Source organism: Pedobacter sp. 05T44 (genome assembly GCF_056395985.1).
The window spans coordinates 172416-228128 of the sequence record NZ_JBFTKO010000006.1 but is presented as its reverse complement, the minus strand read 5'-3'; the positions used below and the strand labels follow the sequence as shown (position 1 = coordinate 228128).

Annotated in this window: 74 protein-coding genes and 1 other RNA gene (2 of these 75 running past the window's edge); 15 read left to right on the top strand and 60 right to left on the bottom strand. The window is 38.6% G+C overall.

All coding sequences use genetic code 11. The annotated features are described in order from the left end of the window. The 4 genes in view from AC1DDK_RS12555 to aroC are tightly spaced (at most 54 nt apart) and all read left to right on the top strand, a layout consistent with a single transcriptional unit that may run on beyond the window. Nucleotides 1–72 carry the final stretch of a prephenate dehydratase gene (locus AC1DDK_RS12555; protein WP_172659742.1) on the top strand. Its footprint begins 762 nt before the window's first position, so the window shows 72 of its 834 coding nt (coding positions 763–834); its start codon lies off the left edge, out of view; the stop codon is at nucleotides 70–72. Nucleotides 73–126: 54 nt separating this feature from the next. Next, complete coding sequence (locus AC1DDK_RS12550) at nucleotides 127–1266, top strand: chorismate mutase (protein WP_172659741.1); 1140 nt, start codon at nucleotides 127–129, stop codon at nucleotides 1264–1266. A gap of 2 nt (nucleotides 1267–1268) precedes the next feature. Continuing rightward, nucleotides 1269–2522 carry a 3-phosphoshikimate 1-carboxyvinyltransferase gene (gene aroA, locus AC1DDK_RS12545; RefSeq protein ID WP_288878958.1) on the top strand — a complete coding sequence of 418 codons (1254 nt, stop codon included), beginning with the start codon at nucleotides 1269–1271 and terminating at the stop codon, nucleotides 2520–2522. Between the two features lie 24 nt (nucleotides 2523–2546). Beyond that, nucleotides 2547–3638, top strand: coding sequence for a chorismate synthase (gene aroC / locus AC1DDK_RS12540; RefSeq protein ID WP_172659739.1), 1092 nt, complete (start codon nucleotides 2547–2549; stop codon nucleotides 3636–3638). A gap of 120 nt (nucleotides 3639–3758) precedes the next feature. Here aroC and AC1DDK_RS12535 read toward each other — a convergent pair whose 3' ends face one another. Next, on the bottom strand, nucleotides 3759–6182 hold the full coding sequence (locus AC1DDK_RS12535; RefSeq protein ID WP_477633939.1) for an alpha-ketoacid dehydrogenase subunit alpha/beta: 2424 nt from the start codon (nucleotides 6180–6182) through the stop codon (nucleotides 3759–3761). 131 nt (nucleotides 6183–6313) lie between these two features. Between AC1DDK_RS12535 and AC1DDK_RS12530 the strand changes: the two genes are divergently transcribed. The 4 genes from AC1DDK_RS12530 (at nucleotide 6314) to AC1DDK_RS12515 (ending at nucleotide 9737) form a co-directional block, all read left to right on the top strand. Beyond that, on the top strand, nucleotides 6314–6703 hold the full coding sequence (locus AC1DDK_RS12530; RefSeq protein ID WP_477633938.1) for a DUF1573 domain-containing protein: 390 nt from the start codon (nucleotides 6314–6316) through the stop codon (nucleotides 6701–6703). 64 nt (nucleotides 6704–6767) lie between these two features. Continuing rightward, nucleotides 6768–7970 carry a pyridoxal phosphate-dependent aminotransferase gene (locus tag AC1DDK_RS12525; protein ID WP_288878955.1) on the top strand — a complete coding sequence of 401 codons (1203 nt, stop codon included), beginning with the start codon at nucleotides 6768–6770 and terminating at the stop codon, nucleotides 7968–7970. Between the two features lie 71 nt (nucleotides 7971–8041). Next, nucleotides 8042–8408: a transfer-messenger RNA gene (gene ssrA, locus AC1DDK_RS12520) on the top strand. Nucleotides 8409–8561: 153 nt separating this feature from the next. Then, a complete protein-coding gene (locus AC1DDK_RS12515) occupies nucleotides 8562–9737 on the top strand; it encodes a tyrosine-type recombinase/integrase (protein ID WP_477611983.1) in 1176 nt (391 codons plus the stop codon). Nucleotides 9738–9784: 47 nt separating this feature from the next. On the opposite strand, the gene AC1DDK_RS12510 is transcribed toward AC1DDK_RS12515, so the two are convergent. The 6 genes from AC1DDK_RS12510 to AC1DDK_RS12485 all read right to left on the bottom strand — a co-directional run bounded on the left by AC1DDK_RS12510 (nucleotide 9785) and on the right by AC1DDK_RS12485 (nucleotide 15133). Next, nucleotides 9785–10369, bottom strand: coding sequence for a hypothetical protein (locus AC1DDK_RS12510; protein ID WP_477611982.1), 585 nt, complete (start codon nucleotides 10367–10369; stop codon nucleotides 9785–9787). Between the two features lie 128 nt (nucleotides 10370–10497). After that, nucleotides 10498–11049, bottom strand: coding sequence for a hypothetical protein (locus AC1DDK_RS12505; RefSeq protein ID WP_477611981.1), 552 nt, complete (start codon nucleotides 11047–11049; stop codon nucleotides 10498–10500). Nucleotides 11050–11212: 163 nt separating this feature from the next. Beyond that, complete coding sequence (locus AC1DDK_RS12500) at nucleotides 11213–11605, bottom strand: hypothetical protein (RefSeq protein WP_477611980.1); 393 nt, start codon at nucleotides 11603–11605, stop codon at nucleotides 11213–11215. Beyond that, nucleotides 11605–12162: a TIGR02594 family protein gene (locus tag AC1DDK_RS12495; RefSeq protein WP_477611979.1), complete on the bottom strand. Its 558-nt coding sequence runs from the start codon at nucleotides 12160–12162 to the stop codon at nucleotides 11605–11607. The genes AC1DDK_RS12500 and AC1DDK_RS12495 overlap by 1 nt, the downstream gene beginning before the upstream one ends. Before the next feature lie 91 nt (nucleotides 12163–12253). After that, on the bottom strand, nucleotides 12254–12457 hold the full coding sequence (locus AC1DDK_RS12490) for a hypothetical protein (RefSeq protein WP_477611978.1): 204 nt from the start codon (nucleotides 12455–12457) through the stop codon (nucleotides 12254–12256). A 204-nt stretch (nucleotides 12458–12661) separates the two neighbouring features. Further along, nucleotides 12662–15133: a phage tail protein gene (locus AC1DDK_RS12485; protein ID WP_477611977.1), complete on the bottom strand. Its 2472-nt coding sequence runs from the start codon at nucleotides 15131–15133 to the stop codon at nucleotides 12662–12664. A gap of 173 nt (nucleotides 15134–15306) precedes the next feature. Between AC1DDK_RS12485 and AC1DDK_RS12480 the strand changes: the two genes are divergently transcribed. Further along, nucleotides 15307–16290: a hypothetical protein gene (locus AC1DDK_RS12480; RefSeq protein WP_477611976.1), complete on the top strand. Its 984-nt coding sequence runs from the start codon at nucleotides 15307–15309 to the stop codon at nucleotides 16288–16290. 33 nt (nucleotides 16291–16323) lie between these two features. Then, a complete protein-coding gene (locus tag AC1DDK_RS12475; protein ID WP_477633937.1) occupies nucleotides 16324–17253 on the top strand; it encodes a restriction endonuclease in 930 nt (309 codons plus the stop codon). Between the two features lie 4 nt (nucleotides 17254–17257). On the opposite strand, the gene AC1DDK_RS12470 is transcribed toward AC1DDK_RS12475, so the two are convergent. From AC1DDK_RS12470 to AC1DDK_RS12400, 15 genes are all read right to left on the bottom strand, one after another. Continuing rightward, nucleotides 17258–18808, bottom strand: a complete 1551-nt coding sequence (locus AC1DDK_RS12470) for a hypothetical protein (protein WP_477633936.1) — start codon at nucleotides 18806–18808, stop codon at nucleotides 17258–17260. Next, nucleotides 18805–20406, bottom strand: coding sequence for a hypothetical protein (locus tag AC1DDK_RS12465; protein ID WP_477611973.1), 1602 nt, complete (start codon nucleotides 20404–20406; stop codon nucleotides 18805–18807). Before AC1DDK_RS12465 ends, AC1DDK_RS12470 begins: the two co-directional genes overlap by 4 nt. After that, entirely contained in the window at nucleotides 20399–20842 is a 444-nt protein-coding gene (locus AC1DDK_RS12460; protein WP_477611972.1) for a hypothetical protein, read from the bottom strand. Before AC1DDK_RS12460 ends, AC1DDK_RS12465 begins: the two co-directional genes overlap by 8 nt. A gap of 18 nt (nucleotides 20843–20860) precedes the next feature. Further along, nucleotides 20861–24784 carry a tape measure protein gene (locus AC1DDK_RS12455; protein WP_477633935.1) on the bottom strand — a complete coding sequence of 1308 codons (3924 nt, stop codon included), beginning with the start codon at nucleotides 24782–24784 and terminating at the stop codon, nucleotides 20861–20863. Nucleotides 24785–24897: 113 nt separating this feature from the next. Next, nucleotides 24898–25548 (bottom strand): hypothetical protein, encoded by a 651-nt coding sequence (locus tag AC1DDK_RS12450; RefSeq protein ID WP_477633934.1) that lies wholly within the window; start codon nucleotides 25546–25548, stop codon nucleotides 24898–24900. Nucleotides 25549–25616: 68 nt separating this feature from the next. Then, a complete protein-coding gene (locus tag AC1DDK_RS12445) occupies nucleotides 25617–25838 on the bottom strand; it encodes a hypothetical protein (RefSeq protein WP_477621745.1) in 222 nt (73 codons plus the stop codon). 2 nt (nucleotides 25839–25840) lie between these two features. Next, entirely contained in the window at nucleotides 25841–26410 is a 570-nt protein-coding gene (locus AC1DDK_RS12440; protein ID WP_477611968.1) for a hypothetical protein, read from the bottom strand. Nucleotides 26411–26442: 32 nt separating this feature from the next. Then, on the bottom strand, nucleotides 26443–26850 hold the full coding sequence (locus tag AC1DDK_RS12435; protein ID WP_477611967.1) for a hypothetical protein: 408 nt from the start codon (nucleotides 26848–26850) through the stop codon (nucleotides 26443–26445). Continuing rightward, nucleotides 26847–27302, bottom strand: coding sequence for a hypothetical protein (locus AC1DDK_RS12430; protein ID WP_477611966.1), 456 nt, complete (start codon nucleotides 27300–27302; stop codon nucleotides 26847–26849). Before AC1DDK_RS12430 ends, AC1DDK_RS12435 begins: the two co-directional genes overlap by 4 nt. Further along, complete coding sequence (locus AC1DDK_RS12425) at nucleotides 27295–27612, bottom strand: hypothetical protein (protein ID WP_477611965.1); 318 nt, start codon at nucleotides 27610–27612, stop codon at nucleotides 27295–27297. The genes AC1DDK_RS12430 and AC1DDK_RS12425 overlap by 8 nt, the downstream gene beginning before the upstream one ends. Continuing rightward, entirely contained in the window at nucleotides 27612–27929 is a 318-nt protein-coding gene (locus AC1DDK_RS12420; RefSeq protein WP_477611964.1) for a DUF6706 family protein, read from the bottom strand. The genes AC1DDK_RS12425 and AC1DDK_RS12420 overlap by 1 nt, the downstream gene beginning before the upstream one ends. Before the next feature lie 2 nt (nucleotides 27930–27931). Then, nucleotides 27932–28444 carry a hypothetical protein gene (locus tag AC1DDK_RS12415; RefSeq protein ID WP_477611963.1) on the bottom strand — a complete coding sequence of 171 codons (513 nt, stop codon included), beginning with the start codon at nucleotides 28442–28444 and terminating at the stop codon, nucleotides 27932–27934. Continuing rightward, on the bottom strand, nucleotides 28444–29538 hold the full coding sequence (locus AC1DDK_RS12410) for a major capsid protein (RefSeq protein ID WP_477611962.1): 1095 nt from the start codon (nucleotides 29536–29538) through the stop codon (nucleotides 28444–28446). The genes AC1DDK_RS12415 and AC1DDK_RS12410 overlap by 1 nt, the downstream gene beginning before the upstream one ends. 2 nt (nucleotides 29539–29540) lie before the next feature. After that, entirely contained in the window at nucleotides 29541–29942 is a 402-nt protein-coding gene (locus tag AC1DDK_RS12405; protein WP_477611961.1) for a hypothetical protein, read from the bottom strand. A 10-nt stretch (nucleotides 29943–29952) separates the two neighbouring features. Then, a complete protein-coding gene (locus tag AC1DDK_RS12400) occupies nucleotides 29953–30621 on the bottom strand; it encodes a hypothetical protein (protein WP_477611960.1) in 669 nt (222 codons plus the stop codon). 226 nt (nucleotides 30622–30847) lie between these two features. On the opposite strand from AC1DDK_RS12400, the gene AC1DDK_RS12395 reads away from it, so the two are divergent. The 4 genes from AC1DDK_RS12395 to AC1DDK_RS12380 are packed head-to-tail and all read left to right on the top strand — an operon-like array spanning nucleotide 30848 to nucleotide 32971. Then, nucleotides 30848–31132: a hypothetical protein gene (locus tag AC1DDK_RS12395; RefSeq protein ID WP_477611959.1), complete on the top strand. Its 285-nt coding sequence runs from the start codon at nucleotides 30848–30850 to the stop codon at nucleotides 31130–31132. A 26-nt stretch (nucleotides 31133–31158) separates the two neighbouring features. Continuing rightward, the gene (locus AC1DDK_RS12390) at nucleotides 31159–31872 is read left to right on the top strand and encodes an SOS response-associated peptidase (RefSeq protein ID WP_477633933.1); all 714 of its coding nucleotides are present in this window, start codon (nucleotides 31159–31161) and stop codon (nucleotides 31870–31872) included. A gap of 2 nt (nucleotides 31873–31874) precedes the next feature. After that, the gene (locus AC1DDK_RS12385) at nucleotides 31875–32087 is read left to right on the top strand and encodes a hypothetical protein (protein WP_477611957.1); all 213 of its coding nucleotides are present in this window, start codon (nucleotides 31875–31877) and stop codon (nucleotides 32085–32087) included. A 2-nt stretch (nucleotides 32088–32089) separates the two neighbouring features. Beyond that, nucleotides 32090–32971, top strand: coding sequence for a DUF72 domain-containing protein (locus AC1DDK_RS12380; protein WP_477621743.1), 882 nt, complete (start codon nucleotides 32090–32092; stop codon nucleotides 32969–32971). Here the strand turns inward: AC1DDK_RS12380 and AC1DDK_RS12375 are convergent. The 15 genes from AC1DDK_RS12375 to AC1DDK_RS12305 form a co-directional block, all read right to left on the bottom strand. Then, nucleotides 32964–33188, bottom strand: a complete 225-nt coding sequence (locus tag AC1DDK_RS12375; RefSeq protein ID WP_477611955.1) for a DUF6965 family protein — start codon at nucleotides 33186–33188, stop codon at nucleotides 32964–32966. The two genes, AC1DDK_RS12380 and AC1DDK_RS12375, sit on opposite strands and share 8 nt — an antisense overlap. A 17-nt stretch (nucleotides 33189–33205) precedes the next feature. Then, a complete protein-coding gene (locus AC1DDK_RS12370; protein WP_477611954.1) occupies nucleotides 33206–33598 on the bottom strand; it encodes a hypothetical protein in 393 nt (130 codons plus the stop codon). A 358-nt stretch (nucleotides 33599–33956) separates the two neighbouring features. Then, complete coding sequence (locus AC1DDK_RS12365) at nucleotides 33957–34277, bottom strand: hypothetical protein (protein WP_477611953.1); 321 nt, start codon at nucleotides 34275–34277, stop codon at nucleotides 33957–33959. Beyond that, a complete protein-coding gene (locus AC1DDK_RS12360) occupies nucleotides 34277–34582 on the bottom strand; it encodes a DUF551 domain-containing protein (protein WP_477611952.1) in 306 nt (101 codons plus the stop codon). The genes AC1DDK_RS12365 and AC1DDK_RS12360 overlap by 1 nt, the downstream gene beginning before the upstream one ends. Beyond that, on the bottom strand, nucleotides 34583–34987 hold the full coding sequence (locus tag AC1DDK_RS12355; RefSeq protein ID WP_477611951.1) for a hypothetical protein: 405 nt from the start codon (nucleotides 34985–34987) through the stop codon (nucleotides 34583–34585). A 1-nt stretch (nucleotide 34988) separates the two neighbouring features. Further along, nucleotides 34989–35246, bottom strand: a complete 258-nt coding sequence (locus AC1DDK_RS12350) for a hypothetical protein (protein ID WP_477611950.1) — start codon at nucleotides 35244–35246, stop codon at nucleotides 34989–34991. 3 nt (nucleotides 35247–35249) lie between these two features. Further along, nucleotides 35250–35462 (bottom strand): hypothetical protein, encoded by a 213-nt coding sequence (locus AC1DDK_RS12345; protein WP_477611949.1) that lies wholly within the window; start codon nucleotides 35460–35462, stop codon nucleotides 35250–35252. 226 nt (nucleotides 35463–35688) lie between these two features. Next, nucleotides 35689–35889: a hypothetical protein gene (locus AC1DDK_RS12340; protein WP_477611947.1), complete on the bottom strand. Its 201-nt coding sequence runs from the start codon at nucleotides 35887–35889 to the stop codon at nucleotides 35689–35691. Nucleotides 35890–35893: 4 nt separating this feature from the next. After that, entirely contained in the window at nucleotides 35894–36403 is a 510-nt protein-coding gene (locus AC1DDK_RS12335) for a hypothetical protein (protein ID WP_477611946.1), read from the bottom strand. A 2-nt stretch (nucleotides 36404–36405) separates the two neighbouring features. Then, nucleotides 36406–36606: a hypothetical protein gene (locus tag AC1DDK_RS12330; RefSeq protein WP_477611945.1), complete on the bottom strand. Its 201-nt coding sequence runs from the start codon at nucleotides 36604–36606 to the stop codon at nucleotides 36406–36408. A gap of 7 nt (nucleotides 36607–36613) precedes the next feature. Then, a complete protein-coding gene (locus AC1DDK_RS12325; RefSeq protein WP_477611944.1) occupies nucleotides 36614–36859 on the bottom strand; it encodes a hypothetical protein in 246 nt (81 codons plus the stop codon). A gap of 243 nt (nucleotides 36860–37102) precedes the next feature. Beyond that, complete coding sequence (locus AC1DDK_RS12320) at nucleotides 37103–37942, bottom strand: hypothetical protein (RefSeq protein ID WP_477611943.1); 840 nt, start codon at nucleotides 37940–37942, stop codon at nucleotides 37103–37105. 102 nt (nucleotides 37943–38044) lie between these two features. Next, on the bottom strand, nucleotides 38045–38269 hold the full coding sequence (locus tag AC1DDK_RS12315; protein ID WP_477611942.1) for a hypothetical protein: 225 nt from the start codon (nucleotides 38267–38269) through the stop codon (nucleotides 38045–38047). Between the two features lie 31 nt (nucleotides 38270–38300). After that, entirely contained in the window at nucleotides 38301–38807 is a 507-nt protein-coding gene (locus tag AC1DDK_RS12310) for a DUF1643 domain-containing protein (RefSeq protein ID WP_477633932.1), read from the bottom strand. A 50-nt stretch (nucleotides 38808–38857) separates the two neighbouring features. Beyond that, nucleotides 38858–38995, bottom strand: a complete 138-nt coding sequence (locus AC1DDK_RS12305) for a hypothetical protein (RefSeq protein ID WP_477611940.1) — start codon at nucleotides 38993–38995, stop codon at nucleotides 38858–38860. Between the two features lie 296 nt (nucleotides 38996–39291). Here AC1DDK_RS12305 and AC1DDK_RS12300 point away from each other — a divergent pair, with 296 nt between their 5' ends. Continuing rightward, nucleotides 39292–39537, top strand: coding sequence for a hypothetical protein (locus AC1DDK_RS12300; protein ID WP_477611939.1), 246 nt, complete (start codon nucleotides 39292–39294; stop codon nucleotides 39535–39537). Nucleotides 39538–39675: 138 nt separating this feature from the next. On the opposite strand, the gene AC1DDK_RS12295 is transcribed toward AC1DDK_RS12300, so the two are convergent. The 23 genes from AC1DDK_RS12295 to AC1DDK_RS12185 all read right to left on the bottom strand — a co-directional run. Continuing rightward, complete coding sequence (locus tag AC1DDK_RS12295; protein WP_477611938.1) at nucleotides 39676–39987, bottom strand: hypothetical protein; 312 nt, start codon at nucleotides 39985–39987, stop codon at nucleotides 39676–39678. Between the two features lie 54 nt (nucleotides 39988–40041). Then, on the bottom strand, nucleotides 40042–41472 hold the full coding sequence (locus AC1DDK_RS12290) for a phage portal protein (protein ID WP_477622214.1): 1431 nt from the start codon (nucleotides 41470–41472) through the stop codon (nucleotides 40042–40044). 90 nt (nucleotides 41473–41562) lie between these two features. After that, nucleotides 41563–41781 carry a hypothetical protein gene (locus AC1DDK_RS12285; protein WP_477622213.1) on the bottom strand — a complete coding sequence of 73 codons (219 nt, stop codon included), beginning with the start codon at nucleotides 41779–41781 and terminating at the stop codon, nucleotides 41563–41565. Nucleotides 41782–41889: 108 nt separating this feature from the next. Further along, the gene (locus AC1DDK_RS12280; RefSeq protein ID WP_477611935.1) at nucleotides 41890–43365 is read right to left on the bottom strand and encodes a PBSX family phage terminase large subunit; all 1476 of its coding nucleotides are present in this window, start codon (nucleotides 43363–43365) and stop codon (nucleotides 41890–41892) included. Next, complete coding sequence (locus tag AC1DDK_RS12275; RefSeq protein WP_477611934.1) at nucleotides 43343–44092, bottom strand: terminase small subunit; 750 nt, start codon at nucleotides 44090–44092, stop codon at nucleotides 43343–43345. The genes AC1DDK_RS12280 and AC1DDK_RS12275 overlap by 23 nt, the downstream gene beginning before the upstream one ends. Further along, entirely contained in the window at nucleotides 44092–44559 is a 468-nt protein-coding gene (locus AC1DDK_RS12270; protein ID WP_477611933.1) for a hypothetical protein, read from the bottom strand. Before AC1DDK_RS12270 ends, AC1DDK_RS12275 begins: the two co-directional genes overlap by 1 nt. A 94-nt stretch (nucleotides 44560–44653) precedes the next feature. Beyond that, nucleotides 44654–44902 (bottom strand): hypothetical protein, encoded by a 249-nt coding sequence (locus tag AC1DDK_RS12265; RefSeq protein WP_477611932.1) that lies wholly within the window; start codon nucleotides 44900–44902, stop codon nucleotides 44654–44656. Beyond that, the gene (locus AC1DDK_RS12260) at nucleotides 44899–45546 is read right to left on the bottom strand and encodes a hypothetical protein (protein ID WP_477611931.1); all 648 of its coding nucleotides are present in this window, start codon (nucleotides 45544–45546) and stop codon (nucleotides 44899–44901) included. Before AC1DDK_RS12260 ends, AC1DDK_RS12265 begins: the two co-directional genes overlap by 4 nt. 3 nt (nucleotides 45547–45549) lie before the next feature. Next, nucleotides 45550–45906 carry a hypothetical protein gene (locus AC1DDK_RS12255; RefSeq protein WP_477611930.1) on the bottom strand — a complete coding sequence of 119 codons (357 nt, stop codon included), beginning with the start codon at nucleotides 45904–45906 and terminating at the stop codon, nucleotides 45550–45552. 2 nt (nucleotides 45907–45908) lie between these two features. Continuing rightward, a complete protein-coding gene (locus AC1DDK_RS12250) occupies nucleotides 45909–46967 on the bottom strand; it encodes a P-loop NTPase family protein (protein WP_477611929.1) in 1059 nt (352 codons plus the stop codon). Next, entirely contained in the window at nucleotides 46964–47749 is a 786-nt protein-coding gene (locus AC1DDK_RS12245) for a DUF4373 domain-containing protein (protein ID WP_477611928.1), read from the bottom strand. The genes AC1DDK_RS12250 and AC1DDK_RS12245 overlap by 4 nt, the downstream gene beginning before the upstream one ends. A gap of 10 nt (nucleotides 47750–47759) precedes the next feature. Then, nucleotides 47760–47945, bottom strand: a complete 186-nt coding sequence (locus AC1DDK_RS12240) for a hypothetical protein (protein ID WP_477611927.1) — start codon at nucleotides 47943–47945, stop codon at nucleotides 47760–47762. Nucleotides 47946–47976: 31 nt separating this feature from the next. Further along, nucleotides 47977–48141, bottom strand: coding sequence for a helix-turn-helix domain-containing protein (locus AC1DDK_RS12235; RefSeq protein WP_477611926.1), 165 nt, complete (start codon nucleotides 48139–48141; stop codon nucleotides 47977–47979). A gap of 6 nt (nucleotides 48142–48147) precedes the next feature. Then, nucleotides 48148–48453 carry a hypothetical protein gene (locus tag AC1DDK_RS12230; protein WP_477611925.1) on the bottom strand — a complete coding sequence of 102 codons (306 nt, stop codon included), beginning with the start codon at nucleotides 48451–48453 and terminating at the stop codon, nucleotides 48148–48150. A 185-nt stretch (nucleotides 48454–48638) separates the two neighbouring features. Beyond that, nucleotides 48639–49229: a PX domain-containing protein gene (locus AC1DDK_RS12225; protein WP_477611924.1), complete on the bottom strand. Its 591-nt coding sequence runs from the start codon at nucleotides 49227–49229 to the stop codon at nucleotides 48639–48641. Nucleotides 49230–49233: 4 nt separating this feature from the next. After that, nucleotides 49234–49455, bottom strand: a complete 222-nt coding sequence (locus tag AC1DDK_RS12220) for a hypothetical protein (RefSeq protein ID WP_477611923.1) — start codon at nucleotides 49453–49455, stop codon at nucleotides 49234–49236. Continuing rightward, entirely contained in the window at nucleotides 49452–51623 is a 2172-nt protein-coding gene (locus AC1DDK_RS12215; protein ID WP_477611922.1) for a DNA cytosine methyltransferase, read from the bottom strand. Before AC1DDK_RS12215 ends, AC1DDK_RS12220 begins: the two co-directional genes overlap by 4 nt. Before the next feature lie 283 nt (nucleotides 51624–51906). Beyond that, complete coding sequence (locus tag AC1DDK_RS12210; RefSeq protein ID WP_477611921.1) at nucleotides 51907–52293, bottom strand: hypothetical protein; 387 nt, start codon at nucleotides 52291–52293, stop codon at nucleotides 51907–51909. An 88-nt stretch (nucleotides 52294–52381) separates the two neighbouring features. After that, nucleotides 52382–52672 (bottom strand): KTSC domain-containing protein, encoded by a 291-nt coding sequence (locus AC1DDK_RS12205; protein ID WP_477633931.1) that lies wholly within the window; start codon nucleotides 52670–52672, stop codon nucleotides 52382–52384. 3 nt (nucleotides 52673–52675) lie between these two features. Then, nucleotides 52676–53329 carry a hypothetical protein gene (locus AC1DDK_RS12200; RefSeq protein WP_477611919.1) on the bottom strand — a complete coding sequence of 218 codons (654 nt, stop codon included), beginning with the start codon at nucleotides 53327–53329 and terminating at the stop codon, nucleotides 52676–52678. Nucleotides 53330–53331: 2 nt separating this feature from the next. After that, entirely contained in the window at nucleotides 53332–54513 is a 1182-nt protein-coding gene (locus AC1DDK_RS12195) for a hypothetical protein (RefSeq protein WP_477611918.1), read from the bottom strand. Continuing rightward, nucleotides 54510–55589 (bottom strand): hypothetical protein, encoded by a 1080-nt coding sequence (locus AC1DDK_RS12190; RefSeq protein WP_477611917.1) that lies wholly within the window; start codon nucleotides 55587–55589, stop codon nucleotides 54510–54512. Before AC1DDK_RS12190 ends, AC1DDK_RS12195 begins: the two co-directional genes overlap by 4 nt. A gap of 2 nt (nucleotides 55590–55591) precedes the next feature. Further along, on the bottom strand, nucleotides 55592–55713 hold the final stretch of the coding sequence (locus AC1DDK_RS12185; RefSeq protein ID WP_477611916.1) for a hypothetical protein. It continues 196 nt past the right edge of the window; 122 of the gene's 318 nt are visible here — the last part of the coding sequence; the start codon falls outside the window, past its right edge; it ends in the stop codon at nucleotides 55592–55594.

Here is a 55713-nt window from a genome sequence, read left to right as displayed (position 1 = left end):
GTCCGCCAGGCCCTTAAATACACCGTGAACTTTAATATCATGGGTGAGTACCAGAAAAACGACAAAGTATAATTAGCATAAATAATCCAATTAAAATAAAATATTAACACATATAACCCCAAAACAATGAAATTACAATTAAACATTCAACCGCTTAACACCTGGCTTAACATCAACAATGAGCCTTTGATCATCTCAGGACCTTGTAGTGCAGAAACTGAAGAGCAATTATTAACTACAGCTCATTTATTGGCTGCAACAGGAAAAGTATCTGTTTTAAGAGCAGGTATCTGGAAACCACGTACTCGTCCTGGAGAATTCGAAGGAATTGGAAGTATAGGTTTAGAATGGTTAAAAAGAGCTAAGTTAGAAACTGGTTTACCAACAGCTGTAGAGGTTGCAAATGCTAAACACGTTGAAGAAGCTTTAGCTGCTGGTGTAGATATCCTTTGGATTGGTGCACGTTCAACAGTAAATCCATTCACAGTTCAGGAAATTGCTGACGCTTTAAAAGGTGTAGACATTCCTGTATTAGTTAAAAACCCTGTAAACCCTGATTTACAATTATGGGTTGGTGCTTTAGAGCGTATCAATGGCGCTGGTATCACTAAATTAGGTGCAATTCACCGTGGCTTCTCTTCATTCGAGAAAAGCTCGTTCCGTAACGAACCAATGTGGGAACTTGCTATCCAATTGAAAACATTATGCCCTGAGTTACCTATCATCAACGATCCAAGTCACATCTGTGGTAACAGAGAGTTAATTCCTTACATCTCTCAAAAAGCATTAGACTTAGATATGCAAGGTTTAATGATCGAGTCGCATGTTGATCCTTCTGTTGCGTGGACTGATGCTAAACAACAAGTAACTCCAGCTGCTTTAGCTGAGTTGGTTGATCGCTTAACAGTTCGTGAACCAGAAACTAAAAATGAAGCGATCTCTGATCAATTAGCTGAATTCCGTAAGCAAATCGATAAAATTGACGACATCTTATTACAAAAATTAGGTGAGCGTATGTCTATCGTTGCTAAAATCGGTGAGTACAAACGCGATAACCAGGTTACAATTTTACAGGTTAACCGTTGGGATGCCATCATTCAAAAAGGTATCTCATTTGCAAAAGCACTAAAGTTAGATTTAAACTTTACTGAGAAATTTTTGGAACTTGTTCATGGTGAGTCTATCCGTAAACAAACTGAGATCATGAACGCAGGCAAAGCCGAAAAAGGAATTGCAGCAGAAGCACACACAGAAGTTAAGTCTTAATAATGAGTAAACATGCGCTTGTTTCTTTTAAAGGAAGCAAACAAATAGATACAGAAATTACACTTACAGGCTCTAAGAGTGAGTGTAACAGAGCATTAATTATCAGCTCTTTGAGTAAGGGGACTGTAAAGGTTGATAATATGTCTAATGCTGCTGATACTGTTACTTTAAACAGTATATTAAATAATATCTCGCAAAGCAACCCACATCAACAAACCGTTGATGTGGGCCCTGCGGGTACTGCAATGCGTTTTTTAACAGCCATGCTCTCTACCCTACCTGGTAATTTTTTATTAACAGGAACAGAAAGAATGAAACAACGCCCCATTGGTATTCTTGCTGAAGCATTAAAAAACATCGGTGCTGATATTACTTACCTTGAACAAGATGGATTCCCTCCGTTAAACATCAATGGTCCGTTAAAACAAAGCACTGATACCGTTAAGATTAAAGGTGATATAAGTAGTCAGTATATTTCAGCTTTATTAATGATTGCGCCTATTTTACCGCTAGGTTTAACGCTACAGATTGAAGGTGAGTTAACCTCTCTTCCTTATGTTAAAATGACGTTAGACATGCTTCAGGAAGCTGGTATTGTGCATGAATGGTCTGGAAACAACATTACCATTAAACCACAGACTTTTGAAGCGGCTACACTTGCAGTAGAACCCGACTGGAGTGCAGCTTCTTATTGGTATAGCATAGCAGCGCTTGCTGAAAATGCACAGATCGGTTTGCCTTATCTAAAAGATAAAAGCTTGCAAGGCGATAGTCGTATCAGAGAAATTATGAGTGCCTTTGGGGTACAAACAGCAAAAACCAGCAAAGGAATTAACCTTACAACCACTGAAACAAACTTTAATGATGATATTCTTGATCTAAAAGATTGTCCGGATTTAGCACAAACCATTATTGTATGTGCCGCTGCTTTAAGAAAAAACCTTAAATTCACGGGTCTGGAAACCTTAAAGATCAAAGAAACTGATCGTGTTTTGGCTTTACAAAATGAGCTTTCAAAGATTGGTGTAACCTTAAATGAAGACAACTTTATTTATACACTGAACTGCGATCAGCTAAACTTCCCTGAAAGGGTATCTTTTGCTACTTACGAAGACCATAGAATGGCGATGGCTTTTGCTCCGCTTAGTCTGGTCATAAACGAAGTTGTTCTGGAAGAAATGGATGTTGTAGAAAAATCTTATCCTGATTTCTGGAAAGATTTAGTAAAAGCAGGGTTTACAGTTACAGAGATTTAATTAAAAACATAAAATAATTCTAAAATGGCAGGCAACACATTCGGGCAATTATTTCGCATCACTACCTTTGGGGAATCACATGGTGTGGCCATTGGTGTTATTCTGGATGGATGTCCGGCGCAATTGCCCATCGATCTTGATTTTATTCAATCAGAGTTAGATAAACGCAAACCGGGGCAATCTAAGATTACTACTCAACGAAAGGAGAGCGATACCGTGCAGATTCTTTCAGGAACATTTGAAGGAAAAAGTACAGGTACGCCAATTGCAATGCTTATTCCAAACGAGGATCAGCGCAGTAAAGATTATAGCCACAATACTGATGTTTATCGCCCCTCTCATGCCGATTATACTTATGATGCTAAATATGGCATTCGTGATCACCGTGGCGGCGGACGCTCCTCAGCTCGTGAAACAGCTGCCCGCGTTGCAGCAGGRGCTATTGCCAAGTTGTTGTTAAAACATCATGGTATTGAAGTTTTTGCACACGTATCTTCAGTAGGCAAAATCGAAGCACCTAATCTTGAAAGTAAAAACATCGCTGATTTGCTAGCTATCCGCGAAGAAAACATCGTTCGCTGTGCAGATCCCGCTATCGCAAATCAAATGATCGAATTTATTGATGGCGTTCGCAAGGATGGCGATACAGTAGGCGGAAAGATCAATTGTATTGTTAAAAACTGCCCTGTTGGCTTAGGTGAACCTGTATTTGATAAACTTCATGCAGATCTGGGTAAAGCTATGCTAAGCATTAATGCTGTTCACGGTTTTGAATATGGGTCTGGATTTAGCGGAAGCGAAATGAGGGGATCAGAGCATAACGATATCTTTTTAGCAAATGAAGGTCGGCCTAAAACGCTTACCAACTTCTCTGGTGGAATCCAGGGAGGTATTTCTAACGGAATGGAAATCAATTTCACAGTAGCCTTTAAACCGGTTGCAACAATTATGCACAATCAGCAAACCATAAATGCTGCAGGCGAAGCTGCAGAAATTAAAGGTAAAGGCCGACACGATCCATGTGTTGTACCTCGTGCAGTTGTAATTGTTGAGGCAATGGCAGCATTAGTGCTAGCCGATCATTTGCTTCGAAACAGATCAAGCAAATTAGCATAACAGAAAATCAACAAAGTTAATTTAGACTCTCCTTAGATCATGGTCTAAGGAGAGTCTAAGTTGACTCTGATCAGAGTCTGAGATAACTCTGAAGAGTTATCTTCTCTGGCAAGTCTGTTTTTAGAATATAGAAGGGTATTTTGATGCGTTATTGTCGTGCATAATTTGATACACGGTTTCAATAATATCATCAACAGATGGCTTACTAAAATAATCTCCATCTGATCCATAAGGCGGACGGTGAGCTTTAGCAGTAAGCGTTCTTGGCTGTCCGTCTAAATGGTAATAACCATTTTGCGCTTCAAGTACCTGTTGTAAAATAAATGCAGCGCCTCCACCCGGAACATCTTCATCAACTACCAATAACTTATTTGTTTTCTTTAAAGATTCTGCACAAATCCGTTTTGTATCAAAAGGAAGTAGTGTTTGAGGATCGATTATTTCAACTGAAATCCCTAACTGGGCTAATTCTTCTGCTGCTTCTTCAACAACTCTTAAAGTAGCTCCATAAGATACAATGGTAACATCAGTTCCTGTTCTTACGATCTCTGCCTCTCCAAGAGGAACAGTGTATTCGCCAACATTTTCCGGTAGTTTTTCTTTTAACCTGTATCCATTCAGACATTCAATAACCAGAGCAGGTTCATCAGATCTGAATAAGGTATTGTAAATACCTGCAGCCTGTGTCATATTACGCGGAACGCATATATGCAAACCTCTTAATGAGCCCAAAATCATAGACATTGGAGATCCTGAATGCCACACGCCTTCTAACCTATGTCCACGGGTTCTGATGATAACAGGCGCTTTTTGACCGGCTTTAGTCCTATAAGATAAGCTTGCCAGGTCATCACTTAAAATATTAAGTGCATATAGTAAATAATCGAGGTACTGAATCTCTGCAATAGGTTTTAAACCGCGCAAAGCCAGACCAATACCCTGACCAATAATTGTCATTTCTCTAATACCGGTATCAGTGATCCTTAAATCACCATACTTGGCTTGCAGGCCTGCAAAACCCTGGTTTACGTCGCCTATTGCGCCTAAATCTTCACCAAAGGCTACTAAACGCTCATCGCGTGCAAAATTAGCGTCAAAGCAAGCGTTCAGTAATTCACGGCCGTCTACCATTTTACTTTCCTCAGTGTATTCGGGAGCCACCTGTTTAACCAATAACGGACTTTCTATACCATCGGTAAATAGCTTAGAATTGTACCTGTCTTCGTTTAAAGAGGCCTGGCTATTATACCAGTTTATCAGTTTGTCTCTCTCTGGAGAAGGGTTATTAATGCTAAGACGTAATGTTTTTCTTGCTGAAGAAACAACCTCCTTACGCAATGCATCGGGCGTACTGGCAAGTAGTGAAGCAATTTTACTGATAGCAGGATTGCCGTTGGCAATTCTGTTGATCATATCGATTACCTCTTCCTTCTCTACTTTAATGGTAGCTAAGAATTCATTCCATGCCTCTCGTTGGGTTTCACGTACAAGTTTCTTTGCAGTTGCTTCCAGCTCAGTAATTTCTTCTTCTGTAATAATAGCTGATTCAAGCATCCACTTACGCATCTGCAGGTTGCAGTCATACTCACGCTCCCACTCCAAGCGATCTTTATCTTTATAACGCTCATGAGAACCGGAAGTAGAGTGTCCTTGTGGTTGAGTGACCTCTGTAACATGTATCAAAACGGGAACATGTTCAGTTCTGCATACATCTATAGCACGCTGATAGGTTTCGCACAGTGCCGGATAATCCCAGCCTCTTACTTTAAATATTTCGTAGCCGGCTGCATCTTCATCTCTTTGAAATCCTTTTAGAATTTCTGAAATATCCTCTTTAGTAGTTTGATACTTGGCAGGAACTKAGATTCCATAAGCATCATCCCAGATAGACATAGCCATTGGAATTTGGAGAACACCTGCAGCATTAATAGCTTCAAAAAACACCCCCTCGGAAGTAGAGGCATTACCAATGGTACCAAACGCAACTTCATTGCCGTTTACCGAGAAATTTTTAAGATAACTTAAGTCGGGATTTTGCCTGTATAATTTGGAAGCATAGGCCAAACCTACTAAACGGGCCATTTGACCACCGGTTGGCGCAATATCAGACGAAGAGTTTTTCATCTCCGTCAGGTCTTTCCAGCTACCGTCTTCATTAAGTGAACGGGTAGCAAAGTGACAATTCATTTGTCGCCCGGCAGATGCAGGATCAGCCTCAACACTTGGGTTTGCGTATAACTGAGCAAAAAACTCTTTTAGTGTACAAATTCCGGTTGCAAAGGCAAAAGTCTGATCTCTATAGTAGCCAGATCGCCAATCGCCATTTTTAAAAGCTTTGGCCATTGCTATCTGAGGAATCTCCTTACCATCACCAAATATTCCAAACTTCGCCTTACCCGTCAACACTTCTTTACGTCCTAATAAACTAGCTTGTCTACTCTCGTAAGCTATTTTATAGTCGTTAATAACAATCGTTTTGAAATCATCAAAACTTAACTCTGAAGCATCAATTGGGTTCGTTGTAAGTTTACTATTTGGCGTCATAAGCAAATCAGTTATGGGGCAAAGATACATAAATTCTAAAGTATGACTTAACGGTGTGAGTTAATTTATATATTGGAATACTTTTTGAATTATCGTTTAAAACATTAAATTTGTTTTAAAACCCACATAAGATGAAAAAGTTATTATTACTATTTACATTAATTTTAGGAATAAGTGTTGCATCAAATGCTCAATCTAAACCAGCGGAGTTTAAATTTGACAAAGAGACTTATGACTTTGGAAAAATCCCTTTGAACAAACCTGCTTCTGTAGATTTTAAATTMACTAATATAGGAGATCAACCATTGATCCTTAGCAAAGTTGAAACAACTTGTGGCTGTACAGTACCTGAATACACCAAAACTCCAATCAAAAAAGGAGAAACAGGAACAATTAAAGTTACTTATAACCCTACTGCAGCACTTCCATTTAGCAAAAGCATTACTATAACTTCTAATGCTAAAACAACTACTAAAGTTCTTTACATCAAAGGCGAAACTGTAGCTGGAAGCACTAAATAGAATCCAATAAAGATATTTCTAAGAAAAGACCTCGTTAATCAACGAGGTTTTTTACTTTTGTACCATGCCAAGGATTTCAGAGAAAGGGGTACAAATGCCCGCTTCGCCAATTAGAAAATTAACCCCGTTTGCTGATCAGGCAAAGAGGGACGGAAAAAAGGTGTACCATTTAAATATTGGACAACCTGACATAGCGACGCCGGAAGTGATGTTAAATGCCATCAAAAATATTACATTCAATGTGTGGGCCTATACTCCTTCTGAAGGTACACTGACCTATAGAACTAAACTTGCCGAATACTATAATAAACTTGGGTACAACATTACCCCTGAAGATATTTTGGTAACTGTAGGCGGATCTGAAGCTATCACCATAGCCATGCAGACCTGTATTAACGAAGGCGACGAAATTATTGTTCCTGAGCCTTTTTATGCCAACTATAATGGGTTTGCTTGCATGAGTAATGTGGTTGTAAAACCAATATTATCGCATATAGAAAATGGTTTTGCACTCCCTCCAATAGCTGATTTTGAAAAGTTAATTACCGATAAAACCAGGGGTATTATTATTTGCAATCCAAATAATCCTACAGGTTATTTATACTCAAGGGAAGAGCTGGAAGCCCTTAAAGCTCTTTGCTTAAAATATGACCTTTTCTTGTTTTCTGACGAGGCTTACAGAGAGTTTTGCTATGATGGCAGAGAATTTATCTCTCCTTTATACCTCGATGGAATAGATGAAAATGTAGTGGTAATAGATACCGTTTCTAAACGCTACAGTGCTTGTGGTGCAAGATTAGGTTGTATTATCACTAAGAACAAAGAAGTAATCCAATCGGCATTAAAATTTGCCCAGGCCAGATTAAGTCCGGGTATGGTTGAACAAATTGCCGGAACAGCAGCAGTTGATACCCCTGATAGCTATTTTGAGGAGGTAAACAAAGAATATACCTTAAGAAGAGATACATTGGTAAAAAGGTTAAATGCTATCGAAGGAGTGTTTTGCCCTAATCCGGGCGGTGCTTTTTATGTTGTAGCTAGATTACCAATAGATGATGCTGATCAATTTTGTCAGTGGATACTGGAAAGCTTTACTCATGATGGCGCAACCGTTATGATGGCTCCTGCTACCGGGTTTTATTCGACTGAAGGTTATGGAAAAAACGAGGTTAGAATGGCTTATGTCTTAAATACCGCCGACCTTAATAGTGCTATGGATTGTCTGGATATTGCATTAAAACAATATCCTGGTAGAACTATGGCATAATTTTAGTACTTTTGTATCTAAGCTGATGGTTTGAAAGGAGTAGTTAACCACACACCATCAGCACATATAATGGGCTCGTTCTGGATTTGACAGGGTGGCGCTGAGTATGTAAGCATGCAGTGCGTTGTACGGAGAGCACTTAAAAGATAACGTTCAAACTATAATTGGCGAAAATAACTACGCCTTAGCTGCCTAATTTAGAATTAGATAAGCTTTTGTTCCTCTAGCTGCTGCATCGTTAGGCTAGAATCCGGAGCATCGAAATAACGAAGCTGGCATTTGTAAGGTACGCTACATTTGTGAGATAAAGTACCTAAGGTGAAAGGTTAGGTCGGTTTCCAGCCCGCCAGATCCCTACAATTAATTGGAAAATAAGCATGAAGAAAGCATAATTTATCACACAACTGGACAAGGGTTCGACTCCCTTCGGGTCCACGGATTAAATGGAAAGGAGTGGTTAAGACAAGTTCTAAACCACTCCTTTCTTGTTTCAAAGCATTTTTTCTATATTTACTTGCTGCACCTAACCACAATATCCAACGCATTTTATTTACACCAAGGAAACACCATAAGTAAAAACCCATTTACACCATGAAAGCCAGTCTTAAGGTCCACATGTACACATCTAAACTTTACACCGATAATACGCATCCAATCGTGCTACAGTACATTATTGATGGTCGGGTTAAGAAGAAAGTTATTGCCAGGTGTAAATCAGATAACTGGAATTTCAAAACCAATCGAGTAAAAACAAATGTTACCAATGCTGCTCGTATCAATTCCTATATTTCAACGGAGTACGCAAAAGCTGAAAAGGAACTATACGATCTGAAGTCTGGTGATTTGCGTATTTCAGATATTTTCTCAGAAAAACGGAGGCTTACTTTGGGTGAAGCAATAGAATTAGAACTGGAACGGTTGAAGGCTGAATTTAAGTCAGGATATTATGACAAGATTTCTGCTTTAAAAAAACAAGTTAAAACGGGCGTACTATTATCTGATATCGATGAGAAGTGGTTTGATAACCTGATATCCAACTATGTATCTAAGGGGAATAAAAATAATACGATTATCATGAAGATTAAGCAGCTTCGTGGGATTATATTAAGATATTCAGATAAAGGCGTAACCAGGGAGATTAAACAGGTTAAAGTAGCATCAGAAAAAACAATAAAACTTAAACTAACCAGCGTTGAATTAAAGGCATTGGAAGAATTAAAATTACCTGATGATGATCTGCTTACCGCCACGCGTGATATTTTCCTTATGCAGGTATATTTGCGTGGGATAAGAGTTGGAGACTTACTACAAGCAGAGGCAAAACAATTTGAAGATGGCCGGTTTATGTATACGGCAGATAAGACCGGGAAGGGATTAACGATAAAACTAATACCCCGCGCTCAGGAGATATTGGATAAGTATTCTGGCAAGCACGATAAGCTATTTCCATTTTTTACATGGAGGCCTAATAAAAAGCTATCAAAGTTTGAAAACGAACGGGCCAGGTTGAAGCATAAAGAAGTATGTACAACAGCTGTTAATAAGAATTTGAAGGTACTGGCGGTCATGGCCGGAATTAAAAAACCCTTATCCTCTCACATTGCGAAACATACTTTTGCTCGTATGGCTATCGATAAGATTAATAATCCAATGGTAACAATGGAATTATTAGGACATAGTACATTGGCTGTACACCAGATCTACTTAAATGATATAAGGCAAGATGATGTGTTGGATAAAGCTGCAGATGATATTTTTGGGGATTAATAGCATACCATTGATTTAAAACTATGTTATTTTTAATAACAAAGGAGTTAGGTAAAGAATTTCTCCTCGATTCTCTTTAAATACCTCTCATAATATTCTATACCTAATTCCGCTATCTCTATTGGGTCTTTGTGCCTTTTTATTGGCTGTCCATTATGCGCATTAGGTGGAGTAAATGCCACACCTCTATTTACAACGCTTATCGCTTCTATTCTGCCAGGAACAGCAATGATATCTATTGGATCTCCATCGTAGGTTTCCAAAACATTGTCTACAATTACCATTTGTTTTATGTGTAGGTCGCCACTTTTCGATGGTCTGATATTAACCCTATCTTGCTGTTTTACTACAACCTCCTGAATTGAGTGGTTATCTGAATCGCGCGCTTGATTCAAGTATTGTAATAGCGGGTCAGTTTTTCTAGCTTTAACATATGACCCGCGCCATGGTATAAATTTGTTTTTTATATGGTCACATTCGAATTCGGACTTTTGCCATGATTTTTCTATATAATTTAAAAAATCCCTCCAATAACTTTCAAATTTTACTGGGTTTGACTCTCCTTTCATTTCTTCCAGCCTTTGTTTGGCTTTTTCTAATTCTGTTCGAGACGCTTTTAGAACTTGTGACATATACTTGGTTTTTAATAAAATTAACCAAAAAATAATCTGATAGCAATTACAAATCTGTTTAAAATTTTATATTTAAGCTTAGTGTAATCGGGCGCCTATAACAAATTACATAAAACAGTCTAATTCCATTAACGTTTCCAATACCATATCGATGCTCCTACTACCAAAAATCCTATTAACCAAGTCCACCAAGGAATATGTATCGGATCTTTATCAACGATACTTGAACCCTCTTCATGCTTGTTACTAGCCTTACTCATCCCCTTAACATTGGACGATGAGGTTATATCATTTGCCTTAATTATCGTCCTATCAAACTTAATCGGTATGAGCTGTGGATGTAGCGTAGCCTTAGTTGTTAATATCCCCGTCAATGGATCTAATGTCAACTGAACATCTACCAGATCGCTTTGTATAGCCATGATACCACTAACTAAGCTATCCTTATTTAAATATACCGGCTGCTGAACAACTTTACCAGGAACATTAATCACAGTATCTGCTTGTTCTTTAATCGTAGTAATGGTTTTATCAATAGTCAGCCCTACACTATCCCGCTTAGTTTCAGTTTGACTGGTAAGGATAGAATACTGTTTTGATTTGAACACCTTTCGGAATGCCCCGCAACCACTGCATGCAAGTAGGCCGATCACGAATAATAGGTAGACTATCCGTTTCATGGTTTTTCGATTATAACACCCAACTCCTGAAATATTGTATTTATACTATCGACTTTCGTATTGATTGGAACAACTACTCGTTGGTAGGGTTTCAATGGTTCAACGTAAATCGGTTTGGCCCCGGCCAACAATAATGCAAACAGGGGTAATATTAAAATCCATTTCATTTCTTGATTTTTTTATTGATGTATTTTTCTTTAAATGAATTAACTGTTTCATTGAGTTTTCTAAATGAAGTATCTGCAGTTTTATTTAAACTATCTTGTTGGGCTTGTATGGGAAGCATCTGCTCAGTAACCTTTGAGTTCACGCGTTGCTCAACGGCCTTGTTGATCTTTTCATTGAGGGTGGTGATATCAGCAATTCTCAATTGTTGCAAATCATTGTTGATACTGAACTGCCAGAAGTTTAAAGCAACAGAGAGAATGAGAATAGTCCCTTGGACGTTCTTTTGTATTGCTCCAAACAAGCGGTCAAACATCCGTTCGATCCATGCACCTTTACGATCGATCATATCTTGTTTGCTACCAGGGACAGGGGATTGATTTTCTTCCATTAGGCCTCACTAAGTTTAGCCGGTGTTCCGTCTAGGTTTGCGTAATAATGTTTTTTAACTCCCAATGGCTGGCTTGAATTCCATATTGCCCTGCGAGCATGAGTTACCTCTGATTTTAGCATCCATCCAGGGCATACCATATTTGACTGATTACCGCCATAAGTACGAAAGTATTTATCGTTCTCGCCAATACAATAGGTCACATGATTACCACCAACCCTGCTTTTAATCAATGTATCGCCAACGCATACGTCTTTAATCTCTACTTTTCGTCCCCAAGTAGCCCACCAAATAGCAGCAGCAACTTGTGGAGCAGGCAATTTTAACCAGCCTGATCTAAGGGCACAAATACCTTTAAAAACGCCACACCAGGGCGACTCATCGGTTTTGATCCAACCAAATATCCCTAACTCTTTTAGCCATCCAATAATTGTTGGGTTATGCTTTTCCCCTGCAATTTCGGTTAACCCATTATGTCGTAATGCTTCTTGTAATTCCTTAGGAAGGTTAGGCTCTGTATTTAGCCATGAATCTATGCCAGTAAATAATTTTCCCATTGTATAAACCACCTTTTTAGGTGTTACACAAATTTACCTCCACGAACCTAACTATACGGATTGTGAGGCTTACTTGAAAGTGTTGGTAAGTTTAAAGCTTGGCTAACTCAATACCCAATTCATTCAGAACCCTCTTTGCGAGTTCATTATCCTTTTGAGTCCAGGTTCTTCCATCGGTTCCGTTTAACTTCCTGCTAAGATAAGTCTTTGCTGATTTATTATCAGGCCACATCTTTCTTGCAATGTATCCTAAATCCACGGCTGTTTGTTCAATAATGTACTTTTTGAAGTCCATATTCAAATATAGCAAATACATCTGTGAAAATAAAGTTTCACAAACACTTGATAATGTGAAACAATAGTTGCACATTTAATCTATGAAAACAATTGTATTAGCAGTATGTGTGATTCTAGGTGTTACCAGCTGCGAAAAGAAATGCGATAAGCCAGAAATTAATAGCGATGCTGTGCATAAAGTGATTAATAGTAAGAAGATATCTTAAGTTGGACTTGTTATCAAACCATTTTTCACTCTTAGGAAAGCGTTTGTACCAACGCCATTCAAATACTCGATATCGCCAGTGAAAACCGGATCTCCATCTAAAGTTATATCTCCACCTATTTCTACGTTGCCTGCAACAGTGAAATCTCCTGTCGTGGTAATGCCGTCCTTTGATATTGTTGTTTGTTCTGCATCATCAAAGCCTGCCTTAAACACTCCATTTGTAGAAATCTCTTTTCTTCCGAATGTTGAATATCCATTAGCATCTGTAGGAGAAACTCCAACCGACACTCCGGGCCCTAAAATAGCATAGGTATATCTAAACTCCCCAGGTGTTCCTGTTGGTTTCTTCCATAAGTAATCCTTGGGATATGACCCATCTGGATTTAGTACTGGTGCATCATATGTCTGATATGTCCCCTCGATAGCACTATCATCATCCAACTGTATCAACACCTGCTCCAAGGCATTGTATATCTCTATATTATTCTCTGATTCCAGTATCTGTACCCGCTTTCCTGTGGCTTTGGTCCTAAGGTTTTGAACAATTAAATCAATAAACTCAGCAGAAGTAGCTATTATTTTACCGTTCAACACCACCCCCTCCTCAGTAAATGCGATTTGAGCCAATATATTTTGAAAGTTGAAGGTGCCCTTATCAAGGTTAATATTGCTTACTCCATTATTGGCCACAATCTCACCGGTTGCAATTTGCCCACCAGTAACCCTTGTATACCCCCTTAACGAAGTAAAAAACCTATCACCATCGATAATCGAACTTATCACCCCAAACGGGAAGTAATATAACAAAGGATCCGATTCAACAGCAATCTTAGTAGGCGACTTTATGACCTGAGCACTATTGGCAGCCCGTGAAGCACGTATATAAATATAGTATGGAATATCATCTACAAGGCTGGCTGTTAGTCCTGTCACATCCCAAATACCTTTATGCTCAGTATACTGTTCATGAAACACATGTCCATCAGTAGCAATGAAATCTGTTAGGGTTGTGGTACTGGTTATATTAGTTTGATACGCCCCTCCATCAACAGTGATCAACAACATTTCCGCTTTCAACGTATCTAGCAATGTAGTCAACTGCATGGTAGTTTTCCAGTTCTCTCGGCTACGCTGAACATTCATGATCTTATTGAGGTTCAATGCTTTCTTAACCTTAGCAGTTTCATTGTATTGTCTTACGATCTCTGCAGAATTAACCACATCAGACAATTGCATGGATAGGTATTTGAACTCCTCATGCAAATCCCTAACATATCCAATCATCCGGATATCCTTGTTAAGTAACAAGTCAAGATCTTTCACCCCGTAGAAATCACCTAAGCGTAAAACAGTGCTATTTCGTTCAAAGTAGAAGTGGTCAGGCAATACTTCGTAAGCTGTTTTAGGTGGTGCATTTTTAGTTACATACTCTGCTCCTGCTGTCAATAACCTATTACTAGCATCAGTAACGTAGGAATCAGGCATTTCAATATCGAAGATGTAATACGTATCACCAACCTGTGGATGCAAAGTATCATTTGGCAGGGACTCTTTTTCTAAATCACTTTTAACAATGGTGATTTGCTTGGTAGTTGGATTATACCCCCCTTTTTGAATCTCAAAGTTGTAGCCGGTAAGTGAACCAGACAAGAATGAAATCTTAGCTGATAAACCTGGTAATAGTTGCTCATTGATATCAAAGTCTAAACCACTATCGCTGAATTTGAATATACCATCTATAGCGCTGATTGTACCTATTCGTTCCGGACGTATATCATCAAACACCACATCAGCCTCAATTTCATCAGGGCCGTATTTCGTACTCTGAATGAAGTCCATACCAGCAGGTAATTGTAATCGCTTCTGGCCAAACCTATAATCAGCAGGTAGGTTTTGAGTTGAACCTTGAACAAACAATCTGCTGAACACATTGCTTGAATCAACATTGGTTCTACGTAAGCCACCCTTTAATCCTTTATCATATCCGTATTCAAACTTATACCCCGTAACTTCACCGCGTTTTGCAAAATGAATAACCTGATTGGTTACGCTCCACTCTGTTTTAAAAGCCTCACAAATCTGGCTCATGGCTTGTAGAATGTTTTCTCCGGAGAAGGACAAAGTTTGCATTTCAGACTCATCACAATCCCCAATGGTCCAGCCAGCAAGGTTTCGATTGGCATTGACAACAATCATCGTCAGGAAGTCTAACAAAGTTCCCGTAAACTGCCACTCTATAACTTTAAGTTGGTTTTCGCCATCATATCCCCTGAACTTCCATTTGCTCAATTTATACCATTGCGCTTTGAAGGTTAGACTGTAGTCGAAATTTTGAGTGTGGTTTTTAGTTGGCTCAGCCAATTCATACAACTCATAACGTTCTCCCCATACATCAACATAATCCCCAATTTGGAAGTGAATAGCATTCGGTACATTGAAGGACATAGGCACAATATCCTTTGTCATGATCTCCTTTTCCTGCTGTCCAGTCGGCCTTATATTAGCAATCTCGTATGTATTTCGTTTGATGGAGTAGTTCACATACAAAAATACCTTTGGTATAAAGGGTAGAGGACTTGTGAAGCTTACTTGGAATGATTGGTAAGGAATGCGTATATTCAATACCTAATTCTAAATTAATGGAGGCCATATTTATAAGTAAAATTGATAATCTAATTATCAGAGAGCTTTTTTCTTTTACCCACATGGGTTTAACATATACTAATGATAAAAAACTTGTTGAGAATCTAACTACTAACAAATTATTTATTGAACAAATTGGCACTCAAGCGTACAAAAACCTAATGAATGCTGATTTTTTTATAATAAGGAAAGAGATTATACATGATGAAGAAAAGCTAATATTACCTGAAAGATTTCGTAAATTTTCTGAGGCGTCCAGAAGTTCCTTGCCCATCTTTTGGATGTTTACAGATAATAGCATTTTCTGTCCTTTTTCCGCGGTACTTCATCCGCTGTTCACCTCCACAAATTACACTCTTTCCCTTAATTCAAATGCATCAGGACTATTCGATAAGATAACATACAGACCAGAGCAGCTTATTGAACAGTTAATCCAATCTAAGCAGATTTTATCATTCAAACTACAAGAGTTTAAACGTCCAGATATTAAAAATCCGCATGAAGATGTCTTAGGAAAGATGATGGGCTCTAAAATAAGTTATCTTGATTTCACTAAGACGTCCAGAATGTTTCGAGCTTTCCTCTTTATAGACCATGCTAGAGATGCTACCTATCCCGTATTAAAAATATCGTTCTACGCAGGAGCATTAGAATGCTTATTCACAACGGACGGAAGCGAAATATCTCACAAAGTTGCTGAACGTGTAGCATTCTATATACATCAAGAAGCCTCAAAAACTAAAAAAGAGATATACAAAACAGTAAAAGATATTTACGATGTAAGATCTAAGTTTATGCATGGTCAAGCATTGGATAGCAAAAAACATAAAGACAACCAGGTGCTGATTGACTTTTCGATATCGATTGATCATATCCTTAGATTAATAATGCAAAAAATAGTATTTAAAGACTCCGATATTTTTCTGGACAATACTAATCTTGAAGCATTTTTCAAAGACTTAGTTTTGGGTGAAGATTGATATTGTTAATTTTTCCAAATTAAACGCTCTTTTATGAAAAAAGGAAAAGAATACGAATTACTAGTTGAACAAATCTATAAGGAGTTAGAAGGCGATGCAATCATAACTCAAGATGACCATATTTTTGGATTGGATACAGGAATCGAACGGCAAATAGAMTTATCAATTAGATCTAAAATATTAGATATAGATATATTAATAATAGTGCAAGTCAAAGATTGGACAAGAAAGGCAGACGTGAATACAATCGGTCAATTTAAGTCGGTTATAAAAGATGTTAGGGCTCAAAAAGGTATTTTAATTTGTAATACTGGCTTTTCTGTGCCAGCTATTGATTATGCAAAAAAGGAAAGAATTGAGGTTTATTCTGCTCATTCAGCTATTAAAAAGAAATGGTCAATGGAACTATCCATACCCGTGATAAAGACAGAGCACGCTTGTTTTTTAAACTTTTTAGCATCCCTCGAGAATGCACCTACAGAATGTAATAAAATTGATGACTTCAGTTACATTTTTATGAAGGATGGAATTATTTTAGGGAGATCCGAAATGTACAAAAGATACTTTATTAACAGGCAACCAATCGATAAAAGTGGTAAGTTAATTTACTTCGACGTAGATCCAGAAGGACTGTTTTGCATTAATCCAACAAGCGGGATCTCGACAGCGGTCGTACGTCTGCAAATAGTATATCGATATGAAGGTCATGATGTAAAATCAACCTCAATTTCACCTGCTGACTACAGAGTATTAAAAAATCATTTAAATGAAGAAATTATTACTTCACATGTCGAAATATCACCTTCATTATTCCCAAAATTAATAGGTGGTTCAACTTGGACTACTAAAGACATATCAAATTTTGATAAAAACCAAGCCCATCTAGAAGTTGTAGCATTTAGGTATTCTGAACTATACATGTATAGTTTAGGGTTTAGGCCTGCCCAAGTGAATAGAAAATAAACTACTAAACCACTACCAAATTAGCCTGACCACTCTCTGATATTATACCTACTCTGTAATCATTACCAGCAGGGACAACAACCGAATGAGAAGTTGCATATTGTAAACTTCTATAAAATGGTAAACTATCATATTCTGCACCACCAGTAGCAACACTAAATAATACTATTTTACAAAGCATATTTGTAGTTCCTGAAAGTACACCACCCGTTATACTGAAAGATCCTGTTGGCCTAGCTAATGTTCTATAATTGGCACTCACTACTTCTTTGATTCTTATTGACATAAAACCCTCTTCTTTCGAAAGAAGAGGCACCTCGATCAAATATTGGTCACTACCCAAACTTATCGCCTTGCCGTAATTCAATGAAATGAATTTCCMTGCAAGAGAAGAAGCCGAAAGATCAATGCTTATGGTTAAAGGCGTATTGATTTTATCTAATGGAACATCATTAAGTATTCCACTGGTTGAAGTTGACTTAAATTGATCATACATATCAACAACTATATGAACATCTCCATTCAACTCATAAGCAGTAGCACGATGAGATAATTCCCTTAAGTACATGTACTCCAATGCCTCACCATTACTGCAAGTGTGAATGAAATTTGAACCAACAGCCGATCTGACAACGCTCAAAAATTCATCTAACGAAGCTATACCTGATACTGCTGCCTTTGCCGCGTGCCAGTGACAAAAATCCCTATACCAACCACCGTTTGCTAACGTTAAGGCAATTTGAGCCTGGATATAGGTAGTTGCTTGCGCTTTAGTGAAACCATCATTATTCCACATATCCCACCATCTTGAGGTTGATGGGTACGTATTCCATGTTTGTCTGGAAAATATTGAGCTCGTTGGTATGCCTAGTTTGCCAGAAATCTTGCTATTGCCATAAAATGTATTTCCAGTAACGCCATTTACAGATGGTGATGGAACGCTGTTTCTAACACCTAACCATCTCGGAGCTTGCAGAGGAAACATATTGGTAATACCAAGACGATAACTACCACCAGATACCGATCTACCTGTAAGGGATTTTAGCCAGTTCTGAACATAGGTAATCACACCAACGTACTCACTCAAATTACTTGTACCTGATACCGAATTTATAACATCATATCCGTACGCTCCCGCACTTAGATCGTACATTTGCTGGCCATGGTTCGGATACCTGTTTGCCTTGGTAGTTCCGGCAGTTACAGGAAATACGGCGGCACCAGCTGATGTCCACGTTGTTACACCCCAATCAGGAATAACTTGAATTACTCCTGTAATTGGATTTTTCCAATATTCAGTTGGATAATATATGTCATGCCTCATTAAACCAGAGGCTTCAGCCTCAGAGATACCTACGCTATAATTTCCAGTTATATTATTTACAAAAGCACCTAAACAGAAATTATTTTTAAAGCCATATTCTTCAGCAGCAAAAATACTATTCTGATATCTATCATCAGTCTGGTGTGAAAATGTCATTACAGCATCGTACCGATGATTACAAATCCTGGTAGTTATACCCATACCCTTAGGCCAGAATTTTACTTTCATCATACTCTCCTAACTTTTATGGAGTCATTAGTTGTATCAATCCACGCATCACCAATTACCACACCAACTGGTGGTGTGCCTGCTCCCTCAGGTAATAAGGCAATTAATGCGCCTGTTTGAAGTGATGAAACGGACAAATCAACAAATTCAGGGCTGTCAGCTTTATTTAGGTCCTGATCAAATGTCTGCCCTCCACCTCCACTACTGGCTAAACTTCTTCCAGCCATCTCATAGGCTTCCTGTTTGAAAACATCATATGGTTGTAATACACTACCCTCATTAACGCGTGCAGTACCTTGCCATACTGAATCAGCATCTAAAGGACGTCTAATCGTTACCCCTAAATATTTTGAATCAGCATCAGAAGTATAAGTTTTTGTATCACCAGAATTAAAAGTACCGTTGTATTTGTGATCTGTATTCGGCAGACCTTCACTTGGACTACGTTTGTAAAATGAACTATTACCGGTTCCTCCGAGATTTATTCCTCCGAATGCATATGGGGTTGGAATCGGGAATTTGGTCATACGGGTAATCGCTGTTATCCATCCTGGACTTGGGGTTAAATTTCCAGTTATATTACTTATAGCATAATCATAAAGAAACCCTCCTTCACTCCAATCCCCGTTATAATCGAGTCTTTTAGGGTTAAATAAGTTTAAACTTATAGCCCTTGATTTGATAGCTGAAATTAGTAGTGTATTTACTTCTACCCACCCTTTGTTTGTCGCATTAAACGAATCAACAGGGTCAGTCACGGAATTACCTGCTTCAAGAGCTTTAGCGGAGAATGATTTTCCATCTATCGAATATGCTAATGGGATGTAGGCTTCATACGATGTGGCAACATCTCCCTTTTCCCATTGTAGGTTAACCCATCCCGCATCGTTAGCCTCATCTAATCTAACAGTATAATCAACAGTTACTGCTCCAGTTGGTGCAGTTAATGAGGCAGGAATCGCAGACCCGGTAATTACAGTGCCCACTAAAACATTGGATGCATTTTTAAAAGCAATACTTTTGCCTGAAGCAAAAGCCATCCCCGACAATTTATAATGCTGACCCGAAATAACAGGTTGCCCAACTATCGATTTCCGGTTTACATTAGTAGTACTCCCTAAATTACCTAATGAGTTTATTGAACCTTGAACAACTCGTGCAGTATTAGCTTCATTCTTACCGCCGGGCCTCGTATTAATCCCTGTCTTTTGCAGGTAATTATCTAGGGTCATCGTGAAATAGTCAATTGTCCAAACAGAACCTGTCCAATTAATATACCCCTGAGAATTGGCAGGCAAAATAACGCCTCCAAAATTKGTATATGTACCGGCCTGATTAGCCGTATAATATACTGGAGTGGTTTGCGTACCAGGATTCATTGAAGGGGTTGCCCGCCCGGCATACTGCCCCTGAGGGATTTCACCTTGAGCAAATGGCAAATCATTCCATGGAGTAAATCCGTCGCCTATTTTAAATTTGATAGGGTTAGTGTCAATAACAACACCAATCTCTCCCTCCTTTAATATCTCATTAAGCGCAGACCATAAAACGGCAACACGCCTACGCATTTGAATCCTACCAATTACTATTTGCTCAGCCATTCCCGTCTAGTATATAAATTGTTTCTTCTTGTTGTTGAAGCGTCACTGTTAGTTCAATATTGAACTTTGCGCTTATAGCTCCAACGGTATTGATAAAATCGAAATTCGTAGCACGATTGTATTTGATATTATAAGTGACGCCAGTTGAGTATACAAACCACTCCTTGATTAATCCATTGCCTAACACTGCAAATAATGCTGCTTTCTTAACTAAGAACTCAGCCATTGTAGGTGCGCTCAACACACTATCCAGAGATACATCATAATCATCAAGCTTGGTGGTCAACCGATATTCACGACCATCACGTTCAGGCCAGCTTTGAGATTCGGCTTCTTTAAGGTCGGCAGGGCGCTCCATGCTCTTCAGTCCGTTTGTGAACCAAAGACCATAGGCGTCATATACCTCAATACCATTTATATCAGCCTGATTTAACATCCTAACCCTATAGTTGTTTTAAACATACCCATTGCCTGACAAAGCATTTTTATTGTCGTTCATCTTCTTATCGATACTCACCAACGCTGTTTCGATTTTCTCCAACCTATCAGTGTTCGTTGCCGTTTTCCCCGTGTTTTGCTCGATCTTTATCAATGATGCTAATTTACCCCTTCCTATCTCCAACATTTCGCCCATGGTCATACCAATTGGCTTTAATAAGTCCCTTACTTGGATTGTAGCAAGTTGAGTTCCTCTTAATACGCCTTCCAATTTATCTGCCTGGTTAGAGGTGATCGATTCGATACGGCCTTTCATGGTTTCGGGTTGATTCCCGCCTCCAGTGTCGGTTAATTTAACTCCTGATATGGCTTCTAAATCCTTTAGCCTCTGCTCCCCTGCAGTAGTAGCCTTATCATAGGATAACTTTAAGGTCGCTATTTCTTCTTTAGTCAATCCTCCTTTTGACAAGTCAGCAAATTCTGTATAAAAGGACTGTAACTGATCTTGGATGAACTTACTCTTAAACCCATTCAGGATAGATTTACGTATAGTTTCTTCAAATGTTTTGCCGAAATCCCCAACTCCATCAGTCAGTGTAGAAATGAAACTGTCGGCCAAGGAATCCAAAGATTGTCCTACATATTCAGCATTTAATTTATTTACTATATCTATAGCCGCCTGTTTCGCATTTATTAAATTCTCTACTAGTTTTTGAGTGCCTTCATCGATTGGACCACCCTCAGCAAGAGCACTTAACTCCTGAACTGTTAATTTTGAAATATCACCAATCTTACTAAGTTGTCCTTTGTAAAACTTATCAAGGAACGCGTCCCTTTTAAAGAAATCCCCTCCGGATATTTTCTTCGGATCTACACCTTCATTTATTTGCTTTAAGAAGCTATCTGTTAATAAATCACCAGTGGTTTTAAAATTATCAGCAACGTCAGCAGCATATTTTGCTTCACTTTCTCTTGCTGTTTTTAAAGCCTGGTCATACTTTAAAATCCTATCTGTTCCGTAAGCTTCATCTATAAGTGAAATTTGGCGTTCTAACAGCTTATTAGAAGCTTCTTGTTGTCTATTTTGAATATCTCTTGCATATTTAGCCTCAGCTTCACGTTGCGCAGACTTATCAAACAACTTGAAAATAGATGAGAATATTGATGCTCCTGCACTAAAAATAGCAAAGCCGGAGGCTAACTGTCCAATAGAACTAAAGTCCTCCAACCCATTCTTTCCTTTCCCACTGAATTTCTGCAGATCGGCCATATCCTTTTTGATATTACCAACCTGGCCTACAACGTTTCCTAGGGTAGAAAGTAATTTCCCGAAGTTCTCGTCAACACCTGAAACAGCGCCGGCAACATTATCAATTTGATTTGCCAGATTTATAAGCCGATCCGGTAATCTATCCGCTATGGCTTCTTTGGAATCTCCAAATAATTGTTTCAGTTCAGACTCTAATTCTTTGCTTATAACTACTCCTTTAGATTTAAGGAGACTTAAAGCGTCCTCAGCATTAGAGACGACTTTTAGTGCATTTTCATCAGACAGCCGATCTATTCCTGCATACAATTCCTTAAACGCATCAATTTCTTTTAAATGAGCATCACCTAATGCAGCAAGTTTTGTCGCATGTTGTTTATCCAGTTCTGCAAGTCCCTCGCTTCCGCCTTTTGCTAATACATCAATTCTGTCTTGTTTATATTGGTCCTCTAGCGATAGTCTTTCTTGTTCGAATGATCTAAGAGATTTAATTAAATCATCCTGCCTTTTTTGCTCAACTACCCCCTCGGCCTTAATTCCAAGCTCCAAGAACTTCATCCTCTCCGTCATAGCCCCAGTAAAACCTTTTGCTGAACCGAAACTTAAGATTTTATCATATTCGTCCTGTAAGATATCAGCATATTTTTTACTAGTATTTATTTCGGCACCGAAGCGTTCATTAGCAGCTTTCTTACCTAATTCCGTTTTATAGGATTCGTACTGTTCATATAGGCTTTTTTGAACCTCTAATGACTCTTTTAGTTTCTCGGTGTCTTGTTTATATTCAATAGAGATGATTTGAGCTTTCATTGCCGGAGCAAGTCCAGACCCATCTACTTTAAGTTTGTTTTTAGGATTCTCGTTGAATACACGGACTTCTTCAGTTATTTTTGCAAACTTATCTTTAACCGCCTGGACTTCTTCTTCATCCTTTGTGAGTGTTTTTCGAGAAGCCTCATTCTGAATATCCGTTATTTTTTTCTGTAAAGTTCTTTGAGCATTTACCTCCCGTTCTGCCTGGCGCTCCAATTTTAGCTTTGCCGCTTTTTCTGCTGCAGATTCTTCTGTGCTTGTTGCTTTGGCTTCAGGAATCAGCTTCTTAACGGCTTCCATCCTTGCTTTAGTCACATTAACTATATTTTCTAAAGATTGAATGCTCGTTTTTCCTCCATCAACCAATGCCCCTGTTTTTACTCCTTCTTTATAATCTGTTAATGCTTTTGTGGCCTTTTCATAAGCCAAAGACAACTCTTCATATGCAAACGTGGTTTTCTTTGCATCTCCGGAAGGAATGTTTAATGTATTGCTAATTGCTTTATTAGCTTGCTCAGTAGCTTTACTAATGCTTTTCATTGTATCTGCTACAGATGAACCAATAGTTAACCTAGTCCAAAATTCACTCCAGCTATCAGAGTTTACCATTTTGAATATTGTACCAAAGATTTCATTGAATCCTTTTAGTACAGTTTCAAAGAATTTATTGGTATTCGTGCTTTCGGCTACAGCTCCCGAAAATATATTGAAGAATTTTTMTGTTTCAGCGTTCAGTCCCTCTACCTTTTTGGTTGTTTCCAAACCAAATGTTTTTTCCAGTTCGGTAGCAAGAGCAGGCAATAGGTCGGCAGCAAGAACTTCACCTTTCTGAAGCATCTTGTTTAATTGTGTTTCTGTTACCCCTATGGACCTTGCGGCTATTGAAAATGCACCAGGTATACGCTCACCTAATTGGCCTCTTAACTCCTCCGCTTGAACATTGCCTTTAGAAATCATCTGCTGCAGTGCGCGTAATGCCCCCTCTGTATCTTCGCTGGAAAGCTTTAATTTTGATGCCGCACCGGCAACTGCATTGAATATTCGTTCTCCTTGTTGAAAATCAAAGTTTGAAGCAACTACAGCTCCAGTAAATGATTTATAGGAAGAAACCAGGGCATTGTAATTTACACCTAATCTATTTGCAGTATCAAGTAATTGTTCAAGTTTAGCATCCGCAAGGTCAACGGATCCAAATGTGAATTCTAAAGAAGTTCTGACTGCTGATGATTTTAACGACTGTGTAAAAGTAGCACTGATAAGTTGCATGGCGGCTGCCGCAGAAACATACGTTGCTACGAATCCCGCGAGTTGCCCAGAAGCTCCTTTTAGGGCCGATGAATAGAAGCCAACTTTACGCTGGTGGTTACCCATACCTTCGTCAAACTTCGTGAGTGATTTATTCAGTTCATTGTATTCTTTTACCTTACTCTTAAGTTCCGGGGTAAGTTTTTTTAAGCCATTTTCATAGCTTTTCACTTCAACCCCTAAAGCCTTTAATCTAGCTTGAGCAGCAAAATAAGACCCATTAACCTGCTCTTGTATTAATCTTGCCTCTTTAGCCTCTTTAGTTGACTGTTGTCGGGCAATGGTATTCTGCTTTTGTTTGGCAGTTAACTCATTTAGAGATATCGCTCCCTGCTGCCATTGGTTCTGTAACTGCAGATTCTCTTGCCTTAACCGCTCGGTTTCCAGTAATGAATCCCGGATGGCTTTAGTCATACCGACATTAGCCTGAGTGAAATTTGATGTGGAAGCTGCAGGGGCAACACCTACTTTAGCCAGCATCTTTTCAAAATTGTCTATATCCCTTTTAGCTTGAGTGAAATCTACCTTTGCTTTAAAATCTAATAATTCGCCCATAACTTAAAATATTTCGTCTGAATCCTTTGTTTCTATTACTTCTTTATCCTCACTATTTGTTTTCGGTATACTAGCCAGATACAATACAAAGTTGTCCCAGCTTAGATTCCATTTTACATCCCATTCTGACCACCCGAAGTGTTTGCAAGCTGATCCGATGTTTGAATGAGGGAGGCTATTAACTCGCTCCCGTCCGCTGGACTCGTCTGTTGATCCAGTATCCCTACTGTTCCTGTMATTAAGACGATAGAATTCGTAAAAGAATCCATTCTTAAACTACTAAAAACAGCTTTCAGTGCCTCATACATCTCATCAGCATCAAGGTTTAGTTCAATAAACTGAATTAACTCTTGATCTGGCTCTAAGTGATTATTTTGAATAGCTGCCGCAACTATATAAGCGATAGTAGGCATGTGCTCTGGAATGAATTTTAAATTATCACTTTTATGTGAATACAATGCCTTTGGCAATTGTGAGGCCCGTCCAGCGACACGGTACATATTCGCAACTACACAGGGTTTTATTTCGTATGTTCTACTTGTTTCAGCATCCTCATATCTCACAATTTCTTCCGTATATGACTGCGGTGCAATTGGCCGTCTGAATATCTTATCCCATATAGTTCGTTTTACTATTATAGGTTGAGCAGCACTCACGATTATTTTTTTAGGAGGCTGAACATTTTTCACTGGAATTGTGAGTTTATGAAGTGGCTTTCCTGTAAAAGTGTCTGCTATTGATTGTAGAATAAAATTCTGTTCCATTTTGTAGTTGAAATTAAAAAGCCCTATCTGAGACAGGCAGGGCTTTTATTTGATTGGGACAACTTTAATTACTTTTTAATCTTTTTCCCGTCATTAGATTTAGCGGCTTTCGATAAAGTCTCTGGTAGTGGAGTCAATTCTGCGTCTTCTGGTAACTCTTTCAAAAAGCCAGTCCCCTCTTCTCCATGTCTTTGAGCGAGATCATTTGATACCTCTCCTTTCCATCCAGTAACGTAATGTGATCTTGTAGCTTCTACAAAAAAATCGCTAACTACTTCTACCTTAACCATGACTAAGGAGTTGTTGAGTCAATTGGCGCTCCTGCCTCAGTTACCCAAGTTTTGATTGAAATCGCATCAAGTAAAGTAGTAGTGGTTTTGAATGAACCAACTTTACCAGTTAAAAGCAATTGCTGTAACGATGTTTTATTTAAGTTGTTCACATAACTTAAAGTCACTGCTACGTTTGGAAGTACGATAATTTGTTTACGACCATCTTTCATGCTGCGAGTTGTGATCTCTAACATTACATTAGCGACTTTACGTTTAGCAAGGTTCACGATTTTTGTGGTAGCTGATGTGTAAACAATGTTTTCGAACATCGCCATTACAATTGGGTCCTGTTGAAGTAATCCGATTGTGATTTGATCGGCTTCTCCTGGAGCTGCGAATGTTACAAACGCAACATCTTTATCCTCCGGAACAAGATCAGTTAAAGTGTCAGAGTTCCGGGTGTACGCAACTGCGTCCGCCACATACTCTAACTGAACCGCTGAAGCTAATCCAGTTGTAATTGCCGCTTCTGTTGTTACTGCGGGTGCGACTCTAATTTTTTCTACTCCGCCTACTGCATATGTTGCCATAATTTATTTGTTTTAATGCCCTAAGGCGGTTTTTAAATACCTGTGTTTTCTCGAATTGAATGGTACTGATATCCCATGTGTAAATGATATGAACCATCAGCGTCTCTGTTAAATTTTGGACGTTCATCTATCCATACTCTAAATGTTGGTTTAAACTGATTATCTACTAGGCCTACTATCACTTTGCCGAGTTCCCGTAGCCTGGTCTGATCTGTAACCATTATACCGGATTGTTTTATCTTTGGAACATATAACCTTATGTTTCCGGCTCCGTCTTGATCAGGATCATCGTTCACGCCAAGCGCAGTCACTACGACATCTGCCTTTATACTGTTGTCAGGACGAATGTTACCATAAACTTCACCATCGATTAAACTTGTGAACGAGGGTACATCTATTAATCCTCTAACATCAAGAACCATGTCTATACCGTCTTTCATTCCTTATTCCTCCATAGATTTCGTAGAAACTTAGCAAAAGCTCCAGATGCCAGTTTGGTAACATCAAAATCGTACGTCTCCTGAACATAACTCGCGTAATATTCTCCAGCGACCAATACCAATGCGACATCATCAGACTCACTATATTCTTTCGCTGCTCTCTCTGCTGTGGCTTCTCCTTTCTTCCGTCCCTCGTCGCCTGATTCTAACAAAGGAAAATATGACTCAAGAACTTTACCCTGCCTAACTATTGCAAAACCAACTGATGACACCAAATTGAAAGTCCTATTGGTATATGGCTTACCGGCTAATGTTTTATTCCTCGCGGCTGTAGTATACTCGGTACCTTTTTCGCGTAAAAAAGCAACGATTTCATTAACACGCTCCTCAATTCGCTTTTCTATGTACGAATGAATCTTGCTTTGATTAAAATTTGCCTCTATACTAAACATCACATCTACATCCTAATTGTCCACGATAAACTTCCATAACTGGGCCCTCAAAAACTACCACATCACCATCAGTAACCTTAATGTTTTCATATAATGATGGCATTTGAGATCCCTTTACAAATCTGATTCTACCCTTCTGAAAAACAGGCTGATTAACTTCATTCGTAAACTGTTTGCCATTTTCAGAATGGTACCTACAAGGAACAGACATAGTGATATCCTCAGTAGGAATTGGAAATCCAGTTTCCGGATCTGTTTGTGGCTCCGTTCCTGGTACGCTCCAGGTAGCTATGTGCGGTTGAAAATCCATTACCAGAATAGTCTTTGTTTTACAGTTGGTTTAATTGGTAAAAAAGGATCTACCATCCCCCACTTGCGCATTATCCATGAATATATCCCACGCAAGTCTGACGAATACTTAATGCTTACATCATCCTCTTTAACCTCTACCGTTTGAATGGTAGATAAAAGAAGCCCCGCCCAAATCATATCAACCGCTTTACCATCTGTCTCAGGGCTATATGTGGCACTGCCATCCAATCCTGCTTCAAGTATTGCTAAGTCAAGTTCCTCGCTAGTTACGTTAAGCGATCTTGTTTTGGTTGAAAGGGCTTCTTTTATGGTCATGATTATGCTTCTTCTATTAAACCGTTAGCAAATAATCGTCTCTGAACTTCTTTGTCTAAATGGGACACATCCTCACCTTCAGTATATTCCTGAGTGAAGTCTTTCGAATCACGGAATGATTTGCCTGAGGCAACAACATAATCAGCATCTTCATCAAAATCATCTTCAACGGATACAGCGTTAGGAGTTGATTCCTTATTGGCCTTAACTAAGGCTTTTTTAAGGTCAGATATTTCGTCTGACAACGATTTAAATAAAGGATCAAATATTCCTACTAATGCCTTTACAGCCCACTCAGGTATTTCTTGTTTTTCCTCGTCATCACCCTCACTCACTTGATCAGGAACATCAGACTTTACAGGGACTTGAATGGTATCGCCAACTTTTACTCCTGACTCAGCCAATTCCGGGTTAGCGTCCAAGTCCTCTTGTACCACTATGTGGTCAAACAACTCTTTATTTTCATTACTCCCACTACCTTGAGCAGAAGCACTGTCGGTTTTAGCTTTTCCCATTACGCTTGAACAGTTTTAGAATCCAATAAATAGATCTCATCAACATTGTTGATTACTGGCAAAACCAGTGCTTGAGAAGAGGTAAACTCTTTCAATGGATCAACTTTGTGGAATTTAGAAACCAAGATGAATTCATCAGCAACCTGATAGTCAACTGCTTTATTCTTGTGAACCATTTCAGCAAGAGTACCCCATGTAAGTGTACCTACCTCAGTAGATGTTAAGAATACAACAGCACCTTCGGCCCAAGGCTTACGGTTGGTTTTAGTACCGTCACGTTCTGTTTTCACAGTACGGTTAACGATATCAATAGTCCAACCGTATTCGCCCAAGATGAACGATTTCGCCTGATCCTTATTTGGGATCGGCAACACTGATGAAGTATTTACAGCGATACCTAATGAACCTGCATAGCGCTCTTTGAATTCTGTTGATTTCAGCATGTTGTTGAAGGCAAACGTATCCATCATTACCGTAGTAATGGTATCTCCATTTGCATCAGCAGCATCTTTCACCCTGTTAAAATCACTCAAAGGAGTTCCTGTCGCTCCTGCTGACCATACCACTGCTACCCCAAACTTGTTGGATGCTTTGTAGCCAAAGTCAACACGAATACCTAAGCCTACATTTTCAGTGTCAGGTATAAGTGTAATCCCTGTAGATAGAGCCTGAAGAAACATATATTCCAGACGCTCATAAATACCTGTGATACATTTCGCGGTATCTTGAAAGAGTTTAGCTACAAGTGCGCTTTCCTGAATTGCAGGGCTATTAGCCAGGATATTAAGGTCAGTCATCGTGCGTTCATTCAAGGCTAGTTTCATACCCAATTTAGGAATGTCACCATCTGCTTTTGAGATTGAATCACGTTTTTTTAATGGTAGTGCAGAGTCCATTGAAACGACATCTGCCGCTACTGTAGACCCATCTACGTTAATTGAATTCCATTTCAATGTAGGAGAATATTCCTTACGGAGCATCGTTTTGTGACGATAAGAATCCGGTACTTTTGTGCCGTTGATTTTCTCAACAACCTTCGCAACTAAGGGTTTGAAATACTTCGCTACCCATGCGGTGAATAATGATGGTTCCATAATTAATCTGCTCTATAAATGATTTGTGGTTGAGCAGTCTTAATCGCTGCCAGAACTGAACTGATAGTATAAGCCTGAGCATTTGGATTTACAGTACCTCTATCCATCAATCCCGCGAACGGTCTTGTGGTTAAAACTGTATTGTCCATTACATAAGGCGAAATGGTATGATTTGCAGGTAATGCATCATAAGCTGCACCGGATACCGGCCACGGCTTAAGGTTACCTGTCGCGGTTTCTTGGATGATTACGTGTCCTCTTGGAATTACATCCGAGGCCCAACCAGTAACATCCAAAGTAGCACCGCCAACTTTACCGCTGATATATTCAACAATCACAATTGAATCGTTTCCTGTATTCAGTGATGTTGCAGCGTTAGCTAAATTTCCAATTGCTGTTGACATTTGTTGTTAATTAAAGTATTGAATCTACTGCTGCTTCTACCTCAGCAGCTGAGGCTTCTTTTTTGCTGCCAGCACCGCCAGCACCGCCTACAGGTTTAAATACACCTAATCCATCGTTGGCATCTTCTTGTACAAATGCTTTAGCGCTTTCAGACTTGCTAGTTAACCAACCGGTGAAGTGATCTTCATCCTTGAAGTTTAGAAGATCAAAGTCAGCAAGAGCGTCTTTTTTGTACACATCAGAAGTACCCTCCAATGCTTTAGCGTATTGTTCCCTACGGGTATTTGTCACTTTTTCAGTCCCCATTGCTGAAATTGCCTGTTCCTGTTTGTCGATCTTTGCTAACAGAACTTTTAACAGCTTATCAGTTGAGCTTTCATTTGGATCTGGTTCTGGCTCAGGAGTTTTCCCTTCCTCAATAGCTTTCAATCTCAATGCTTCTTTATCATCAGCAATTTTCTTTGCTTTTGCCCTTTCGTGATCATCTAATGCCGCGATATCCTTAAAAGGAGTCAGGTCATTAATCGCATCCAGATTTGCATCAATTAGGGTGTCGTCCGATTCGTCCGTTAATCCCTTTTCAGCACGTAATACAATTGCATCGATTCTTTCTTTTGATAGGTTCACTCCTGCTGCTTTTGCTTTCAGTCGTGCTGCAATCTTAATTTTAAGTGACATAATAAATTTGTTTTTTGGGTTTGTTGCTAAGTTGCATCCGTTAATTACTCGTACTACACCTTGCGAATACCCAAATTTAGCCCTATAGCAGCTCCCACTAAAGTAACCTAGCTTACTACACGTAGCTAGTAAGTGTATGCCAATTATTCATTAATGCATATACAACGACGCAACACTTGACTAATGCTAAATATTTTAGTAATTTTACAGTCCAAAAATTTAAAGAATGAAATTTATTAAGTTTAAAGCTGCTTATGGTGATGAGGAACGGGAAATAGTGATTAACCAAGTCAGCGGTAGTCTTAACGGGATTCATATTTACTTTGAACCCTCTCCTAACCGATATTGGGTATTGGGTAGTATTAACTATGCATTGGGCAAATGGAGAGTTAATTGGCTTGTACCGACCGAAAAGACTGTTCACCAGGAGCGTTATGTTACGGACGATAGCGATGCCATTTTAGATAGATTACAAGATGCTGGCTGGTTTGAAAACAATCACGATATTTAGTATGTTTAATCCCTAAACTTAAAACCATGTGTTACCACGTTTCATTTAAGGCAAAGGCTCATGATCTGATTAAAGCATTTGACGCACCCTTTCCGGAGGCAACAAATATACAGGAATACTATCATGCAAATGGTTTTACCTTACCTAAACTGCCCGTATTAGTGAATGATCCTAGTGGAAAGAAGTTAGAATTAATTCGATGGGGATATATCCCGGAGGATATTGAAAGCCTGGACCAAGCGACAAAACCTAAAAATGCGAGGCTGAATGCGAGAGCCGAAGGTGTTTGGTACAATTATAAAGATTCAATTTATACTGGAAGATGCATTGTACCGGTGAGTGGCTTCTTCGAGTCTAAACATGTTGGTAAGGAAAAAGTGCCCCATTACATCCACCCAAAAGAACATCAATTCTTTAATCTTCTCGGTGTGCATAATAAATGGATAGATTCCTTAAGTGGCGGTTATATTGATGCATTTACAATAATAACTGGTCCAGCAAACGAGTTAATGGCTGGCATACATAATACAGCTAAACGAATGCCTTTGATGATCGATAATAATCAAATTGAAATGTGGTTAGACCCAGAATTAACAAAATCACAGATTAAAGATCTTATGAAACCATGCGATGATCGGAATATGGCAGCTTACCCAGTTTCAAAAATCCTAAACGAAAGGGTTGAAAGTAATATCCCTGAAATATTAGAGCMAGTGATCAACCCTACTTTATTTGATTAACTATGGAACCATTTGAAATAAACTTAGTAGGCGAGGTGTTAACAGTCATGCCACAACCGGATGGATCATTTACTATATTTAACGGTGATGCCTTACTTGGAACAATTGCTCCTAATTATGATGAGTCAGACGCATTGAGGTGGCGCACATTGGACTTAATGGCCGTTGATTATGCGCAACAGGTAGGTGAACTAATTGATGAACATGAAATGTAATTATGGATTTTGGAAAAGTAGCAGATAGAGATATACAGTACATTGATTTTACATTGCCAAACGATGGTGTGTCTGTTGAACAAACCGTGCCGGGGGTGCCTACAAATACAAAGTGCTATGTAGGTTGCTCAAAGTGGGGACGTCAGGAGTGGATAGGAATGATTTATCCACCAAAAACCAAAGAAGCGGATTTCTTAGAAGAATACGCCAAGCATTTCGAATGCATCGAACTTAATGCGGTTTTTTATTCAATTCCCAATCCTAGTTTAATAAGAAAATGGTATGAGATGGTTAAACGCCCTGGCTTCTTATTCTTCCCTAAGATGAGTAGAACTATTACCCATATAAAGCGATTAAAGGATGTCGAAACACCATTGGGCATGTTCATGGGAGCAGTAGGAGAACTTAAAGAATACCTTGGGCCTATACTGATACAGGTTGGCGACAATTTTCCTCCAAAAAGTTTTAATGACCTTGAAACGTTCATTGGATTATTACCAAAAGAACACAAATACTTTATAGAGTTAAGGCATGAAGAATTCTTTTCTGATCGTAAAGAAGTGTTAGAATTGTTTATTGATAATCATATTGGTTGGGCTATAACCGATGCTTCAGGACGTAGGGACGTACTCCATATGGAATTAACCGTACCTGAAATTTATATACGTTTTGTTGGAAATGGCTCTAATCACCAACAATCTGATTTTGATCGCATTGATGCGTGGGTTCAGCGTTTAAAGGAATGGGGTAGCAAAGGACTAAAAGCTGTTTATTTTATTGTCCATCAACATGACGAAAAAAACACCCCAATACTTGCGGACTATGTGATTAAGCAATTCAATAAGCATATGGGATCAACCATACCTACCCTGAAATTTATTTAGCCTCGTCAATAATCTCCAACAATCGATCTAACCGCCATCTTACCGGCTCCTTAACTCGTTCGTGCGTACCCATACGAAGGATTGTTATTTGTTTATCCAGGAATAAAGCCACATCTGGCACCGTTGCACCTGGCCTCAATTCAATTCGCCCTTGTGGTAATTCTATCCCATGAAATGCTGCTTCGTAATCTTCTGCTGTAACATATCCCTTACTCATGCCGCGAAGGTAGGAAACTATTTCAATTCAAGCTCCGTATCGTTCAATTCAAAATAAAAGTTCTGTAATCTGTGAACGTATTTTAAATCGTATTTAATAGCACAATGGTAACCTTCTTCTTTGTAATCAAACCAAACATCAAAGCCGTCAACATCAATTAAAATCTGACGATCACCGTTTTTTACGTAGAAATATTCTTCATCTTTACGCTCTAAACCAAGTGCTACCAGCCATTCTTCAGTTACTAGTATTGGTGCAATGTATTCATGAATAATCACCTTGTCCTGAATTTTTACACTGGATTCATTGACCTCTTGTACCCTGCTATTTTCAAAAGCTGCTACAGGTTTTTCAATTGAAGCAAAATTTGCGTCTATGTAATTACCAATTCTTAGTTCGGTGGCTTTCATAAGTGCTAATTTAGTTATTTTAATCAAACCGACTCACATCTAAACGTATCTTTTCTTTCAGTATCCCAATGCTCTTGAATATAACCTAACGCTAACATTTGGTCAATATCCTTTTCATACAGGACGTTAACAAACGGCTCGTGGGTGTTATGACCACAGCAACTGCCACCGGTCGATATACCTAAACTCCATAAGTACTTAATCTCTTCAAAAATACACGGATCAATGCTAATAGTGCCAGACAGCCCTTTATTTAACCTAGCCTGTTTATAAGCAGACATATGCTCAGGTATATCCACTAAGATCATCTGATCATAGCATTCCTTCGTTTGGGGTATTATGTTTTTACAGTTACACATTATTTTATTGTTTTAGTTATTTGTTCTACTACCCATCCCATTAAATAAGCTTGTGGCTCATCGTTGTCAATGTCCAACTGGATATGGGCGCTTTTAAATATTTGGTTTACGATATGGACTGATTCGTGAGCGATAACACTCGATGGAGCAGTTGGTTTAATCAGTAATAATATTTTGTGCCGACCTGGTATTAAAAATGATTCAAAATCCTCTGCATCTTCCTTTATATCCATTTCATTCAAGGCTAATTGCAGATTTGGTGCAACTACAATTTGAAGTGATTGATAGTACAATGGGACTTCTATGGTTGTTGTTTTCATTAAGGCAATTCTGGTAAGGGCGTCCAATGAGTTGCATTAAAGAAATTACCAGCACGTTCGTTATTTTTGAAGAACCTATCAATGCTTTCAATATAATAACCTACTTCCATTTTGTTTTTATCCTTATTAATCAATACAACCAAAGTAAGTTTTTCTGGCTTACCATCATTCACGTTTATCCATTTAAAAGCCCATTTTACCCCTTCAACAAACCCTTCATTAAATGGCTCTGCTTTGGTATTATTACATAATAATTTATATGCATTAGCAGCATTGGCCGCTTTTTTTATCTGTTGTGTTTTCATCTACTTCTTAGTTAGTGCTTGTTCTGCTATTTCTTTAACCTGCCTTAGTATCTCTTCACCGTTCCATCTTATCGTAATAGACTTTGACCTATTAAATGGAGAAATAGTTACTATCCTTTCTAAGCATTTTCTGAATATGTTGTTTTCAGATCGTTCTTTCTTAAACCATTCACTAAGAGTTTTGATATTTTTATCTCTTATCTCCAAAGCCTCTTCCAACTCCTTATTTCTAGCCTCCAATTCATGACAATACTGTTGTAGGTCATTAAATCCTGGTTGAGATAAATATTGATTATCCATCCCGTCTGAAAATGCCGTTGCGATGGCTTCTCTAACGGGAAACATATCGGAGCGCTTAAGCGATGAAACGTATTCCTCTGCTATCTTTACCTTTGATTCTTCCATTTTATTTTCCTCCTTTTAAAAATTCATAAACTATACACATGTCCGAAAAATCATCTGTTTTACAGTCATCACAACCACAATCGAAATCGTATTCCCATTCTACTATTCTTCCATGCTTTTCTTTACACCTATGCGGCCCGTTATGACCTTGTGGTAATAAGCACCCTGTCTCATCATAGAAATCGTTACGATCCCTGTTGAAGTAAGTTCCGCATACTTTCTCTGTCATCCCCGGCTTAATTGTGTTTTGGTTGTTCATGGATTAATGTTTTATAATAAATAATCGTTCTGTTAACCTGTCTAAATGACCTAACGCATCACTACACTGCATTTCTATATGCTCTGAATGTCGGTCAATAAGGCGCCTTAATTCACCTTTGTTAGTGCAAGCGTCTATTTCGTCTACATCTATCAAATTACCTCCAAAGAAATCTTTATACTCCTTCATTTGCTTTTTYACATCTTCTATTTTCATTACGTTATATTTAGTATGTTAATTAAAAATCCATATCGCTAAACACACCAGTGCTGTTGCTATAATTGCGAAAACTGTTTTGAAGAGCATGGTTAAAACCTCCTCCCCTGATAAGCACCATAACCGCTGTAATCTCTGCCCTCAGGTTTCCGTGCAATTCCGACTAAAACCAATGCAATGACTGAAAGAGTGGCCCACAAAACGATCAGGCCAGTTAGTACGCGCCTCATCTCAGCCCCCTGTATACTTCAGTAATACAATCGAACTCTTTGAAAGACAATACTCCAGATGTGGTTATTGTACGATTCACCGTATCAATAGTAACCAGATCGTGCTTGTTAAGCTTAATCTCAATCAGTCCTAAGTCTGCGTTATCTTGCTTTGCCTGGAGGGTGTCTTTGAATTGTTCTAATGCTAGGTCTGTCATGTCCTTAATAATTAATTGATTCGTTCCAACAGATTATTTGTCCTTTAAACGGCTTAGGATATTGAAACCAATCTTGCAGATCGTGCCTCGATAAACCATCATTTTCAGCAACATACTCCAGTTTATCAGGCGAAATTGGATATCCATCTATGTAAAATGAATTGCCTTTTATCTCAAACTCCCAGATCTTCTTAATCTCGATATCAGGAGCGATTGTAATCATCTTCGAAGTGTATGGCTTACCTGACCAAACCCTAGGGCTAAACTTATCACCAACTTTCCATCTGATACCTGAGCGGATTGTATGGGATTTGGGGGCAAAATCAGCCCATTTATCAATTGCAAGTACCATAAGATCAAATATTCCTAATGTCGGTCGGCTCTTTAATGCCGTAAAGTCATTCGCTGAATATTCTGGAAAACCTTTACATAGCTTCTCCACGAAATATGTTGCCTGTCCTTTTCTTGGATGATACGCGGGGAATACCCTGCTGAAAGTTATTACTCCGCTCATAGCTATTGTTCACCGTTGCGGTCTGCAACGTCAAAGTCCTTTGGATTAAACCTGGTTCCGTTAGCTTTAGCGCTCAACCTTTCAAGTTCCTCCTGATCGGTAAGCCCCATTTCTTTCTTATACCTACCAGCTAACATTACTGCGTCTTGCAGGTGTTCTCTTAGATTTTTATTCTCTCTTTCTAAAATGATTGTGTTGTTCATATGAATCTTATTTATATTTCTTGCCACAGAAAGGGCAATAATTGTGAGTAATAAATGTATTTCTTGTCTTTTCGCGCACTTCACCAGACTTCATGGTGTGATTATAACCAACTTCTATTTTCTGTCCAGTTTTAGTTGATCCTTTACCGTCAAGTCTACCAATGTTTGATAGATCAAAGTAAACATGTGTTAAAGTCGGGTCTGACTTCATTAATTCCTCCCTAACTTTAGGGTTGCAGCATGGCTCCTTCATGATTCCTCTTTTTTAAATAGCCAGGCAAATAATGATAGTAGTCCTACGCCAAGTATACCAAACGCTACTGAAGCCGCTAGTAACCACCAAGGTGATTGGCATACAACCCATAAGCATCCCACTGCAATAAGTATTATCAGGACGTACCCGATTGTTGGTTTGATTTTCATTTCGATTTGTTTTTATTCAAGTACCTGGTGTATAAATCCATCCCAACACCTATCAGGATGGTGAATAGGATGGTTAGCATGAAGTCAATGATTGATAGGCTTCAAACACTTTAACTAAATCTTCCTTATCAATAAATACACCTTGTCGAGGCCCGTATTTACCAGTAGAATGAAGTGTTAATTTATCTTTGGTTACGATAGCATAACCACCATCGCCCTCAATGCGAATTTGTTGAGGTATATTCGTCTGCTCAATCCATTTCTCGGCTGCTTCTTTGGTGGAGAAGGCTTTAACTTGATCTGGAGTTGACACTGCTTTGCTGTCATTACTAAATACGCTATTACTGATACCAAGCATCCATTTGGCAGATACATCAGAATAATATGCATGGCTGTATTTATCCCCAACATAAAGCGGCACATTATCCTCACTGGTCATTGCAAACACAGGTACTTCAATCCCAGCCTCTGCTGCGAAGTCTTGGAAGGGGATGATTTTATAGCCTTCAGTTCCGAAACCCTTATCACATCCTTCCTCAAGAAATACCGGTTTTTTAGTATGCCTAACAATAATAGGATTAGGAGCTTTAGCATCTCCATCTTGTATATTGAACACATCCCAACCGTGGTAGGCTCTATGCTCCATCAACAACTTAAACTCACGTTCATTGTTAACCTGTATTGCGCACTTTTCGGATAGGATGGAGTCTTTTACGGGTATAGCCCATTCGCCATCAGCATAGAAACAATCGCTACCATTGTCCGACATAACCTGAATATCTCCGTTATGATTTAGGTCGGTTATTTGAAACTTTCCATTGCTTGTGTGGTCAGGCGCTTTGCCTCCAAACCGTGCAACAGTCCCAGCAGGATAATCCCGCATTGCTTTTTCGAGTAGTTCGTGTTTTTTCATCCTAAATAAGTATTATTAAATCCTTTAAAATCGCCTGCTACCATTGCGTAGATGACCAGAGCGACGATGATTGTTAGTGTGATTGTGCGGAAGATGGTCATGTTACCCCCTCCCACGTTTTAACTTAGCATTCTTAGAGAACTTCAACCGGTTCGTCCTACGTTGCTTTTGAGATTTGCCAAACCAAACTGGACTACCAAAAGCAATCCTCGCTGTTCCAAATGGAGCAGATGCCTCAACAGCTGATTGCTCTTTACTTTTACCTGCTAATCCTGCAAGGGCAGCAATAAAGCCCAACCCTAACATGTTTCTCATTCCAAACTTCATATAATTTTGTTTTTTAAGTGTCTATTAATGTTTAATTTGTTGTGAATTTTAAAGGTTTAAGTGTGCTTTTCAGATATAATGGGTGATACGGATTACCTTGCTTTGTAAGTTTCAGATAATGCCAATCATACTTTGTAAGGTCTGGCTTTAACATGGCTCTAGATGGATTGCCATATGCCAGAATATGCATTGAACAAATACTCATCATCTCTTTTACATGATTCTGATTTTCCTTAGGCTGCAACTCATCAGGCGCTAAACATTTCAAGTCATCAGGATTTGTTGCGCGGTAAGGAGAAAGATTACCAATCCAAATACCACCGAACCCCCATGATTTAGCGAAGTTCACACATCTGGTCATTGTTGGATCTGAATTAACTTCATCGGCTTTTGACGGGTTATGCATTATGAAAAGCACTGCTGGTTTCGTTTGATMCCAAATACGCCATAATCGATACCTGTATTTTTTGCATTCTGAAATTATCGCTCCAGAAGAGACAGACTGCGATTTGTTCCCGAAAAGATCAAATAATTCCATATAATAAATTTTAAAGTGTCAATAAAATAAGCGTAGGCACCACACCTACGCTAAATCAACCTAAACCAACCCCTATTGGGCAATATCTGCCTTGCTTCATTGTACACCAGGTCATCATCCCGAAGCCAATCCTTCACAAGGGCTTTACCATTAGCCCCGACTACGTTCTCATCGGGGCTCTTAAACATGTCTAGTAGCTTATATTTGCTACTTCCTGCAGGCCCCTATATGTCCTGCCTCTGCTCTCTGTTTTTTATGCTTTGCCTGCCCTTCGTGGATCACCCACTCACAGGACTTGAAATTGAGTTATTCCAATTATTAGCTAATGCATATTCTTAACCAAAAAAGAAAGGCTTATAGCCTTTTCTCCTTTTGATAACACTAAGGTAAAAACAATAAATGAATATTCCCAATATTAGTTAATGCATAATTCATAAAACTTGAATTTATTTTTACGACCTTCATTCGATCTAAATTAAACGGCATGAAAGCAAACATTACTAATATCCTTTTAGGTGGTATACTTATTTCACTGTGCTATGTAGGATTCCAACTTAACAAAGTAAATAGCCACCATTCAAGTTTTGAAATAATTCCTATGAGAATATTCGATAATGATGATCGAGATAATACATACAATCCAGTAATGATGAATCGCGAAACTGGTAGAATATATGAGATGGAAAAAAATGGCAACAAATACAAATGGGTATTTAAGATGGGTAAGTGATAAACCCCCAAACAACAGCAAAGACGATGTAGAACAAAATAGGTGATATGGTCCCAATCAACCCATACTGTTCGCTGTATGCCCTTAGTGTGAATAAGAGCATACAGCTAAGAAATGTGGTTACGTGGATGATTAGCATTACGCTCTACGTTTCAACTTAGCATTGTGAGAACACCTGTTCAAATTAGTATGACCTTTCTTATTCCCATGACCATACATCATTCCATATTGCATTGGCGACATGCCATACTCACCGCGTTGAATTAGATCTAACCCTCCTACCGAATGGACTTTGCGTTCTTGGGCTTCCTTACCTGTTGCAGGCGTACCTTTCAATTCATTCTGAGTGGTGCCCTGTGTTAATGGCGCGGTTGCTTGGGCAGATCCCATTAACCCGGCAAGAGCCAAAGCAAAACCTGCGCCCAACATTGATAGTCTGTTTCTTTTCATTTTGATTGTATTTACGCCTTGCGGCTATGTTTAACCCTTGATGAGGGGGTTGGTTTATGCGACTGGCGGAACTATTGCAGGGGCTGCTGCTTTTATATCGGCAACGATTTTATCAATCTCCTCTGCAATGTTCTCTACAAAATCAAGCTTACGTATCGCGGTTTCACGTGACATCAATCCTGCTCCATACATTGAAACTACATTGGTAATCTCTTCAGTTTTATTTCGTGGTAAGTCAATTTTAAACGCAGGTTTCATTGGTAATGCAACAGCGTCCTTAACGGTCGTATTGCTGGTTGCTAAACAAGCCTTAAGTAGATTTAGTTGACGCTGCTCAGCCATACCGATTGGCCCTTTCTGATTAGCTTTAGCCTGGTTGGTAGATGGTAAGAACATCAGCTCAATGCTTACCCCTGGCATATTTCCAGTAAAGGAGGCGCTATCAAAAGATACGGATGGGGTATTGGTTTCCATGTAAATGTCACGCAAGATATTCTCACGTTCTTTATTGGCAGCTTCCTGACCTCCTTTAGTCTCTACATACTTAAGGTCTGCCCCTTGACCTTCTAACTGGAATGTTTTACGAGTATTGGCATTCTCACCACCTTTAGCAGCTACGATAGTGCCAGTACCAACAAGAATAGGGAATGCTGACATTTTATTTTCGTCTGCCGTATCTGAGTCGATTTCCTCTCTTCGCTCCAACTTAGGCTCCACATCCTGATAGATCCTACGCTTTGCTTCGTGAAGGATGTACAATGCTTTATCAACCTTAGTATCAAAACTAACCTCTTCAATCCATCCTTGCGCCCCCTGAACATAAGTTATTACTTTTCCAGATAGCAACAGATCCATTTTCTCCACATCCTTATCATCAACCTTAACGGTGTAGATTCGGGCGCAAGCGATCATGTCTTTATACTGGTTACGGATTGGAACAATGGTATTACCATCTTCAGCGCTGAATATCGCACAACGCCATTTGATCTGCTTACTACCAGGAGCAGCAAGATCACCCCAGAATCCTTCTTCTGCATCAACAGCATACCAGACTACCAACACTTGAAGATAGATCAAACGCAAACGCTCAATCTCCATACGTTGATAATCCATTTTGTTATCATCATACGTGCGCTCAATCATCGCAAGCATCTTCTTCTCTACATCGGTTTGTGGATTACAATCAATAGTAACTCCTCCACCAAGTGATAGATTTACACTCCAATCCACAATAACTTTTTCAGTAGCAGAAGGGATACGGTGAATGTCTCGGTATTCAGTACGGTATAATGGATTGCCTTGTGCGTCATCAAGACCAGTCGGAACTTCAACAGGGCGCATTGGCCTGTTGTCAGTTTTGGTAACTTTATGGTTTTCTGGTTCGAAGTTTAATGCTGCATCCGAAATCTCAGGAGCTAAGGCTTTAACCTTGTCTACAAGTTTTTTAGGATCTTTAATAAGTTCATCGAGTTCCAGTTGTTCCATTCGTGTACTACCCTTGTGGGCACACACAAAAATACCCCACAGATTGCAGGGTATTTAGTAGGTAGGCTTACGTGCGTAGTTTAATATTAGTTACGCTTTTCTTAAGTAATCGAAAATCTTGTTCTCAATCGCCTTTTGATCTTCAAAAACCTTAGTTTTAACTTCTTCATAATCTAAACCCTCAAGTTTAGCTATTATTCTACTTTGGTTTTTTAGAGACATCTCAACCATTGACTCAATTTGGATCATTTTTTCGACTGCACGATCAATCGAAAATAGATACTCGTTTTCTTGTAAATTTTCTTGCATGATATTTTATTTTAAATATGAAACATACCTAAAGATACGGATTGTAACTGGAATGTTACATATAATTAATTATGCAAGTTTTCCACACAAAAAGCAAGGTTATCATAACTAAAAGCTCAAAGCTTTAATCCCGAGTCCTTTCCTACCACCACAATACATCAAGTATTCACTATCAAATGCAGTGGTTGCGATGTACCTTTTAGTATCGCTACAATGCCCAAACTCTTCATAAGTAACTCCAGTTACCTTATTTTTCTTTTTGGTCTTTTTAATCGTTCCGTCACTATCTTCCAATGCATACTGGTAGTCAAAAATTGATTTCTTGCAGCTCTCGTGAATGCCAATGGTTATACCAGACTTACCATTGCCCTCATATATCTCATTGATGAAGCCGCCAGACTGAACAACCGATGGATTCTTACTTTGAATCTTCAATATCGGCCTGTATTCTTTCAAATATTCCAATATCTTAGTGAAGAAGTTCTCACCCTTCTCAAGCTTTACATCTTCTTTAATGGAAGTCCTATCTCCTCCTACGAATAAACCGGCAACCTCTCCTAATGGATAACGTTTAGCAAACTCCTGGCATAAATCCTTGACTCTATTGCGTGGATCCTCCAAACATATCTCATCGATCTGTTGCAGGTGTTTTCCTTTTATCTGCCACAAAGTACATGTCAGGTATGGATTTACGTTCTCATCCCATGACATCCAAATAGGCAAAGACCTATCCCATTTAATATTATTCACATGATCAGCGTACTTGAATTTCTTCCAGAACTCACCACCGGTCCTGATCTTACCCCAATCACCAAGTCCATAAATTCGGTAATATTCAAAATCGGTTACTTTGTCCTTTTCAAAGTCATCTATGGTATGCTGATCAACAAAACCGCCTGATTGAACTAGCTGACCTGCGGCATTTACAGACCACTTCCCGACAATAAAAATGTTATCTAGATAATTTGTTTTGAATACAACCAGGTTGCCTTTCTCATTAACCCACATCCCGGCAATGTTTGATTCAACTTCTGTCAATTCCTCCAAATCAAACACCTTAGTTTTAATCCAATGCTCTTCGCTAACCGGGTTGAATATGCCAATGATCTGCTGATTAGCCTTACCGCGCAAACGCTTACGGATCTGTTTCAAGTCGTTCTCATCAAACTGGCTGATCTCTTCCAAGACTACCCGTTTAAAGTTTGCAAGCCCTTTAATCTTCTCGCTATCATCTAGGCCTCTGAATCTAACGTATGAGCCGGTAAGCTTACACATGATATAATTCTGCTGGATGACAAAATAATCTTCAAGGCCCCAACCTTTAATGATCCCTGTAAAATCTGAATAGATAGAGTCTTTAATGTCAACCGCATACTTACGCAATACCATTGTGTTCTCATCTTCATTCTCCATCATGGAAATAATAATGAGCTGCACGACGCTGTAAGTCTTACTGGCAGATGAGCCACCATAACACCAAATGAAACGAATTAAGGGGTTTAAAAAGGCATCGCGAAGATGCCAGTATAGATTGTTGAATATGTCAGGATTAAAATCAAATTTAATCTGCCTTGTTTCCACCATATCCTATTTTCACTGTTGTATTCAGTTCTCCCTTAAGGTCAAGCTCAGATTTTTCAACAAGCATGCCTTTAAACTTAGCAAGGGTAGTTAAAGCAGCATCTGCACTGTAAGGCTCAATCGAAATACCATCTCTGGTATGTTTAATTGACTTAATAATTCCACACTCTTTATCATCAACAACTTTAACCAAATCTAGTTCAGCGACTTCTACCATCTCGGTTTCACCATCAACAACTCGATATGCATTTGGATTCTGTTCAAGTTCAATCTCAAGTCTAACAATTTGTGACCTGGTAATATTTAGTTCAGCTTGGAATTTATCGAACTCTTCTCCAGTGTATCCCATTCTATCACAAAAGATCTCCTCACGGATCACCCAATCATTTCTACGCTTAATAACCTCTTTTAAAGGCATTATTACCTGAGGAGTGTAAGGAACTTTCTTTTTAACCAAATAGTCCTTCATATCAGTTCTGGCAATGTTTGTGAAGCGTTTTTTAATTTCTCCCTCACTTGCTCCTGCTTCTTCCAGTAAATTATCGATATATTTTTTGATATGAGGTTTTCTGAGGTTCTCGTATCCTATCTCAGCACAGGTGTTCTTTGAGTAACCAGAATCTCTTGCCGACCTTGAAGCGTTAAAATCTTTAATGTATTCATGGCAGAACTTAACTTCTTTCGCTGTTAACTTAACCTCAGGAACTAGAATGGTTACAGGTGGCTCCATCACGCAAATAAATTAAATTGTGTATCCTCAGGGTGAATACTAAAAACCTTAAACCTATCCACAACACTCATAACTTTCAACTTGAATGGACGAATGACTCCATTGCTATTTGGAAGCATAGGACTTTCAGTATAGACTTTTAATGCGTTGATGGTCTCAGGATTATTAACACCTAAAACTCTTTGCATCTCATCACGAACTCCTGCTGGTAATTTACCGGAAGCTTTTGCATCTTCTTTACGTCTTAGGTATGATAGCGGTTGATAAAGTTGATATACACAACTGATAAATATTAATTTCCGAGTTTCAAAATCCTCCTCTGTGAATGCATCAAGTACTGATTCATAGATTTTCTCAACATACTTTGGATTAACCAAAGTCCTTTTGAACTGGCTAATAATCTCCTGTGCCATTTCAGGATTGGTTTGCGAAATTACGCGCCCTAATATCTCAGCTTTTGATAACATGCTACCTCCTATTGATTATTAACCCCACTTAGTGGGTGTTTAAAACAAAAGTAGTTACAATATTCCATTATTCCAAATATTAGTTAATGCATAATTAGCACCAAATTTTTTTATCATTCTGAGCTTGATAAACTTCTCTCCTCTCCATTGTTTTGTATTTTCCTGTTGCTCTGTTGATGAACGTGTCCAACGTTGTTCCGATGCTCGTCATTGGCCATGGCACAGGAATTCTGCTATACTCACTGTCAAGTGTACTCTCCGACCCTATTAGCTCCCATGTACCGGTAGATCCAGTAAAAGATGAACACAAGTATTCTCCTCTCGAATTGAGTACAGGATTCATGCCACAAGCCTTTCCAATGCTTTGTTAAACACCTCAGACCTTCCAAACTTAGAAACATACCATCGGACAAAAGCTGCGAACTCAGTTGCGATGATGTATACCCCTCCTGCTTCGGTTATATGTTCCTCATACTTCTTCTGATCATTTGATTGCTTATCCCTACCGATTTTAACTTCAATTTTTACCGATAGGCTGGCTACCGTTGCAGAAATATCGGCAGTTCCTTTTGTTCCAGTCCCTTTCTGCCATTCTACTGAACCAATACGCATGTGCTGGCCAATGCTGTTGGTTACAACTTTGGTCCGGTCAACCATACGTCCTAAATTATTGATCCTTTCGGCAGCTCCTCCGGATAAGTTGATAAACTGAATTATAGCTTTAGTCAAACCGTTTGCAGTACGATCAGTGTGTTTAGTTCCAATCACATATTTTGTAGGTATTGATGGGGACTTATGCTCCCTGGTCAACTTATCCATTTCAGATAAAACTTGCAGCGCTGATATTTTTTTGGTTTTCTTTTTCATATCAAGTTGGTTATAGTGTGCTTGCTCCATTTCGGATTGGAAAACGTTTTGGTTCCTTGTACCGTTTTCTCTTAGGTAATCTACCTGATCCCTGATGTCTTTTATTTTTACAATACTCATAATCTATTCTCCTGCGTTAAATGCTTTATTTATGGATTCCAATTGTTTTTTTAGTGTTTCTATTTCGACCTGTTGCTTATTCCGTTGGTGGATTGAATTATTCAATAGCCATCTTAACTGGTAGTTATGATCATTCACTTTATTGCAGCTATCCAGAAATTCATCAAGAAGCAATAAACGTTTCATGCTTTCGAAGTACTTTTCATTTTGACCATTTTTAATGCCGTAGGAAGTAAGTTCACCAATCATTGACAACACCACACCTCTAGCAGAAAGTATCTCCATCGAGGGCTTTAAAATAGTGTCAATGGTAAATTCCCTGGCTTCAGCTATTGCTTTATAATATTCTTTGCTTTCCATGGTTAAAAAGGGGTATCATCTTTTTCATATAAATTATTTACTATGTCTTGGTTTATTTCAAATTGGGCACTTGGCGTCATTGCTGTTGAAATAGGTTCAGGAACAATTTCATGTTCAAAAGCATAAGAATCCTTACCATTAACTTTCTCATAGTACCTGTTTTTTTTCCAATCAAAGTATACTGACACTGATCCCTTCTTAGCCGTGCCTTTTGGTTTTGCCTTTAGTATTTTGATAATAGCTTCGTTTTCTGCAAATGGCAATCCTGATGATGGATTTAATGTTAAATCAACCTTTCCATTAACCCGGTTATGTTCTGGTCTCCAAACCCCAACAACATTAAATGCCCTACGCCCCCATACTGCACCTCCGGCAAAACTGTTTAGTGTCGGTACCGCAGTACAGTATACTTCCTGTCCAGTAACATCTTTTAAAACAATTGGTGGCAGGTCCTTTGCATGAGTTACGATGTTATTGTGCCAATTATTATTCTTAGCTTCTTGCCTTACACGTTTCAATGCCCAAGCAAGATATTTATCCTCTCTGCCCCCATATTTTACAAGATCCTCTTCTAAATCGTTAAACGGATCCAGTGAAGTTGTATTTAGTTTTATGCCTAATTGCTTCTCCAGTGATTTCCAATATTTATAGAAGCTTTCAATGTCATGATCAGTGTCATCGGCATTTATTGGGAAGAAATATTCACTCAACCAATTCATGGCTCCGTGAACTTCTTTCTCTGTAGGAGCATTAGGGTTTGATTTAAAAAATGGCTTCTTTAGGAATTTACTAATAAGCTCCGCAATCACGTCCTCCATGTTTCCAATTTCGCCAGACAAGAAACCATGCTTCCATCCAAAGCTCTGTGTTTGGTTGAACATCATTTCCATATGAAACTCTGTCTTACCAGCACCTGCAAATCCCAAATAGAAAGTTGAGTATCCGAGCTTGAAACTTAATAATTCATCCAAGTTTCTAAATCCGGTGTTTATGCCTCGCTGTATTCCGGTCTCGTAGTGGTGCATTACCGAGTCCCTGTAGTCGTTTATGGTTAGTTTCATTTGAATAGGTTTACATTTTTGCTTTGGTCTATTGCTCCTTTATTTACAAAAGGTTTTATGCCTTGTCTAACCTCCTTATCTCTTGAAATCCATCCAGATGCAGCATTTTTCCACTTAGTCATCTTGTTTTTGCCAACCATCCAATTTTTAGATTCATAAAAATTTATGAATCGTAAAGATTGATCATTGCATTCAGATTCAGTCCATAACGTTTCCAAAGATTTTGACACAAAAAATTGAAAAACTTCATCAATTATTGGTGGAGCGAAACTCTTTTTCTCTACTTCTTTTGTTTTATTTTCTTTTGTTTTATTTTCTTTAGGGGTAACTGTTCTCGGTTTATCACTTTTACTTAGTAAATACTTACTATTACTTTGTAAATGATTACATGTAATGTTTAAATGTTTACATAATAAAGTTTTATCCAAGCACTTGTTAGTTCTCCTTTTGTAAGCTTCCTGGATGAAATAAATAAACTTTTCTGACCAAACAATTTTATAATCTTGCCATAACTCTTTATCAAATTCACCAAGTTTACAGAGGTCGCTTATAATATTATCAAGCATATTTTCGTCGACCCTACACTTAGAAGATAAAAACATAAATTGGATTTCATCTGATAGGTTAAGATAGTGAAAATCAGTTACAGCAATCTCCCTCAATAATTTAATCCAAGTAGAGTATCCATCGTTTCCGTAACGATTTTCTATGTAATTTATGGCTTTACCCTCTTTGCATAAAAAGGGAAAATAATCCACATTATTTTTTTCAGGTTGTGCCATAATGGTATTTTTATTTGGTGAAGGTTTGTTTTAATTCTCTGAGAACCTTGATTAAATTTTCTATTTCCTCCTTGCTTTCGAATTCAAAATATTCTGGACCATCAATGGACTGAATTTTAATTACACTTTTGTTTTCTGAAGTATTGTATGCTGACAATTCAGCACCGGACTTATCCGTAAATAATAATGTTATCATTGGTTAAAATTTTTTAACTGTTTTATAAAGATTAAGCAAACAATCTTTTAAGACTTTGTACGCGATTTTCAGGTATAGGTTTAATGCCTTTTACCCATTGCGTTATTAATGAATTTGATACGTTTAGCTTGTCTGCAATGAACTTCTGTTTAATACCTCTACTGGATATCAAGTTTTTAAGATGCTTAGCCTCCATTTTTAACTATTTTATAATAATTGATTCGTAAACTGTTTTAAATATTTGCCAATCCGATCTAATTTTAGAAATGATTGGCCTATCTCCAGTATAGTCGAAATTTTTGTCCGGCTGATTAGACAAGTTGTTAATCTTTGAGGCCCAACTAACAAATGAATCAGCAATATTTGTATGGGTTTTTATAACAATTGCGTAGTCATGATTTGCAACTATTTTATCTTTTGAGCAAATGTGGAATGATCCTTTATTTTCGCAATAGTACACAGCGACATGGATGTTGTTAATGTTCTGAATTCCATTAAGTCTTTTCATAAAACACGTATTTTAGTTAAACATTAACCCCTGCAAATAGAGTGGTAGACAGCCATTTCTGCGCTGATGCGCTAGAGATACTACTTACAGGGGTTAATGTTTGAATTTCTTTTTACAACCGTCTACCGTTGCGATAAAACAAATATAAACAATTATTTCAATTATTAGTTAATGCATAATAATAATCACAATTTTAATCTTGCTGCGATGTATTTAGCCCTAACCGCTTCTATATCCTGACCAGGTTTAACGTAAATTTCAGTCTTGCTATCGATACGAACTTTAGTACAAGTAGATAAATCAATGACGCGAGTTGGTATTGCTTTAGCCTGGTGCTTTATAGTCATAGGCGGCATCTTACTCTTACGCTCAGACTTTGGCTTTGGAATATAGACGCGTTTAACTCCGTCAATAGGCTTTCTTCCATTGTTAACACGAAGATCAGGTTTCCCCGCTTCTCTATCCAATCTGCGTTTTTCTTTCGCCTTTGCATTTTGTAGATCTCGATTTAACTTAGCTTTTTTGGCTCGTATAGCATCCTTTTTCGCTTTAATTTCAGCAATTTCAGCGGCATTTTCAATTCTTTGACGCTCACGAACACCTCGCATATAGATCTTCATCTGTTCCCTTCGTTCTTCAGGTGTTAATGCCCCCTTAGGAGGAAGCCCTTGCGCTGCCCTTACTTCTGCTCGTTCTTTCTTTAATCTTTCATTTTGCGCCTTATTCCTGGCTATTCTTCTGGCTTCAGCTACGCCAGGAGGTAATTTTGGATTCATAACTTTAATTCTTTTGTTTAATGTTTGCGCCAATTACTTCAACTTCTTTACTCCATAAAGGACTATCCGGATAAACTCGTCCGTACCAATCCTCCTTCTTAGTTGGGCCATCATGCCTGATAATACTTACGTAAGTTGCATGTACCATATGAATGCTCCTTGGTGTAGCATTTGGTGCGGGGAAGAATTTCTGTCCGGGGCTGAGTTTGGTGAATAGGATTTTCATGCTGCCATTCTTAAAGTCCTACATTTATCTGCCATTGCTAAACACCAGGATGTTACTACATGAGGCACAACACTGTTACCAATGAATTTTTTCTGGTCTGTTTGATTGCCTTCAAGTTTATAATCGGATGGAAATCCTTGTATAAGTATCAGCTCGGAAACCTTCAACATTCTCATTTTGATATCGGCTAATCCATATAATGCCATGAACTGTTTAATTCTGACCATCACCGCGCTATCATCATCGTAAATCGGGATGTTAACATTTTTATCAATTGAATACTGTATTAGGTACAATGGCGCTTTATCTTGTCTTGCGACTATTGTAACGCATGGAACGTTAGTGCCTGTGCAATGGCCGCCATGAGAGGGATTTAGAATAAATGGCTGGCAATTAATTAATCTGTGCTTATCGTTCGGCATCAATGTGCCAGCAGGTTGCTCGATCGATTGATATTGATTTGAATTTCCATTACCTGAATAGGTTTTATCAAAAAATATAGGTTGTATTTTGGATAACGTGTCTTTTGTACCAAGAGTGGGCGCGGCAGTATCGATTGAAACAGCATTCTCACCAGTTCCATAATATTTGGCCAAAAAAGCAGGATTAACAATATAAGGATGATGGCGGCTGGCTAACAAAGTTTTTGCTGGTTCATCTACTGAGCTCCCAACGTTTTTAAAGTTGGTGTTCATAATGAAAGGCTGAGCATTTATGATAGCTAACTTATCTTTACATACCAATGTTGGACATGGTACGTCCATTGAATTACAAATGCTTGAATGATGATAGTTTAAAATAAAAGGAACGGCCTTTACTAGTTCCTGATTACCGGCCGTAGATGTTAATGTTCTCGATGGATTTTCAGTTGATTGAATTCTATGTGACGGGTTTCCTCCATTTCTCTGTACTATGAACGGCACAGCTTTTATTAAGGAATGATTCCCAACTGTTGGGATCGTCCCCGCTGGCCCTGTAACTGGGATAACTTTTCCTTCAGGTTTACCTGAATAAGCTTTTGAGAGAAAGTATTCACATTTTATGAGTGATTGTCCATCCTTACATTTTACAGCACCTGCTGGCCCTGTTACAGGTATAACCATTCCAGATGGTTTGCCACTGTAATATTTAGCAATGAAACACATTGCCGTCCGGTTTTGGCAAGATATTGTTGGTGCAGGTTTATCAACAGAAACAACAGACTGTTTTCTGTCGCCATTTTTAGCCATGGAATTGTATTTCAATAAAAACTCATCCTTACCACCCGCAACAAATTTGATTAAACCAGCTTCAATACGTTCTAATGAAGCATCAACCAATGGTTTTTTACGATTGAAGATACTTAAACCTTCATCATCAAAGTCCAGTACATCCTTAACCGCTTTCCATTTATGCTGAACACCAAACATTCCATCTAAACCCGGCTTTTTAGCGTGAGTTGTTTCTGGCCAAACAATAGGTAAATTCGGTTTAGCAAAACAACCAAATAAACGATTACGCGATGTATAGGCACCAAAATCAGCACTGTTCAATTCTTTCCATTCGTTTCTATATCCGAATGAGTCAATATGCTTACACCACTTTAACCAATCAGATCCAGATTTTCGGCTAACAGGTTTTCCGTTTACGTCAAGGGGGCCCCAACTCATAAACTCTACAACATTCTCGATCTGTATGTAATCTGGATTTAAAGCATCAACATATCTGTCTAAATGATCAGCTAGGGTTCTACTATCTGCATCACGCGGCTGACCTCCTTTAGCTTTACTGAAATTTGTGCATTCTAAGCTTGCCCAAAGGATTATTTTAGCATTAGGGTATAGTATTCGATATTTTGCAATTAATTCAACCAGTGGCGCTAATTCAACAGTTCTAATATCTTCCTCAAAATGCACAACATCAGGATAATTACGCCAATGAGATTTTATAGCAATTGGATCATGATTTATGCAAGCCATTACAATGGCAACCTGGTCATCACCAAATAAGGCACGATGAAATCCAGTAGAAGTTCCGCCAGCTCCACAGAAAAGATCTATTATTAAAAATTCTACTGATTCCGGATTTTTAACTTTGATGGGATTAAAGCCACCACCCTCTGTATACAGGAAATGTTGCTTATTTATCATCTTCTTACCTCCTTGCTGAAATTTGAACATTCTAAACATTGAGTTATGATTGTCGCCAACTCCTCGTGGCCTTCCCTATCTTGTATACGTGAATAGTCAATAACTACACCTCCTTTTGCTGAACTAAACCCAGGAAAACATTCTGGTGAAGCCCAAATAAATTCTATATTTTGATTTGTCATTTCTTCTAATGTTTTTTCTTTGCTTGAGTTAATTGACATGATATTAGGATTTGAGCCATCCCGGCACCTCCAAACCCCGCCACTCGAACGAGGCAGGGCGAAGAATATGCAAAATATTAGTTAATGCATAGGAAGGGATACTAAAAAGGCAAATCATCTTCTTCAGCCAACACTCCTTCCACAGCTGCTCCTGCATTATCATTTGCTGAACCACCAGAAAAGTCTTTAATGTTTCCTAATATTGGAGACAACTCTTGTGCAGCTTTTTTACCTTCTTCATCTAATTCCTTCCAAATCTTGCTGTCCGTAGTCTTGCTGATAAAGCCATTCTGTCCGTATTTATCCTGCTCAGATTTAAAATTCACGTTTACGGACATGTAAACTGCACCATCTTTTTCAGTTAATAGGTTAGCGTCAATTGGAATAACGATACATTTAACAGGACCGTTTTTTCCTTTTTTCTCCTGGATTACATGTTGCAATTTTGTCAATGCGATGCTACCAGATAATTTTCTTTCTGTACTCATTTGAATTGGATTTTGAATTTGCTCGATATTGAGCGGCTTGCCACTGATCACCGCGGCCAGGTGTTTGCCAATATTGGCTGGTAATGCTTTAATTCTTTTCTACGCCTACCCCTTCTAACTTTTCCGAAGCGTATTTGCCGACAATATTTGTGGTTACGTATCTACCTATACTATCTGCATTGAATAGTCCTGATTTTACTTMCTGCGGAACACCTGAATAAATGTAGGTGCCACCGTTTTTGAACTGAATAAACAGGCTACCAGTTTGTGGATTACTTCCGAAAAAGTTAATACCTTTTGAAGGAATAGAATTGATGTTAAACGATTCTAATCGGGGGTTAACTGAATAATTAACGCCTTGTAAATTTATTGTTTTCATAACTTATTTGTTAATTTTAATTTCTCCCAAATAATCTTCGTTATCACATTCGATCACTGGCATAAAAAGCAAATTAGCATCATTAATTCTAAAGACTGTTGCTAATTTCTCACCCTGCTGAAGTAATACTTCTACGTGGTCAGTATTGGTAATTTTGCATGCCATTCCTAATCTAAATACCAGTTTAGCAGAGAAATATGAGATTCCAATTTTTATCTTCTTTGCTGGATCAACTTCTTTTTGAATGGGAATTGCTTTAACCTCACCTTCACCTTCGCATACAGGACAATCACAATATTTCTCATAGAATTTATCATTCCATTCATGCTGAAATTCAACCTCTCCCTCTCCTTCGCAACAATCGCATGTTTTAGTAACATCAACTTTGGGACATTCCTTAATTATTGACCGGATATCCTTAATGTCAATTTTTCCAAGGACACCCCCTGTTTCAGGAATAACACTAAGAACATTCTCATGATTATAATCTGTCAATTCCTGAACATCAGGCGTAAGATCAGCATTAATTATAACCATGGTAAACGCATCAGTTGCAATTGCTTTATCCCCAATTCTGAATGGATTATTTTGCCATTCTCTCATCTCATCATCATTGACAAATAGATTAAGCAGCTCCGTATAGTTTATGTTTCCCATGATTATGCTGCTTTTTTAGATTTAACAACTGCTTTATATTTCTCCTCATACTTTATGTATGCAGATTCGATCTTAAGCCCTTCAGATTTGGCCTTACGCTCAGCAAACAACTTCATGCTGTCCAGTTTCATTTTACCAAGATCCTGTTCATCTGAATGAGTGATAAAGAATTTGAATATCTCAGACCATCCAGCGCGATCAAGAACAATGATCTCATAGCTATCTATAGATTGAGCAGCAGGAACTTTTGATAATCGCTTAGCAGTATCAATTTGATTGTCAATAATCACCGATGATACCTGCGTTTGAACGTTTTGTTCTGTCCTTGCCAAAGCCTCCTGAGATTGTTTCAATTCCAATGCCTCCTGCACAGACTTTAACGTTGCAGCGGCGGCACTTTCTGTAACACCTGCTTCTAACTCCAATTTCCGTTCTGGCATTAATGTAACTAAGTGGTCAGCGTACGCCTTGATTTCAGCTTGATAGTGTGGCGCAACTTTTTCAAATTTACATTCTTTAGCGCTGTTGCAAATCGTGGTTAGTTCTTCAAGGGTAAAGTATTTAGTGTTGTCAAGTGGATTATGGTCAAGCGTTGCCACAATCCCATCCCAATACTCTTGCTTGAAGGTCCCGACAACCATTGATAGCATTTCAAGTACTGATTCATACATTTCAAGAGTACAATTCTCATAAACGTCCATCAACTTCTCTTTGTCTCCTTTAAGAAGGTCGGCATACTGAGTACGGATTTGCGTTTCCGCTTCTGCAAACAATTCAATACGTGCCTTTTCTTTATCCAACTTCGTTTGTGCTTTAGCCTGCTCGGCTGCTTCCTCTTTCTTGTATGCGGCAACACTATTATTACGCGCTGTTTGCAGTTCAGTAACCAGATCAACTTTAAGCTTAGTTTCCTCGGCTGTAAACATTTTGATTATCTCATTCAACTTAGAGGTGAATGGTTTACGATCATCTTCAGCTTTGGTTGCTGCTTTTTTAAGAGACGCCAAATAGTCGTTTATAGCCTGGTCAGTTGCAGGAGTTAATTTTACACCCTCCTTTTCGGCTTGCAGTTTCAACACATCATGTTTTTTCTGATAGGTAGTTACCCACGATCTGGTTGTAGTTAGGACGGTTCCTGCGCTCTGCAAGTCCTCCTGTTTGATAATTGTTAGTTCGGTACTCATATTGGTATGGCTGTTGAAGTGAATACTGGTTTAATTGGTGTTGCTTGTAATTTGGCGGTAGCCCTGGTTGCTCTCACATTGTTAGGTGTATTTCCAAACTTTCGGTTGCAGAATGATTCTACATCTTCAAACTGAACTGCCGCAGTAATACTTTCAGGAGTACTGACGATACCACGCATATTAATGTAATTTCGTTTTTCTGCTTTATCACGATATCTAATTTCAGCTAGCTTTAAAATTGCGTCAATCTCGGCTCTACTTGTTGTACCCTGCCATTCCTTGATTTTATAGCTAGGAGTTGTTTTCCAATCTGCCGGAGCCCAATTCATCGCGATATCAGCAGGTGACTCAGGGAAATTCTCATCCCACAATAACCGCTCACATTCCATTTGAATACCATGAGTTTCATAGAAACCTTTTCGGCCAGACTTAAAGTTGATGATGGCACGTTTCTGAACTCTTACTTTGCATTCTCTTGGCTCACCTTTTCTGGGTCCTGATTTGTACGGATCGTTTTCATCAACGCCATCCTCGGTAACTGTTAATAAGCACACTAAGTCGATAGGTGTTCCAAAGCCGCGTTCATCACTTAATAATACGTATTCTAAACCAAAAGGAATAACCTCATAGTCATTATAGAACTGAACAAATGCCAATATATCCTCCCGCAATTTATCGTTCCACCATTTGCAATCATCATCCCAAAAAGATTCATTGCTAAGGTATTCTTCAATGATACCGTCAATTGAATCAAGGTCGTAAACACCCTCTTTAATGAAACGTCCAATCTCTAAGTGCATCAATGTCCCATATTTAGCGGCTACATTCATCAATCGTTCTGATTCCTTTTTACCGTGTTGGAATTTCCATTCTTCCAATTGAACAGGAGTAGGCATAGATTGGGCAATGGAGGTGGTCAATGAGGTGTATAACCTGAATGGTTGAGCCAATGATCCATCTTGCTCAATTTTAATATAGCTACGCCCTTTGTTAAAATTAACACGCCCTACTTTATAGTTTGGTAGTTTTATTGCTGTCTCGTCGAACCATTCGGTAGGCACGAATTCTACTGACATACTCATGATGATATACCTCCTACTGCTTTATGCAATGCTTCACTTGCTTTATTTACGGCATCTATCCACATTGAACTTGTTGGCTGTCCAGACTCGACACCTTCCTGCTCACACATGTGAAGAT

Coding starts and splice junctions, on each gene's coding strand:
- AC1DDK_RS12440 (WP_477611968.1), bottom strand. CDS start 26,410: ATGGCAACATATGCAGTAGGCGGAGTAGAAAAAATTAGAGTCGCACCC.
- AC1DDK_RS12500 (WP_477611980.1), bottom strand. CDS start 11,605: ATGGAAGAAAATCAATCCCCTGTCCCTGGTAGCAAACAAGATATGATC.
- AC1DDK_RS12235 (WP_477611926.1), bottom strand. CDS start 48,141: ATGGAGGCTAAGCATCTTAAAAACTTGATATCCAGTAGAGGTATTAAA.
- AC1DDK_RS12360 (WP_477611952.1), bottom strand. CDS start 34,582: ATGAAAACACAACAGATAAAAAAAGCGGCCAATGCTGCTAATGCATAT.
- AC1DDK_RS12285 (WP_477622213.1), bottom strand. CDS start 41,781: ATGCAAGAAAATTTACAAGAAAACGAGTATCTATTTTCGATTGATCGT.
- aroA (WP_288878958.1), top strand. CDS start 1,269: ATGAGTAAACATGCGCTTGTTTCTTTTAAAGGAAGCAAACAAATAGAT.
- AC1DDK_RS12425 (WP_477611965.1), bottom strand. CDS start 27,612: ATGGATTTTCAACCGCACATAGCTACCTGGAGCGTACCAGGAACGGAG.
- AC1DDK_RS12550 (WP_172659741.1), top strand. CDS start 127: ATGAAATTACAATTAAACATTCAACCGCTTAACACCTGGCTTAACATC.
- AC1DDK_RS12320 (WP_477611943.1), bottom strand. CDS start 37,942: ATGAAAAAACACGAACTACTCGAAAAAGCAATGCGGGATTATCCTGCT.
- AC1DDK_RS12505 (WP_477611981.1), bottom strand. CDS start 11,049: ATGAAACGGATAGTCTACCTATTATTCGTGATCGGCCTACTTGCATGC.
- AC1DDK_RS12330 (WP_477611945.1), bottom strand. CDS start 36,606: ATGAACAACACAATCATTTTAGAAAGAGAGAATAAAAATCTAAGAGAA.
- AC1DDK_RS12230 (WP_477611925.1), bottom strand. CDS start 48,453: ATGAAAAGACTTAATGGAATTCAGAACATTAACAACATCCATGTCGCT.
- AC1DDK_RS12350 (WP_477611950.1), bottom strand. CDS start 35,246: ATGAACAACCAAAACACAATTAAGCCGGGGATGACAGAGAAAGTATGC.
- AC1DDK_RS12495 (WP_477611979.1), bottom strand. CDS start 12,162: ATGGGAAAATTATTTACTGGCATAGATTCATGGCTAAATACAGAGCCT.
- AC1DDK_RS12395 (WP_477611959.1), top strand. CDS start 30,848: ATGAAATTTATTAAGTTTAAAGCTGCTTATGGTGATGAGGAACGGGAA.
- AC1DDK_RS12515 (WP_477611983.1), top strand. CDS start 8,562: ATGAAAGCCAGTCTTAAGGTCCACATGTACACATCTAAACTTTACACC.
- AC1DDK_RS12240 (WP_477611927.1), bottom strand. CDS start 47,945: ATGATAACATTATTATTTACGGATAAGTCCGGTGCTGAATTGTCAGCA.
- AC1DDK_RS12270 (WP_477611933.1), bottom strand. CDS start 44,559: ATGTTATCAAAAGCTGAGATATTAGGGCGCGTAATTTCGCAAACCAAT.
- AC1DDK_RS12485 (WP_477611977.1), bottom strand. CDS start 15,133: ATGACAAAGGATATTGTGCCTATGTCCTTCAATGTACCGAATGCTATT.
- AC1DDK_RS12305 (WP_477611940.1), bottom strand. CDS start 38,995: ATGTTTAAGAGCCCCGATGAGAACGTAGTCGGGGCTAATGGTAAAGCC.
- AC1DDK_RS12355 (WP_477611951.1), bottom strand. CDS start 34,987: ATGGAAGAATCAAAGGTAAAGATAGCAGAGGAATACGTTTCATCGCTT.
- AC1DDK_RS12315 (WP_477611942.1), bottom strand. CDS start 38,269: ATGAAGTTTGGAATGAGAAACATGTTAGGGTTGGGCTTTATTGCTGCC.
- AC1DDK_RS12525 (WP_288878955.1), top strand. CDS start 6,768: ATGCCAAGGATTTCAGAGAAAGGGGTACAAATGCCCGCTTCGCCAATT.
- AC1DDK_RS12215 (WP_477611922.1), bottom strand. CDS start 51,623: ATGTTTAGAATGTTCAAATTTCAGCAAGGAGGTAAGAAGATGATAAAT.
- AC1DDK_RS12480 (WP_477611976.1), top strand. CDS start 15,307: ATGGAGGCCATATTTATAAGTAAAATTGATAATCTAATTATCAGAGAG.
- AC1DDK_RS12340 (WP_477611947.1), bottom strand. CDS start 35,889: ATGACAGACCTAGCATTAGAACAATTCAAAGACACCCTCCAGGCAAAG.
- AC1DDK_RS12290 (WP_477622214.1), bottom strand. CDS start 41,472: ATGGAACAACTGGAACTCGATGAACTTATTAAAGATCCTAAAAAACTT.
- AC1DDK_RS12260 (WP_477611931.1), bottom strand. CDS start 45,546: ATGAGTATTGTAAAAATAAAAGACATCAGGGATCAGGTAGATTACCTA.
- AC1DDK_RS12195 (WP_477611918.1), bottom strand. CDS start 54,513: ATGAGTACCGAACTAACAATTATCAAACAGGAGGACTTGCAGAGCGCA.
- AC1DDK_RS12380 (WP_477621743.1), top strand. CDS start 32,090: ATGGATTTTGGAAAAGTAGCAGATAGAGATATACAGTACATTGATTTT.
- AC1DDK_RS12295 (WP_477611938.1), bottom strand. CDS start 39,987: ATGAAAAGAAACAGACTATCAATGTTGGGCGCAGGTTTTGCTTTGGCT.
- AC1DDK_RS12255 (WP_477611930.1), bottom strand. CDS start 45,906: ATGGAAAGCAAAGAATATTATAAAGCAATAGCTGAAGCCAGGGAATTT.
- AC1DDK_RS12335 (WP_477611946.1), bottom strand. CDS start 36,403: ATGAGCGGAGTAATAACTTTCAGCAGGGTATTCCCCGCGTATCATCCA.
- AC1DDK_RS12415 (WP_477611963.1), bottom strand. CDS start 28,444: ATGGGAAAAGCTAAAACCGACAGTGCTTCTGCTCAAGGTAGTGGGAGT.
- AC1DDK_RS12280 (WP_477611935.1), bottom strand. CDS start 43,365: ATGGTGGAAACAAGGCAGATTAAATTTGATTTTAATCCTGACATATTC.
- AC1DDK_RS12490 (WP_477611978.1), bottom strand. CDS start 12,457: ATGGACTTCAAAAAGTACATTATTGAACAAACAGCCGTGGATTTAGGA.
- AC1DDK_RS12460 (WP_477611972.1), bottom strand. CDS start 20,842: ATGTTAAATCAGGCTGATATAAATGGTATTGAGGTATATGACGCCTAT.
- AC1DDK_RS12300 (WP_477611939.1), top strand. CDS start 39,292: ATGAAAGCAAACATTACTAATATCCTTTTAGGTGGTATACTTATTTCA.
- AC1DDK_RS12385 (WP_477611957.1), top strand. CDS start 31,875: ATGGAACCATTTGAAATAAACTTAGTAGGCGAGGTGTTAACAGTCATG.
- AC1DDK_RS12435 (WP_477611967.1), bottom strand. CDS start 26,850: ATGAAAGACGGTATAGACATGGTTCTTGATGTTAGAGGATTAATAGAT.
- AC1DDK_RS12275 (WP_477611934.1), bottom strand. CDS start 44,092: ATGGAGCCACCTGTAACCATTCTAGTTCCTGAGGTTAAGTTAACAGCG.
- AC1DDK_RS12250 (WP_477611929.1), bottom strand. CDS start 46,967: ATGAAACTAACCATAAACGACTACAGGGACTCGGTAATGCACCACTAC.
- AC1DDK_RS12400 (WP_477611960.1), bottom strand. CDS start 30,621: ATGTCACTTAAAATTAAGATTGCAGCACGACTGAAAGCAAAAGCAGCA.
- AC1DDK_RS12245 (WP_477611928.1), bottom strand. CDS start 47,749: ATGGCACAACCTGAAAAAAATAATGTGGATTATTTTCCCTTTTTATGC.
- AC1DDK_RS12325 (WP_477611944.1), bottom strand. CDS start 36,859: ATGAAGGAGCCATGCTGCAACCCTAAAGTTAGGGAGGAATTAATGAAG.
- AC1DDK_RS12200 (WP_477611919.1), bottom strand. CDS start 53,329: ATGGGAAACATAAACTATACGGAGCTGCTTAATCTATTTGTCAATGAT.
- AC1DDK_RS12375 (WP_477611955.1), bottom strand. CDS start 33,188: ATGAGTAAGGGATATGTTACAGCAGAAGATTACGAAGCAGCATTTCAT.
- AC1DDK_RS12420 (WP_477611964.1), bottom strand. CDS start 27,929: ATGACCATAAAAGAAGCCCTTTCAACCAAAACAAGATCGCTTAACGTA.
- AC1DDK_RS12210 (WP_477611921.1), bottom strand. CDS start 52,293: ATGAGTACAGAAAGAAAATTATCTGGTAGCATCGCATTGACAAAATTG.
- AC1DDK_RS12225 (WP_477611924.1), bottom strand. CDS start 49,229: ATGAATCCAAAATTACCTCCTGGCGTAGCTGAAGCCAGAAGAATAGCC.
- AC1DDK_RS12265 (WP_477611932.1), bottom strand. CDS start 44,902: ATGAATCCTGTACTCAATTCGAGAGGAGAATACTTGTGTTCATCTTTT.
- AC1DDK_RS12510 (WP_477611982.1), bottom strand. CDS start 10,369: ATGTCACAAGTTCTAAAAGCGTCTCGAACAGAATTAGAAAAAGCCAAA.
- AC1DDK_RS12220 (WP_477611923.1), bottom strand. CDS start 49,455: ATGAAAATCCTATTCACCAAACTCAGCCCCGGACAGAAATTCTTCCCC.
- AC1DDK_RS12410 (WP_477611962.1), bottom strand. CDS start 29,538: ATGGAACCATCATTATTCACCGCATGGGTAGCGAAGTATTTCAAACCC.
- AC1DDK_RS12370 (WP_477611954.1), bottom strand. CDS start 33,598: ATGAAAGCCACCGAACTAAGAATTGGTAATTACATAGACGCAAATTTT.
- AC1DDK_RS12430 (WP_477611966.1), bottom strand. CDS start 27,302: ATGTTTAGTATAGAGGCAAATTTTAATCAAAGCAAGATTCATTCGTAC.
- AC1DDK_RS12190 (WP_477611917.1), bottom strand. CDS start 55,589: ATGTCAGTAGAATTCGTGCCTACCGAATGGTTCGACGAGACAGCAATA.
- AC1DDK_RS12365 (WP_477611953.1), bottom strand. CDS start 34,277: ATGAAAACAACAACCATAGAAGTCCCATTGTACTATCAATCACTTCAA.
- AC1DDK_RS12405 (WP_477611961.1), bottom strand. CDS start 29,942: ATGTCAACAGCAATTGGAAATTTAGCTAACGCTGCAACATCACTGAAT.
- AC1DDK_RS12445 (WP_477621745.1), bottom strand. CDS start 25,838: ATGGTTAAGGTAGAAGTAGTTAGCGATTTTTTTGTAGAAGCTACAAGA.